62 protein-coding genes and 1 pseudogene (2 of these 63 only partly in view) are annotated in these 55334 nt (G+C 63.6%); 13 read left to right on the top strand and 50 right to left on the bottom strand.

Features of this window, described 5'->3' with window-relative positions; all coding sequences use genetic code 11:
* The 12 genes from RSE12_10465 to epmA all read right to left on the bottom strand — a co-directional run.
* Positions 1 to 181, bottom strand: the 5' portion of a protein-coding gene (locus tag RSE12_10465) for a diacylglycerol kinase family protein (GenBank protein WRH60836.1). 737 nt of this gene lie to the left of the window's left edge; only the first 181 of its 918 coding nucleotides appear in the window; it begins with the start codon at positions 179 to 181; its stop codon lies beyond the left edge, outside the window.
* A 38-nt stretch (positions 182 to 219) separates the two neighbouring features.
* A complete protein-coding gene (locus tag RSE12_10460) occupies positions 220 to 1842 on the bottom strand; it encodes a dihydroxyacetone kinase subunit DhaK (protein ID WRH60835.1) in 1623 nt (540 codons plus the stop codon).
* Between the two features lie 12 nt (positions 1843 to 1854).
* Complete coding sequence (locus tag RSE12_10455; protein WRH60834.1) at positions 1855 to 2847, bottom strand: ABC transporter ATP-binding protein; 993 nt, start codon at positions 2845 to 2847, stop codon at positions 1855 to 1857.
* Positions 2840 to 3934 carry an ABC transporter ATP-binding protein gene (locus RSE12_10450; protein WRH60833.1) on the bottom strand — a complete coding sequence of 365 codons (1095 nt, stop codon included), beginning with the start codon at positions 3932 to 3934 and terminating at the stop codon, positions 2840 to 2842. Before RSE12_10450 ends, RSE12_10455 begins: the two co-directional genes overlap by 8 nt.
* A 1-nt stretch (position 3935) precedes the next feature.
* Positions 3936 to 4295, bottom strand: a complete 360-nt coding sequence (locus tag RSE12_10445; protein ID WRH60832.1) for a VOC family protein — start codon at positions 4293 to 4295, stop codon at positions 3936 to 3938.
* Between the two features lie 5 nt (positions 4296 to 4300).
* Entirely contained in the window at positions 4301 to 4489 is a 189-nt protein-coding gene (locus RSE12_10440; protein WRH60831.1) for a hypothetical protein, read from the bottom strand.
* Positions 4486 to 5427 (bottom strand): carbohydrate ABC transporter permease, encoded by a 942-nt coding sequence (locus RSE12_10435; protein ID WRH60830.1) that lies wholly within the window; start codon positions 5425 to 5427, stop codon positions 4486 to 4488. Before RSE12_10435 ends, RSE12_10440 begins: the two co-directional genes overlap by 4 nt.
* The gene (locus tag RSE12_10430; GenBank protein WRH60829.1) at positions 5424 to 6368 is read right to left on the bottom strand and encodes a sugar ABC transporter permease; all 945 of its coding nucleotides are present in this window, start codon (positions 6366 to 6368) and stop codon (positions 5424 to 5426) included. Before RSE12_10430 ends, RSE12_10435 begins: the two co-directional genes overlap by 4 nt.
* A gap of 129 nt (positions 6369 to 6497) precedes the next feature.
* On the bottom strand, positions 6498 to 7814 hold the full coding sequence (locus tag RSE12_10425; GenBank protein ID WRH60828.1) for an extracellular solute-binding protein: 1317 nt from the start codon (positions 7812 to 7814) through the stop codon (positions 6498 to 6500).
* Positions 7815 to 7999: 185 nt separating this feature from the next.
* Entirely contained in the window at positions 8000 to 9064 is a 1065-nt protein-coding gene (locus RSE12_10420; GenBank protein ID WRH60827.1) for a LacI family DNA-binding transcriptional regulator, read from the bottom strand.
* 164 nt (positions 9065 to 9228) lie between these two features.
* Positions 9229 to 9648 (bottom strand): response regulator, encoded by a 420-nt coding sequence (locus RSE12_10415; GenBank protein WRH60826.1) that lies wholly within the window; start codon positions 9646 to 9648, stop codon positions 9229 to 9231.
* Positions 9649 to 9991: 343 nt separating this feature from the next.
* Positions 9992 to 11053, bottom strand: a complete 1062-nt coding sequence (epmA, locus tag RSE12_10410) for an EF-P lysine aminoacylase EpmA (GenBank protein WRH60825.1) — start codon at positions 11051 to 11053, stop codon at positions 9992 to 9994.
* Positions 11054 to 11158: 105 nt separating this feature from the next.
* Between epmA and efp the strand changes: the two genes are divergently transcribed.
* The 5 genes from efp to RSE12_10385 all read left to right on the top strand — a co-directional run bounded on the left by efp (position 11159) and on the right by RSE12_10385 (position 15033).
* Positions 11159 to 11725 (top strand): elongation factor P, encoded by a 567-nt coding sequence (gene efp, locus RSE12_10405; protein ID WRH64703.1) that lies wholly within the window; start codon positions 11159 to 11161, stop codon positions 11723 to 11725.
* Between the two features lie 262 nt (positions 11726 to 11987).
* Complete coding sequence (locus tag RSE12_10400; protein WRH64702.1) at positions 11988 to 12170, top strand: hypothetical protein; 183 nt, start codon at positions 11988 to 11990, stop codon at positions 12168 to 12170.
* Between the two features lie 126 nt (positions 12171 to 12296).
* Positions 12297 to 13082 (top strand): 5'/3'-nucleotidase SurE, encoded by a 786-nt coding sequence (gene surE / locus RSE12_10395; protein ID WRH64701.1) that lies wholly within the window; start codon positions 12297 to 12299, stop codon positions 13080 to 13082.
* Positions 13079 to 13747 (top strand): protein-L-isoaspartate(D-aspartate) O-methyltransferase, encoded by a 669-nt coding sequence (locus tag RSE12_10390; protein WRH64700.1) that lies wholly within the window; start codon positions 13079 to 13081, stop codon positions 13745 to 13747. Before surE ends, RSE12_10390 begins: the two co-directional genes overlap by 4 nt.
* Before the next feature lie 50 nt (positions 13748 to 13797).
* Positions 13798 to 15033, top strand: a complete 1236-nt coding sequence (locus RSE12_10385) for a peptidoglycan DD-metalloendopeptidase family protein (GenBank protein WRH64699.1) — start codon at positions 13798 to 13800, stop codon at positions 15031 to 15033.
* A 36-nt stretch (positions 15034 to 15069) separates the two neighbouring features.
* On the opposite strand, the gene RSE12_10380 is transcribed toward RSE12_10385, so the two are convergent.
* From RSE12_10380 to RSE12_10360, 5 genes are all read right to left on the bottom strand, one after another.
* Entirely contained in the window at positions 15070 to 16344 is a 1275-nt protein-coding gene (locus tag RSE12_10380) for a hemolysin family protein (protein WRH64698.1), read from the bottom strand.
* 76 nt (positions 16345 to 16420) lie between these two features.
* Positions 16421 to 17260 carry an ATP-binding protein gene (locus RSE12_10375; protein ID WRH64697.1) on the bottom strand — a complete coding sequence of 280 codons (840 nt, stop codon included), beginning with the start codon at positions 17258 to 17260 and terminating at the stop codon, positions 16421 to 16423.
* Positions 17257 to 18123: a twin-arginine translocase subunit TatC gene (tatC, locus tag RSE12_10370; protein ID WRH64696.1), complete on the bottom strand. Its 867-nt coding sequence runs from the start codon at positions 18121 to 18123 to the stop codon at positions 17257 to 17259. Before tatC ends, RSE12_10375 begins: the two co-directional genes overlap by 4 nt.
* Position 18124: 1 nt before the next feature.
* On the bottom strand, positions 18125 to 18763 hold the full coding sequence (tatB, locus tag RSE12_10365) for a Sec-independent protein translocase protein TatB (GenBank protein ID WRH64695.1): 639 nt from the start codon (positions 18761 to 18763) through the stop codon (positions 18125 to 18127).
* Positions 18764 to 18798: 35 nt separating this feature from the next.
* On the bottom strand, positions 18799 to 19056 hold the full coding sequence (locus RSE12_10360; GenBank protein ID WRH64694.1) for a twin-arginine translocase TatA/TatE family subunit: 258 nt from the start codon (positions 19054 to 19056) through the stop codon (positions 18799 to 18801).
* A gap of 153 nt (positions 19057 to 19209) precedes the next feature.
* Here RSE12_10360 and RSE12_10355 point away from each other — a divergent pair, with 153 nt between their 5' ends.
* From RSE12_10355 to RSE12_10345, 3 genes are all read left to right on the top strand, one after another.
* Positions 19210 to 19566 (top strand): HTH domain-containing protein, encoded by a 357-nt coding sequence (locus RSE12_10355; GenBank protein WRH64693.1) that lies wholly within the window; start codon positions 19210 to 19212, stop codon positions 19564 to 19566.
* A gap of 79 nt (positions 19567 to 19645) precedes the next feature.
* Complete coding sequence (locus RSE12_10350; protein ID WRH64692.1) at positions 19646 to 19981, top strand: hypothetical protein; 336 nt, start codon at positions 19646 to 19648, stop codon at positions 19979 to 19981.
* A 32-nt stretch (positions 19982 to 20013) separates the two neighbouring features.
* The gene (locus RSE12_10345; GenBank protein WRH64691.1) at positions 20014 to 20730 is read left to right on the top strand and encodes a YafY family protein; all 717 of its coding nucleotides are present in this window, start codon (positions 20014 to 20016) and stop codon (positions 20728 to 20730) included.
* On the opposite strand, the gene RSE12_10340 is transcribed toward RSE12_10345, so the two are convergent.
* Both RSE12_10340 and RSE12_10335 read right to left on the bottom strand, forming a co-directional pair.
* Positions 20684 to 21772: an ABC transporter ATP-binding protein gene (locus tag RSE12_10340; GenBank protein ID WRH64690.1), complete on the bottom strand. Its 1089-nt coding sequence runs from the start codon at positions 21770 to 21772 to the stop codon at positions 20684 to 20686. The genes RSE12_10345 and RSE12_10340 overlap by 47 nt on opposite strands.
* Before the next feature lie 89 nt (positions 21773 to 21861).
* Positions 21862 to 22641, bottom strand: a complete 780-nt coding sequence (locus RSE12_10335; protein WRH64689.1) for an SDR family oxidoreductase — start codon at positions 22639 to 22641, stop codon at positions 21862 to 21864.
* A 132-nt stretch (positions 22642 to 22773) separates the two neighbouring features.
* Here RSE12_10335 and RSE12_10330 point away from each other — a divergent pair, with 132 nt between their 5' ends.
* The gene (locus tag RSE12_10330; protein ID WRH64688.1) at positions 22774 to 24372 is read left to right on the top strand and encodes a peptide chain release factor 3; all 1599 of its coding nucleotides are present in this window, start codon (positions 22774 to 22776) and stop codon (positions 24370 to 24372) included.
* Between the two features lie 13 nt (positions 24373 to 24385).
* Here RSE12_10330 and RSE12_10325 read toward each other — a convergent pair whose 3' ends face one another.
* Positions 24386 to 25354 (bottom strand): hypothetical protein, encoded by a 969-nt coding sequence (locus RSE12_10325; protein WRH64687.1) that lies wholly within the window; start codon positions 25352 to 25354, stop codon positions 24386 to 24388.
* Positions 25351 to 26217: a hypothetical protein gene (locus RSE12_10320; protein WRH64686.1), complete on the bottom strand. Its 867-nt coding sequence runs from the start codon at positions 26215 to 26217 to the stop codon at positions 25351 to 25353. Before RSE12_10320 ends, RSE12_10325 begins: the two co-directional genes overlap by 4 nt.
* A gap of 246 nt (positions 26218 to 26463) precedes the next feature.
* On the opposite strand from RSE12_10320, the gene RSE12_10315 reads away from it, so the two are divergent.
* Positions 26464 to 28089, top strand: a complete 1626-nt coding sequence (locus RSE12_10315; protein ID WRH64685.1) for a DEAD/DEAH box helicase — start codon at positions 26464 to 26466, stop codon at positions 28087 to 28089.
* A 160-nt stretch (positions 28090 to 28249) separates the two neighbouring features.
* On the opposite strand, the gene RSE12_10310 is transcribed toward RSE12_10315, so the two are convergent.
* From RSE12_10310 to RSE12_10180, 27 genes and pseudogenes are all read right to left on the bottom strand, one after another.
* Positions 28250 to 29923, bottom strand: coding sequence for a ribonuclease J (locus tag RSE12_10310; GenBank protein ID WRH64684.1), 1674 nt, complete (start codon positions 29921 to 29923; stop codon positions 28250 to 28252).
* Entirely contained in the window at positions 29920 to 30699 is a 780-nt protein-coding gene (locus RSE12_10305; GenBank protein WRH64683.1) for a type III pantothenate kinase, read from the bottom strand. Before RSE12_10305 ends, RSE12_10310 begins: the two co-directional genes overlap by 4 nt.
* 14 nt (positions 30700 to 30713) lie before the next feature.
* Positions 30714 to 31472: a biotin--[acetyl-CoA-carboxylase] ligase gene (locus tag RSE12_10300; GenBank protein WRH64682.1), complete on the bottom strand. Its 759-nt coding sequence runs from the start codon at positions 31470 to 31472 to the stop codon at positions 30714 to 30716.
* The gene (gene nuoN, locus RSE12_10295; GenBank protein WRH64681.1) at positions 31462 to 32898 is read right to left on the bottom strand and encodes an NADH-quinone oxidoreductase subunit NuoN; all 1437 of its coding nucleotides are present in this window, start codon (positions 32896 to 32898) and stop codon (positions 31462 to 31464) included. Before nuoN ends, RSE12_10300 begins: the two co-directional genes overlap by 11 nt.
* Positions 32899 to 32911: 13 nt before the next feature.
* Positions 32912 to 34453 carry an NADH-quinone oxidoreductase subunit M gene (locus RSE12_10290; GenBank protein ID WRH64680.1) on the bottom strand — a complete coding sequence of 514 codons (1542 nt, stop codon included), beginning with the start codon at positions 34451 to 34453 and terminating at the stop codon, positions 32912 to 32914.
* A 1-nt stretch (position 34454) separates the two neighbouring features.
* Positions 34455 to 36623, bottom strand: a complete 2169-nt coding sequence (gene nuoL, locus RSE12_10285) for an NADH-quinone oxidoreductase subunit L (protein ID WRH64679.1) — start codon at positions 36621 to 36623, stop codon at positions 34455 to 34457.
* A gap of 5 nt (positions 36624 to 36628) precedes the next feature.
* Positions 36629 to 36934 (bottom strand): NADH-quinone oxidoreductase subunit NuoK, encoded by a 306-nt coding sequence (gene nuoK / locus RSE12_10280; protein ID WRH64678.1) that lies wholly within the window; start codon positions 36932 to 36934, stop codon positions 36629 to 36631.
* A 32-nt stretch (positions 36935 to 36966) separates the two neighbouring features.
* Entirely contained in the window at positions 36967 to 37473 is a 507-nt protein-coding gene (locus RSE12_10275) for a hypothetical protein (GenBank protein WRH64677.1), read from the bottom strand.
* Positions 37474 to 37532: 59 nt separating this feature from the next.
* Complete coding sequence (locus RSE12_10270) at positions 37533 to 38147, bottom strand: NADH-quinone oxidoreductase subunit J (protein WRH64676.1); 615 nt, start codon at positions 38145 to 38147, stop codon at positions 37533 to 37535.
* Positions 38144 to 38554 (bottom strand): carboxymuconolactone decarboxylase family protein, encoded by a 411-nt coding sequence (locus tag RSE12_10265; GenBank protein ID WRH64786.1) that lies wholly within the window; start codon positions 38552 to 38554, stop codon positions 38144 to 38146. The genes RSE12_10270 and RSE12_10265 overlap by 4 nt, the downstream gene beginning before the upstream one ends.
* 5 nt (positions 38555 to 38559) lie before the next feature.
* Positions 38560 to 39054, bottom strand: coding sequence for an NADH-quinone oxidoreductase subunit NuoI (nuoI, locus tag RSE12_10260; GenBank protein ID WRH64675.1), 495 nt, complete (start codon positions 39052 to 39054; stop codon positions 38560 to 38562).
* A 5-nt stretch (positions 39055 to 39059) separates the two neighbouring features.
* Positions 39060 to 40097 carry an NADH-quinone oxidoreductase subunit NuoH gene (nuoH, locus tag RSE12_10255; GenBank protein WRH64674.1) on the bottom strand — a complete coding sequence of 346 codons (1038 nt, stop codon included), beginning with the start codon at positions 40095 to 40097 and terminating at the stop codon, positions 39060 to 39062.
* Positions 40098 to 40109: 12 nt separating this feature from the next.
* Positions 40110 to 40517, bottom strand: coding sequence for a hypothetical protein (locus tag RSE12_10250; protein WRH64673.1), 408 nt, complete (start codon positions 40515 to 40517; stop codon positions 40110 to 40112).
* A gap of 8 nt (positions 40518 to 40525) precedes the next feature.
* Positions 40526 to 42547 carry an NADH-quinone oxidoreductase subunit NuoG gene (gene nuoG / locus RSE12_10245; GenBank protein WRH64672.1) on the bottom strand — a complete coding sequence of 674 codons (2022 nt, stop codon included), beginning with the start codon at positions 42545 to 42547 and terminating at the stop codon, positions 40526 to 40528.
* Positions 42540 to 42719, bottom strand: coding sequence for a hypothetical protein (locus RSE12_10240; protein WRH64671.1), 180 nt, complete (start codon positions 42717 to 42719; stop codon positions 42540 to 42542). The genes nuoG and RSE12_10240 overlap by 8 nt, the downstream gene beginning before the upstream one ends.
* A gap of 5 nt (positions 42720 to 42724) precedes the next feature.
* Complete coding sequence (locus RSE12_10235; protein ID WRH64670.1) at positions 42725 to 43228, bottom strand: DUF3291 domain-containing protein; 504 nt, start codon at positions 43226 to 43228, stop codon at positions 42725 to 42727.
* Positions 43225 to 43626: a DUF5333 domain-containing protein gene (locus RSE12_10230; GenBank protein ID WRH64669.1), complete on the bottom strand. Its 402-nt coding sequence runs from the start codon at positions 43624 to 43626 to the stop codon at positions 43225 to 43227. The genes RSE12_10235 and RSE12_10230 overlap by 4 nt, the downstream gene beginning before the upstream one ends.
* Before the next feature lie 98 nt (positions 43627 to 43724).
* A complete protein-coding gene (locus RSE12_10225; protein ID WRH64668.1) occupies positions 43725 to 43973 on the bottom strand; it encodes a hypothetical protein in 249 nt (82 codons plus the stop codon).
* Between the two features lie 5 nt (positions 43974 to 43978).
* Positions 43979 to 45274 (bottom strand): NADH-quinone oxidoreductase subunit NuoF, encoded by a 1296-nt coding sequence (gene nuoF / locus RSE12_10220; protein ID WRH64667.1) that lies wholly within the window; start codon positions 45272 to 45274, stop codon positions 43979 to 43981.
* A 10-nt stretch (positions 45275 to 45284) separates the two neighbouring features.
* Entirely contained in the window at positions 45285 to 45509 is a 225-nt protein-coding gene (locus RSE12_10215; GenBank protein WRH64666.1) for a DUF5337 domain-containing protein, read from the bottom strand.
* A 7-nt stretch (positions 45510 to 45516) separates the two neighbouring features.
* Complete coding sequence (locus tag RSE12_10210; GenBank protein ID WRH64665.1) at positions 45517 to 46293, bottom strand: NADH:quinone oxidoreductase; 777 nt, start codon at positions 46291 to 46293, stop codon at positions 45517 to 45519.
* Positions 46294 to 46472: 179 nt separating this feature from the next.
* Positions 46473 to 47180: pseudogene (gene nuoE / locus RSE12_10205) on the bottom strand (NADH-quinone oxidoreductase subunit NuoE).
* Complete coding sequence (locus RSE12_10200) at positions 47180 to 48388, bottom strand: NADH-quinone oxidoreductase subunit D (GenBank protein ID WRH64785.1); 1209 nt, start codon at positions 48386 to 48388, stop codon at positions 47180 to 47182. Before RSE12_10200 ends, nuoE begins: the two are co-directional and overlap by 1 nt.
* On the bottom strand, positions 48388 to 49269 hold the full coding sequence (locus RSE12_10195) for a sulfotransferase (protein ID WRH64664.1): 882 nt from the start codon (positions 49267 to 49269) through the stop codon (positions 48388 to 48390). The genes RSE12_10200 and RSE12_10195 overlap by 1 nt, the downstream gene beginning before the upstream one ends.
* A 3-nt stretch (positions 49270 to 49272) precedes the next feature.
* Positions 49273 to 49872 (bottom strand): NADH-quinone oxidoreductase subunit C, encoded by a 600-nt coding sequence (locus tag RSE12_10190; protein ID WRH64663.1) that lies wholly within the window; start codon positions 49870 to 49872, stop codon positions 49273 to 49275.
* Positions 49873 to 49884: 12 nt separating this feature from the next.
* Positions 49885 to 50418: an NADH-quinone oxidoreductase subunit B family protein gene (locus tag RSE12_10185; protein WRH64662.1), complete on the bottom strand. Its 534-nt coding sequence runs from the start codon at positions 50416 to 50418 to the stop codon at positions 49885 to 49887.
* Positions 50409 to 50774 carry an NADH-quinone oxidoreductase subunit A gene (locus RSE12_10180; GenBank protein WRH64661.1) on the bottom strand — a complete coding sequence of 122 codons (366 nt, stop codon included), beginning with the start codon at positions 50772 to 50774 and terminating at the stop codon, positions 50409 to 50411. Before RSE12_10180 ends, RSE12_10185 begins: the two co-directional genes overlap by 10 nt.
* A gap of 337 nt (positions 50775 to 51111) precedes the next feature.
* Here RSE12_10180 and RSE12_10175 point away from each other — a divergent pair, with 337 nt between their 5' ends.
* The gene (locus RSE12_10175; protein ID WRH64660.1) at positions 51112 to 51585 is read left to right on the top strand and encodes a CreA family protein; all 474 of its coding nucleotides are present in this window, start codon (positions 51112 to 51114) and stop codon (positions 51583 to 51585) included.
* Positions 51586 to 51694: 109 nt separating this feature from the next.
* Here the strand turns inward: RSE12_10175 and RSE12_10170 are convergent, their stop codons facing one another.
* Entirely contained in the window at positions 51695 to 52927 is a 1233-nt protein-coding gene (locus RSE12_10170; protein WRH64784.1) for a DegT/DnrJ/EryC1/StrS family aminotransferase, read from the bottom strand.
* Positions 52924 to 53583: an HAD hydrolase-like protein gene (locus RSE12_10165; GenBank protein WRH64659.1), complete on the bottom strand. Its 660-nt coding sequence runs from the start codon at positions 53581 to 53583 to the stop codon at positions 52924 to 52926. The genes RSE12_10170 and RSE12_10165 overlap by 4 nt, the downstream gene beginning before the upstream one ends.
* Before the next feature lie 96 nt (positions 53584 to 53679).
* Between RSE12_10165 and glmU the strand changes: the two genes are divergently transcribed.
* Both glmU and glmS read left to right on the top strand, forming a co-directional pair.
* Positions 53680 to 55035: a bifunctional UDP-N-acetylglucosamine diphosphorylase/glucosamine-1-phosphate N-acetyltransferase GlmU gene (gene glmU / locus RSE12_10160; GenBank protein ID WRH64658.1), complete on the top strand. Its 1356-nt coding sequence runs from the start codon at positions 53680 to 53682 to the stop codon at positions 55033 to 55035.
* Positions 55035 to 55334, top strand: the beginning of a protein-coding gene (gene glmS / locus RSE12_10155) for a glutamine--fructose-6-phosphate transaminase (isomerizing) (GenBank protein ID WRH64657.1). 1524 nt of this gene lie beyond the right edge of the window; the window shows 300 of its 1824 coding nt (coding positions 1-300); its start codon is at positions 55035 to 55037; the stop codon falls past the right edge of the window. Before glmU ends, glmS begins: the two co-directional genes overlap by 1 nt.

The raw sequence follows: 55334 nt of genomic DNA, 5'->3' as shown, positions 1-55334 counted from the left end.
TGAAGCCGTCGGCGAGAGCCTGTTTCACCGCATCGGCGAAGGTTTCGCCTTCGGTCAGGCGGCGCAGGGGGACATCGGGGCCAAAGACGGCCATCGCCTTCGGGATCGCGGTGCCGTCACGGCTGGCGCGGCCCGATCCGGGGTTGGCGAGGACGCAGATTGAGGCGGGATCGACGGGCATGCGCGCACCATAGCGGGAATGCCCGTCGATGTAAGGGGTCAGCCTGCGGCGAGGGTTTCAAGAAGTCGTGCAACGCCTTCGGCACCGGGGTCGTTATACCCTGCCAGCTTGTCTGCCGAGAGATAGGAGGCGCGGCCCGCCTTAGCGCGGGTCATCTGGGCGGTGCTGTCGGCCCCGGCGCGGGCGGCGGCGGCGGCGGCGGCGACGCCTTGTGGCAGGGCGGCAAGGGCCGGGGCGAGTGCGTCGATCAGGGTGCGGTGGCCGGGGGCGGCACCGCCCACTTGCATCACGCGGTCAAGGCCGGCGGACAGCGCGCCGATCCAATCCTTGCCAGAGGCCGAGGCATCGCCGGCGGCGGCGAAGAAGATGGCCAGCAGAACGCCGGAGGATCCACCCATGGTTTGCGACAGCTCCATCCCGATGGCGCGGTAAAGCTGGGTGGGATCGGCCAACGGCAACCTGTCCAGCGCGGATTGCAGCGCGCGGGCAGCCCCGGCGAGGGTGGAACCGGTATCGCCGTCACCCGACTTGGCATCCAGCGCGTTCAGGTCTGTCTCGCAGGCGATGAGCGCCTGGCAGCAGCGGTCCAGCAGGGCGCGGCGGGCGGGATGGGGGGAAGGCACGGGCAGGATGGGGGCCAGACCATCGGGCAGCGGGCGGGTGGCGACAGGGGCCAGCGTGGCCAGCGGCGGCCAGGCTGGGGGGGCGGCGGGGGCGGAGAGGTGCGCCACCTCGGTCTGCGTGACCGGTAGGAGCGAGACGGAGAAGCCGTGCATGTCGAGCGATGTCATCAGGGGGGCGGGGCCGATCATCCATTTGACACGGTCACCGATGGCAGATCGGGCGAGTTCTTCGGCCAGCACCGACATTTCAAGCGGCGTGGTGGAGCCGAGGTTGTTCAACAACGCCACGTGATCGCCGGTACCGAGGCGGGGAAGCAGCCTGTCGACGACCATGGCCATGGCGGCGCGGGCGCCGGAGAAATCGACCTGTTCCACCCCGGCCTCGCCATGGATGCCAAGGCCCAGTTCCGCCTTTCCCGCGCTGATGCGGTCTTCCTTGGGCGAGCCCGGAACGGTGCAGGTATCGAGCGACATGCCGATGGAAATGGCCCCGTCGATGATGCGGCGGGCGGCGGTTGAGATGGTGTCGAGATCGGTCCCGGCTTCGGCCATGGCCCCGGCGATCTTGTGGACGAACAGCGTGCCCGCCACCCCACGCGCCTGCGGCAGATCTGGCAGGGCCACATCGTCATCGACGATGACCATGGAAACCTTGAGCCCGAAAGCCCGCGCCCGTTCGGCGGCGAGGCCGAAGTTGAGGCGGTCGCCGGTGTAATTCTTGACGATCAGCAAGCAGCCAGCCTTGCCCGTCACCGCCAGAATCCCTGCCAGAACGGCATCGACAGAGGGTGAGGCGAAGACATCGCCGCAGACGGCGGCAGTCAACATCCCCTGCCCCACGAAACCGGCATGGCTGGGTTCATGGCCCGAGCCGCCGCCCGACACCAGCGCGACCTTGGACCGGTCCCAATCGGTGCGGACCACGACTTTGATATGCGGATAGCCATCCAGCCGCGCCAATCGCCCGTTGGAGGTGCGGATCAGGCCATCCAGCGCCTCGGTCACCAGGGTTTCCTTGCTGTTCATGAACTGCTTCATGGCGGGCTCCTGTCAGATGCGGTTGCCGCTGGCGTCAAACCAGAGCGGGTTGTCGGGGCGGATGGAAAGGCTGTCGCCGGGGGAAAGCGGTGTATGGGGATCGGCCAGAGTGATGATCTCATGCCCGCCCATGGTCAGGTGCAGGCGGGTCTGGTCGCCCAGATGTTCCACCCGGCGCACGGTCGCGGGCTGGCCGTCGCCCAGCGCCACATGTTCCGGGCGCAGGCCAATCTGTGCCGCCCCGGCAGGTGCGGCCCCGAAAGCATTGGCGGGCAACAGGTTGATGCGCGGCTGGCCCAGGCGGCTGGCTACATAGGCGGAGACGGGGTTTTCATAGATCTCGCGCGGGGTGCCGAATTGCACGAGGCGGCCCTGATCCAGCACGCCGACATGGGTGGCCATCGTCATTGCCTCGATCTGGTCATGGGTCACGTAAAGGAAGGTGGCCCCCAGTTCGGCATGGATGCGTTTAAGCTCGATGCGCAGATCGGCGCGGAGTTTGGCGTCCAGCGAGGAGAGCGGTTCATCCATCAGGTAAATGCGCGGGTTGCGGACCAGCGCACGCCCGATGGAGACGCGCTGCATCTCGCCCCCGGACAACTGGGTCGCCTTGTTGTCGAGTTTATGCGCGATGCGAAGAACGGAGGCCACTTCATTGATTTTACTAGAAATCTGCGCCTCGGGCCAGTTCATCACGGGAGAGCGCAGGGGAAAGGCCAGATTGTCGCGGACGGTGAGATGCGGGTAGAGCGAATATTGCTGAAAGACCATCGCCACATCGCGCTGCGCGGGCATGTCATCACGGACAGAGCGGCCCGCGATGGCGATGTCGCCTGCATCGGGGCGGTCAAGGCCCGCGATCAGGCGTAGTGTGGTGGTCTTGCCTGCCCCGGTGGGGCCCAGGAGCACGACGAAGGACCCGTCAGGAATGGTCATCGACACATCCGATAGGGCGCGGGTGGCGCCAAAGGATTTGGTCAGGCCGGACAGGACAACCTCAGCCATGATGCACCCCCGCATTGGCGGCCGTGCGCAAGGCGCGGCCTGATCCGGCATCAAACAGCGACAGGGTGCGCGCATTCAGCCGCAGGCCCACGGTTTCGCCCAGACGCGCCACCTCGCCCGAGGGGATGCGCGCCTTGACCGGGCCATGGGCGGTGGAGAGCGTGACGATCTGGGTGGTACCCAGATATTCCGATGCCTCTACCCGCCCGCGATAGGGGGCATCATCGGCCAGCGCCACATGTTCAGGGCGCACGCCCAGGACCAGCGCGCCGGAGGCGGCCTCTTGCAGTTCCGGCAGGGCGATGGGGGTGCCGCCGAGGGTGACGCTTTGATCGCCCGGCTTTGCGGTTCCGTCAAAACGCAGGAAGTTCATGGCCGGGCTGCCGATGAAATCGGCCACGAAGAGCGTGGCGGGGTGATCATAGATATCTTGCGGGGTGCCGAATTGTTCGACAACGCCGTGGTTCATCACGACGATCTTGTCGCCCATCTGCATCGCCTCCAGCTGGTCATGGGTGACATAGACGGTGGTGGCACCCATCCTGTCATGCAGGGCGCGCAGCTCTTCGGCCATGCGTTCGCGGAATTCGGCATCCAGCGCGCCGAGCGGTTCATCCATCATGAAGGCCTTTGGATTGCGGACGATGGCGCGGCCCAGCGCCACACGCTGACGATCACCACCGGCAAGGCCGCCCACTGGCTTGTCCAGAATAGATTCAATGCCAAGGATGCGGGCGACCTCGGCCACCTTGGCGGCGATCTGCGCCTTGGGGACGCCCTGACTGACGAGCGGGTAGCTGATGTTCTTGCGCACGTTCATATGCGGGTAGAGCGCGAACATCTGGAAGACCATGGCGATGTCGCGCTGTGAGGCGGGTTTCATGCTGACATCTTCGCCGTCGATCAGGATCTGGCCGGAGGTGGGAAGTTCCAGCCCGGCGATCATGCGCAGGGTGGTGGTCTTGCCGCAGCCCGAGGGGCCGAGCAGCATGAAGAATTCGCCATCCTTGATGGTGAAGCTGGAGCCTTTGACGGCGGTGAAGGCGCCGAATTCCTTGCGCAGATTGCGGATGACGATTTCGGCCAAGTCAGATCTCCTGCCCTGCGCGGATGAGGTTTCCGTTCAGGTCGATGAGGGCAAGTTCGGCCATGCCCCAGGGTTTTTCGGAAAGCGGGATGTAGCGGGGGATGCCCGTGGCGGGCAGGTCGAGCGCGGACCATTCGCGATGCAGCGCGGCTATGTCGGCGGGGCGCAGATAAGCGCCGTGGTCGTTGGTGGCGGGGTTCTGGTCGGGGTGATGGAAGAAATGCACCTCGGCCCCGTCGCGTTTCATCAGAAGGTATTCGGCATCGTCGCGATAGACGGTTTCAAAGCCGAGCCGCGCCCAGAAGGATTCTGTCAGGGCGATGTCGCGGGCGGGCAGGATGGGGCAAAGCTTTTCCAGCATCGCGGCTATTCCGGGAAATGCGAGACGATGATGAACATCACCGTGCCCGCCAGAGTGACGAGGAAGCTCCAGGTATAGAGCGCGAGGGCGAAGGGCTGCATCAGCATGAAGACACCCAGCCCGATGAGGATGGTGGCCAGCAGTTCCCACGGGCCGCGGCGCAGGCGGAAGAGGCCGTTGAGGAAGGACATCATTTGCGGACGGCTCCGAAGGTGATCCCGCGCAGCAGGTGTTTGCGCAGAAGGATGGTGAAGATCATCACGGGCAGCAGGAAGATGGTGGCCCCGGCGGCGACGGCGGGCCAGTCCTGACCGCCCACACCGATGATGGTCGGGATAAAGGGTGGCGCGGTCTGGGCGGTGCCGGAGGTGAGCAGGACCGCGAAGGCATATTCGTTCCAGGCGAAGATCAGGCAGAAGATCGCGGTGGAGGCGATGCCGGTGGCGGCCTGCGGCAGGACGACCTTACGGAAGGCCTGAAACCGGGTGTAGCCGTCGATCAGCGCGGCCTCTTCGTATTCGCGGGGAATTTCGTCGATGAAACCTTTGAGCAGCCAGACGGCAAGCGAGATGTTCACCGCCGTATAAAGCAGGATCATGCCCAGATGCGTATCGGACAGACCCAATTCGCGGTACATCAGGTAGATGGGGATGGCCACTGCGATGGGCGGCATCATCCGGGTGGAGAGGATGAAGAACAGGATGTCATCCTTGAGCGGCACCTTGAAGCGCGAGAAGGCATAAGCGGCCAGCGTGCCGAGGAAGATCGACAGGAAGGTCGAGCCGAAGCCGATGATGACAGAGTTCAGGAAGCGTTCGCCAAAGCGCGATGGCCCAGCGATGACCATGCCGCTTTCGCGGACGATTTCGTCATACCATGTCTCGGCCGGGGGAAGGTTCTGGAACTCTTCGGCCGCGACGCGGGTGCGGGTGGTGAAGAGGTTGACGTAGCCCTCAAGCGAGGGCTCGAACAGCACCTTGGGCGGGTAGCTGATGGAATCCGGCCCGGACTTGAAGCCGGTGGAGATGATCCAGACCAAAGGCAGCAGGGTGACGAAGGCGTAAAGGACGACGAGCACGCCAGCGACCAGTTTGGAGCGCGAGGTGGGTTCGGTGATGGAATAGGCGCTCATCTTTCTTTCACCTTGTTCAGGGCCTTAACGTAGATGGAGGCGAGGCCGAAGACCGTGACAAACAGGATGATGGCATAGGCGCTGGAATAGCCGGTGCGCCACTTTTCGAACGCCTCACGCTTCAGGTCGATGGAGGCGAGCAGGGTTTCGTTGCCCGGTCCGCCGCCGGTGAGCAGGACCACCATGTCGAACATCTTGAAATTCTCGATGCCACGAAACAGCACGGCGAGCATCAGGAAGGGCAACACCATGGGGATGGTGATGGTCCAGAACTGCCGCCATTTGGAGGCGCGGTCGATTTCGGCCGCCTCGTAGATGTAATCGGGGATGGAGCGCAGGCCTGCGAGGCAGATCAGCATGACGAAAGGCGACCACATCCAGGTGTCGACGATGATGATGGACCATTTGGCATAGCCCCCCGCGCCGAGCATGGAAAAGCTGGAGGCCGGGGTGCCGGTGACGAGTTCGACCATGTAATTCACAAGGCCGATCTGCGGCTGGTAGAGGAAGGTCCAGAAATTGCCCACCACTGCGGGCGAGAGCATCATGGGCAGCACGATCAAGGTGGTGAGCAGATCATTGCCCTTGAATTTCCGGTTGATGAGCCAAGCGAGGGTGAAGCCGATCAGCACCTGAAAGAACAGCGTCCAGAACAGGAAATGGGCCGTGGTCTGCATGTTGGCCCAGATGCCATCATCCGTAAGGATGCGGACGTAATTGCGCAGGCCGACCCATTCCACCTCTTCGTTCGGGCGGTTGGCCCGGTAGTTGGTGAAGCTGAGCCGGACCGTCCAGATCAATGGGAAGATGTTGATCGCCAACAGCAGGAAGATGGTTGGTGCCACGAACAGCCAGGCGATGGCGCGATCGGACAGGCCGCGCACCTTGCGGGCGATGGGTTCGGGTGTGGCGCGTGCGGCAGCGGTGATGGGATCGGGCATCGGCATGGTCCTTCGGGCGGCGGGGTTGCCCCTGCCCCTGCCCCGCCAGCGGCGGGACGAGCGATCGGGAGGAATGCCCCGCCCGTCTGATCCGTTGCAGGATCGGGCGGGCGGGGCGAGAGGGGAAGGTCAGAGCTTGCCTTCGTCCTCGAACACTTCGGTCCAGTCGGCGATCAGGCCGTCCAGCGCCTCTTGTGCGGTGCCCTGATCGGCCACCACATAGTTGTGCAGACGTTCCTGCATCGCCAGCAGCAGCGAGGCATAGGCCGGCTCCTGCCAGAAGTCCTGCACGCCACCCATTGCTTCGAGGAAGTCACCCGCGAAGGGGGCGGTGTTCACGAAATCCGGGTCTTCGAGAACGGCCTTGTGGCAGGAATAACCGCCCATCGACCACCACTTCTTTTGCACATCCGGCTGGGCGAACCATTTGATATAGGCCAGCGCGCCATCCATGTTGTCGGTATAGGACACGACCGAGATACCCTGCCCGCCGAGCGTGGAGGCGGCCACGTTCTGCGCCGGGTTCACGAAGAAGTCGATCTTGTCGCCCCCGGTGTTGGGATCGGCATAGAGGCCGGGGAAGAAGGCGAACCAGTTCATCGCCATAGCCACCTGCCCGGATTTGAAGGCATCCAGCGACTGTTCCATATAGGCGTTGTCATAGCCCGGAGGCGTGGCGGTTTTGTAGAGTTCCTTGTAGAACTCCAGTGCCTCGACCGCCTCGGGCGAGTTCACGGCGCCTTCCATATCGTATTTGCCGGGGGTGTTTTCGTATTTGAAACCCCAAGCATAAAGCGCGCCGGTGGCACCCATCGTGATGCCTTCGGATCCGCGTTCGGTGAAGATCGAGGCGCCATAGACAGTCTGGCCGTCGATTTCACGCCCCTGGAAGAATTGCGCGATTTCGAGCAGTTCCTTTTGCGTCTTGGGTTCGGCCAGATCGCGGCCGTACTTTTCCTTGAACTCGGCCTGAATTTCCGGACGGGCGAACCAGTCCTTGCGGTAGAACCAGCCGTTGGCATCGCCCATCGCGGGAAGTGCGTAGTAGTTGGGTTCGCCCTTGGGCCAGGTGGAATAGGCGCGGACGGTCGCCGGGGCGAAATCGTCCATGCTGATGCCTTCCTTATCGAAGAAGTCGTTCAGCTTGACGTAGTGGCCGTTTTCGGCGCTGCCGCCGATCCACTGGCTGTCACCGATCAGCAGGTCGCAAAGCTGACCGCCGGAGTTGAGTTCGTTCAGCATACGGTCTGCGAAATTCGGCCATGGCACGAATTCGAAGTTCATCTTGATGCCGGACTGGGTTTCGAAATCCTTGGACAATTCAACGAGCGCGTTGGCGGGATCCCAAGCGGCCCAGCACAGGGTAAGTTCATTGTCTTGCGCGGATGCCATGCCCGCGATGCAAAGGGCTGCCGCCGAAGAGGCGGCAAGAAGTCTGGCCTTCATCGTAGTTCCTCCCGTTTCAGAATGATTTGTTATCGTGCCCGTTTGGACAGCTGCGCTGCCCCCGGGCCTTCTTTGATGTTTACGATAGGCTTGGCGGGGCGAGTCTGTCCATAGATTTCTGAGGTACGTTCCTCATTTTTTGGCGCGACATCTGGCGCGCGGTCTTTATCATTTAATTTCAAAGCTTAAGCGGCGTCTTCCTGACGATCTTCGCGCGGCTCGGCAGGAAGGTTTTCGCGGATGACGACCTCGATCCGCAATTGTTCCTGCCCTTCGTCGATCGGGATGCGGTCGGCTTTGGCGCGCAAAACACGCAGGGCGGAGCGGGCGAGATGGCCGGGATTCTGTGCGATGACAGCATCGAGATGGCCGGCCAGAAGTGCCTGCCGCGTGTGCGGGGTCAACTCATGCCCGATCACCACGAAACGACCGAGAAGGCCACGGTCGCGCAGCAGCGCGGCAAGCGCACGGTGGCCGGAGCCGAGCAGATAGAGACCGACAACATCCGGCGTGGCGGCAAGGCAATCGCCCACGGCGCGGCGCAGCTGTTCGGCAGAGCCGTGGGTTTCCAGCGTGGGCATCACATCCAGCGCGGGGAAATCGGCAAGAAGCACCTCATCGAACCCGCGGCGGCGTTCGATGCTGTCACGCAGAAGCATGCTATCGGCGACGACCAGCACGCGGCCCGACAGGCCACGGCAGAAGCGGCCCATCAGGACGCCCGCCGTGCGGCCTGCGGCGTGGCTGTCGATGCCCACGAAATGATCACGCCCCGTGTTGGGCAGATCAGAGCCAAGTGCCACAAGGGGAATGCCGCGCAGACGCAGGGCGCGCACGGCATCGCGGATGACGGGGGTTTCGGGGGCCATCAGCGCGACACCGGCCACATCTTCGGCCTGAAAGCCCGCGAGAAGGTTGGACAGCACATGCATGTCTTCGGGCGGGTAGCGCAGCAGATCCAGGCGCAGGCGCGTGGCGGCGGCGAGGGCGGCGGCCTCGGTCAGTGCTTCGGCGAGGGTTTGCACGAACTGGCTGTCGCCGTCGGGCAGCAGGGCCACCATGCGATAGGAACGGCTGCGGGCAAGGTTGGCGGCGGCGAGGTCGCGGACATAGCCAAGGCGGGTGATGGCGTCATTCACCGCCGTTATCGTCTTGGCGCGCACGCCGGGGCGCGCGTTCAGAACGCGGTCCACCGTGGCAAGCGAGACCCCGGCTTCGCGGGCTATGTCATTTACCGTCGGTCTGGTCATCCCTGCGCCCTGCCCCGCATATCGGGGGTGGTTCTTTATCCGGGCAAGATTGAGGTACGTCAATCAATCCGTATCGCGGCGGCCATCAGCCAAAGCGGCAGGGATGAAAAAAGGCCCGATCCACCATGCTGCCGGGGATCGGGCCTGAGTATGTCGGCACGCGATCAGGCGTGAGCGCGGGGTGCGCCGTGACCGACCAAACACACGATGCTTTCGATTCCGGTGGCGGAGATGGGTTTCGGCAGGAACCCGTTCATCCCCGCATCAAAGCAATTGCGACGCGAGTCGTCGTCGATGCGGCGGGTCAGGGCGACGATCGGAACAGTCGCCCCGCGCCGCGATTGCGCGCGCAGGCAGCGGGTGGTGTCCAGCCCGTCGCGGCCGGGCATGGCGAGATCCATCAGGATCAGGCCGATGTCATCGCTGGCGGCATAGGTCGCCAGAGCGGCATCGCCATCCTCGGCCTCGATCACCTCATATCCGCGCGCCTCGATCAGGACGCGGGCCACGAGACGGTTGATGGCGTCGTCGTCGACCACCAGAATGCGGGGCCGGTCTGCGGGTGCGGGTCGATGCGCTGTCACGTCGTGGGTCCTGCCTTGGATATCATGTACGGTCGGCATTGCACTGGCCTGAATAAGGGGTGTTGTCCGGGTCTGTCTGTCCTGTCCGCCGGGATGCCCCCACCAAAGGCACGCCCCGACGACCATGGGATAAAGCTGGGCCTAATCGCTGAGTCGGGCAAGCGGGGGGGGAGGCCGGAACAGGCGGCTTTGACCGCCCCGTTTATGGCCATAAACTTTGGTTTATGCGGCCTTTCGGTCACGGCAGGCGGCAGGTTGCGGGCTTTGTTTCACGGCCGGAACCAATGCGGGGAAAGACCGCCGGATTGTAGCAAACCCATGAAAAACGGCAGTTTTCCGCCCGTCACTCGGCCACAGGCGCCCAGAGGACCATATCGATTCTTTGTGCGCCTGTGGCCAGCATCACCAGCCGGTCAAAGCCCAATGCGATGCCTGATGCGGGGGGCATGAGGGCGAGGGCGGCGAGGAAATCCTCATCAATCGGGTAGCGTTCGCCGTAGATACGATCTTTTTCGTCCATCTCGATCTGGAAGCGGCGGCGCTGTTCTACGGGGTTGGTCAGCTCGCCAAAGCCATTGGCAAGCTCGACACCGCAGGCATAGACCTCGAACCGTTCGGCTTCGCGCGGATCGTCGGCGCAGGCGCGCGCCAATGCGGCCTCGGCCGCCGGGTAGCGGTCAAGGACGGTGATGTGACCCAGCCCAAGACGCGGTTCGACATGGGAGACCAGCACCTTGGACAGCAGGTCGGACCATGTGTCATCGGGCGAGACGGCCATCCCCTGCCCCACCATTTGCGCGGCAAGAGCGTCGCGGTTCGGGGTGCCATCGGTTTGGATCGTGGCGAGAAGGTCGATACCGGCGTGGCGTGTGAAGGCCTGGGCGACCGAAAGCCGTTCCCACGGCGCGAAGGGATCGCAGCTGCGATCACGATAGCGCAGGAGGGCCGTATTGGCGGTGGTCGCGGCAAGGCGGAGGAAGGCGACCGTGTCCTCCATCAGGACGGTGTAATCCTCGCCCGCGCGATACCATTCCAGCATGGTGAATTCGGGCGAGTGAAGCGCCCCCCTTTCGCGGTTGCGCCAGACATGGGCAAAAGCCGCGATGCGGGTTTCGCCTGCCGCGAGGAGCTTTTTCATCGCGAATTCAGGGCTGGTGTGCAGGTGCATCGCGCGGCGGGTGCCGTCATGCGACAGGGCATCGGTGGTGAAGGCGTGCAGATGCGCCTCATTCCCGGGCGAGACTTGCAGCGCGACGGGGTCCACCTCGGTGAAGCCGTTGTCATCGAACCAGCGGCGCAGCGCCTGCTGGATGCGGTTGCGCGCCAACAGGACAGGGCGGCGGTCGGCATGGCGCGAGGGGTGCCACCACGGGGTTTGGGCTGGGCTGTCGGGCGGGTTGGTCACGGCGTGGCGCTTTCGGTTTGAGATTTGGCGAAAGATGCGATAGGTGCAGCGCCAATCGCCTGCTGGATTATGCGGGCCTTTCTGAAACCGCAAGGAAACGACCCCGTGAAAGTCATCGCTTCTTCCCTTCGCAAGGGCAATGTCGTCGAGATGGACGGCAAGCTTTATGCCGTGCTCAAGGCCGAAAACTTCCATCCCGGCAAGGGCACGCCGACCACCAGCGTGGACATGCGCCGCATTTCCGACGGGGTGAAGGTGTCCGAACGCTGGCGCACCACCGAGATGGTGGAAAAGGCCACAGTGGACGAACGGGAATATGACTTCCTTTATGAAGATGGCGAAGGCTATCATTTCATGGAACCCAACACCTATGAGCAGCTTGTCGCGACACCGGATGTGGTGGGCGAGGACAAGGTGTTCCTGACCGAAGGCATCAAGGTGTACTTGCGCACTTTCGAGGGTGTGGCGATTGCGCTGGAACTGCCGCAGCGCGTGGTGGTCGAGATCACGGAAACCGAACCGGTGGTGAAAGGGCAGACGGCATCGTCTTCCTACAAACCCGCCATCTGCTCCAACGGGCTGCGCGTGATGGTGCCGCCGCATATCGGGGCCGGGGTGCGTATCGTGATCAACACCGACGATTATTCCTATGTGGAACGCGCGAAGGACTGATCTTCGCCATGCTGCATGCCGGAAAGGGCGCCTTCGGGCGCCTTTTTTCTTGCGCGTTCATTCGGGGACGGGGCTGCTGCGACGCAGCAACGGGGCGGAAAGATGTTTCGCTGCGCGGGCAAGGATGCAGGTGCAGCGGAAAATCGTTTGGCGGATTGCCGCCAAGGGGAACGCTATTCCGCTTATGGCATAAATTTCAGAACCCGAAACATTGCGTGATGCGGTAGACTCCGAGGGGAATCGACAAGGAGGAGCACTGCTCATGCCCAAGACCCTGACGATGACCCGTGACAGCCGCATCCGCATGGCACAGGCACCCGGCAAGCGGGCGCAGACTGCTGCGATTGCGCTTTTCCTGCTGGCCTATCTGGCGATCCTTGGCGTGCTGTTTGCGCCAGAAGGGTTCTTTCTGGCGCAACCCGACCCGGTGACGCTGGCCGAGTGACAGATCCGGCCGGGCCGGACAGGTGCATACGCAACACGGATGAAGATGGCGTCCCTAGGGATGGGCCTTTTGCTTGCCGCCCCCTGCGCCCTGATCTAATCAGGAAGCAGGCAAAGAAGGCAGAGCATGCGCATCCTGATCACGAATGACGACGGTATCAATGCCCCCGGGCTTCAGGTTCTGGCCGGGATCGCGGCGGATATCGCCGGGCATGGCGGCGAGGTCTGGACGGTTGCGCCGGCATTCGAGCAATCGGGCGTGGGGCATTGCATCAGCTATACCCACCCGATGATGATCGCCAAGCTGGAGGATCGCCGCTATGCCGCCGAGGGCAGCCCGGCGGATTGCGTGCTGGCGGGCATCTATGACGTGCTGCAGGGGGCAAAGCCCGATCTGGTGCTGTCGGGGGTGAACCGGGGCAACAACTCGGCCGAGAATGTGCTGTATTCGGGCACGATCGGCGGGGCGATGGAGGCGGCATTGCAGGGCATTCCGGCCATCGCGCTGTCGCAGTTCTTTGGCCCTGAGATGGATGGTCTGGCAGACCCGTTCGAGACGGCGCGCAACCATGGCACCCATGTGGTGCGGGCGCTGCTGGACCGGGGCATCTGGACCGGCGATGATTACCGGGTGTTTTATAACGTGAACTTCCCGCCCCTGCCCGCCGCGCGGGTAAAAGGGGTGAAGGTTGCGGCGCAGGGGTTCCGGCGCGACACGTCTTTTTCGGCCGAGGCCCAGCTGTCGCCCACGGGGCGGCGCTATCTGTGGATCAAGGGCGGCCCGCAACAGACCCCCACCCTGCCCGGCACGGATGCGGCGGTGAACCTTGAGGGCTATATCTCGGTCACGCCGATGCGGGCGGACCTGACGGCACATGACCTGCTGTCCGATCTTGAGGCGCGGCTGGCATGACGGAAGGGGCGGGCTTTGACGAGGATGGGTCCGCCGCCGAACGGAAGATGCGTTTTCTGTATGCCTTGCGATCCCGGGGGGTGACCGACAGCCGGGTGCTTTCGGCGATGGAGGTGATCGACCGGGGGCATTTCGTGCGCGGGCTGTTCGCCGAGCGCGCCTATGAGGACATGCCGCTGCCCATCGCCTGCGGCCAGACGATCAGCCAGCCCAGCATCGTGGGGATCATGACGCAGGCCCTGGCCGTGCAGCCGCGCGACAAGGTGCTGGAGGTGGGAACCGGGTCGGGCTATCAGGCCGCGATCCTGAGCCAGCTGGCGCGGCGGGTCTATACGGTGGACCGTCACCGGCGGCTGGTGCGGGCGGCGGATGAGGTGTTCCGCGCGCTGGATCTGACCAATATCACCGCGATCACGGGGGATGGCAGCTTTGGACTGCCCGATCAGGCGCCGTTTGATCGCATCATCGTGACAGCAGCCGCCGAAGACCCCCCAGGCCCCCTATTGGCGCAATTGAAAACCGGCGGTATCATGGTATTGCCTGTTGGGCAGTCGGATACTGTGCAGAGCCTGATCAAGGTGACGCGCACTGACAGCGGATTTGATTATGACGAGCTGCGACCGGTGCGTTTCGTGCCGCTGGTCGAGGGGCTTGGGACCGAATGACTGGAAATGGCTTCGGGGTTTCAACCCGAACGACGGCAGAGAGACAGAGCATGACCTTCGCACCCCTGACGATGCGCGCCCTTGGATTGACCTCGGTCCTTGCCCTTGCGGCCTGCACGGGCGGGCAGCCGGGGATGATGTCGGAACTAGACTGGGATTTCCGGGGCGGTGGCAGCACGCTGGACACCACAGAGGCGGCACGGCAGGCCACGGCGGCGCGGCCGATGCCGGATGCGAACGGGGTGATCAGCTATCCGGGCTATCAGGTGGCAGTGGCGCGGCGCGGGGATACCGTGAGCAGTGTCGCGGCACGGATCGGGATCAACCCGGCGGAACTGGCAAACTACAACGCCATTCAGGCCGAAGCGCCCCTGCGGGATGGTGAAGTGCTGGCCCTGCCGCGCCGGGTGGCGGCGGCGGGTGGCGGCACAAGCGCGGGCGCGGTGATCGGGGGCGGCACGGTGGCCGCGGCTCCGTTGCCATCGGCCGGGGGAGGCGCGGTCAGTGTGACCAGCATCGCGACCACGGCGCTGGACCGGGTGGACAACACCGCCACGAGCCAGCCGGTGGCGGCAGCCTCGAACGACAGCGCCCTTGGCGCCATGGCTCCGACGCGGCATCAGGTGAAGCGTGGCGAAACGGCGTTTTCCATTGCGCGGACCTATAACGTATCAGCCCGCGCTTTGGCCGATTGGAACGGGCTTGGCCCGCAGTTGGAAGTGCGTGAGGGCCAGTATCTGATGATCCCCACACCGACCGGGCAACCGCCCGAGCGGCCTGTGGAAGTGGTGACCCCGCCCGGTGCCGGATCGCCCACGCCCGAACCGCCATCGGCCGCCAAGCCGCTGCCGGATGAGGAGACGAAGCCCGCAGCAGAGGCCGCCAAGGATGTGCCCGCATCGCCCGATCTGGGCGAAACCCGGACCAGCGCTTCGGCGGCGCAATTCGCGATGCCGGCGAATGGCAATATCATCCGCGGCTATGCCCCGCCCAAGAACGAAGGCATCGACATTGCTGCCCCGGCCGGGGCCCCGGTGATGGCGGCAGCGGCGGGAACCGTGGCCGCCATCACGCAGGACACGGCGCAGACGCCGATCATCGTGATCCGTCACGAGGGCGGATTGCTGACGGTTTATGCGGGCGTGGCCGGGATTACGGTCAAGAAGGGCGACAAGGTCACCAAGGGCCAGACCATCGCAAATGTACGGTCGGGCAACCCGTCCTTCCTGCATTTCGAGGTGCGGCGCGGTGCGGCGAGCACCGATCCGATGCCGTTCTTGAAGTAAGTCGGGCCTGTAGTAAGCCGGGCCTTAAGCGGGCGGTCAGCCGATCCGGCTGACCAGCAGCTTGTCGATCCGGCGATCATCCAGATCGATGATTTCAAAGCGGAAACCTTCGGCTGCCGTCGCCTCGCCCAATGTGGGAATGCGGCCGAACAGGTTCAGGATCAACCCTGCCACGGTTTCATACCCCCCTGCCAGTTCGCGGGGGATACCCAGCCTGTCGCAGAATTCATCGGCGGGCATCCAGCCGGAGACCAGCAGACTGCCGTCTTCGCGTTCCAGCAAGGCGGGTTCTTCGTCGGACTGGATGGCCACGGTGCCGGTGATCGCCTCAAGGATATCGCCCGAGGTGATGATCCCTTCGAAATGGCCGTATTCATCATAGACCAGTGCCAGATGGTGCGCAGAGCCGCGCAGAATTTCCATCACGTCCAGAGCATCGGCCTTGTCCGACACGACCGGCACTTCGCGCAGCAGGCGCTGGGGATCGAGGCTTTGGCGGCGGGACAGCGCATCAAAAGCATCGGCAAGGGTTATGATGCCCACCACCTCATCGGTTTCCGCGTTGCGGACGGGCATGCGGGGGCGGCCTATGCGGCGCATCGCGGCGACGGTTTCGGCGGGCGTGGCGTGGAGGTCCAGCATATGGACCTCATGCCGGGGGGTCATCAGGGCGCGGGCGGTGCGGTCGGCCAGACGCATGACGCCGGCGAGCATCTCGCGTTCTTCATGTTCGATCAGACCTTCGGCGCGGGCCTCGGTCAGAAGGGTGTGCACCTCTTCTTCGGTCACCTTTCCGCCGCCATCGCCCGAGGCGCCCAGCAGGCGCAGGATCAGCTTGCCCGACCGATCCAAAAGCCAGACGACAGGGGCTGCGACACGCGACAGCAAGAGCATCGCCGGGGCCATGCGGATGGCGACCGCTTCGGGATTGCGGAGGGCAAGCTGTTTGGGGACGAGTTCGCCGATGATCAGCGACAGATAGGTCAGCACCATGACCACACCACCGACGCCAAGGGTAGAGGCAAGGTCGGCTGACATGCCCTGCCCCACCAGCCAACCCGACAAACGCGCGCCGAGTGTGGCACCGGAAAAGGCGCCTGACAGAACGCCGACTGCGGTGATGCCGATCTGGACCGTCGATAGGAAGCGACCGGGGTCTTCGGCCAGCCGCAGGGCGGCACCGGCACCGATGGATTTGCCTTCGAGCGATTTGAGGCGGGCGGGGCGGGCCGAAACGATGGCAAGTTCGGACATGGCCAAGACCCCGTTCAGCAGGATCAGGGCAACGACGATGAGGATCTCGGTCAGCATGGGGGCCGTTTGGCGAAGAGAAGCGCTTAAATAGGGCAGAGCCCGGCCTTGCGCAAGGGCCGGGCCGCGCCAGCCGTCAGATCCGGATACCTTCGCGGGCGGCAAGATCACAGAAGAATTGCCATGCCACCCTTCCCGACCGCCCGCCGCGCGTGGCCTGCCATTCAATGGCTTCGGCCCAGAGACGGTCTTCTGGGATGGTTACGCCATGGGCGGCACAATAGCCGCGGATCATGTCGAGGTAGTCATCCTGCGAACAGGGATGAAAGCCCAGCCAAAGACCGAACCTGTCGGAGAGCGAAACCTTTTCTTCCACCGCCTCGGACGGGTTGATCGCAGAAGAACGTTCGTTTTCGATCATGTCGCGCGGCATCAGGTGACGGCGGTTCGAGGTGGCGTAGAAAAGCACATTGTCGGGGCGGCCTTCGATGCCGCCGTCCAGCACGGCCTTCAGGCTTTTGTAATGTTGGTCATCATGGCTGAAGGACAGGTCATCGCAGAACAGGATGAAGCGCAGGGGCGCGGCGGCGCGCAGATGGGCCAGCAGGCGGCTGACAGAGGGCAGGTCTTCGCGGGAGAGTTCCACGATCTTCAGATCATGCCCTTCGGCCCGGATCGCGGCGTGAACCGCCTTGACCAACGAGGATTTCCCCATGCCCCGCGCGCCCCAAAGGAGCGCATTGTTGGCCGGCAGCCCCGCCGCGAAGTGGCGGGTGTTTTCCAAGAGCGTATCGCGCGATCGGTTGACGCCGATCAGCAGACCGATGTCCACGCGTGACACGCGGCGGACGGGCTCCAACCTGTCAGGATCGGTGTGCCAGGCAAAGGCCTCGGCCCCGAAATCCGGCGCGGGCATTGGCGCCGGTGCCATCCGTTCCAGTGCGGCGGCAATGCGGGCGAGAAGTTCGTCGGTCATGCCTTGGTCGCGGGTTCTGTTTCGTCTTCATCCTCGTCGATCCAGGTGCCATCGGCACGCATCCGCGCCTCACGCTGTTTTTCGATGCGGCGGATCAGGAAGATGGAGACTTCGTAAAGCGGGTAGATCGCAGAGAACATCAGGATTTGCGACATCACATCGGGGGGCGTGACGATGGCCGCCACAACGAGGATAAGGACGATGGCATATCTGCGCATCGCGGCAAGGCCGCGCGATGTGACGAGCCCCGCCTTGCCCATCAGTGTGAGCAGCACCGGAAGCTGGAAGCACAGGCCAAAGGCCAGAACGAAACTTGTGGTGAGCGAGAGGTATTGTTCCATCGACCCTTGGAAGACGATACCAGCCGGGGCATCGGTGGCCAATTCGCCCGTGACCACGTCGCCACCGAAGTTCTGCTGGAAGTTCAGGAAGAAATCGAAGGCCATCGGCAGAACGATGTAATAGGCGAAAGCCGCGCCGATGAAGAACATGATCGGTGAGGCGAGAAGGAAAGGCAGGAAAGCCTGCTTTTCCGTGCGGTAGAGGCCCGGTGCCACAAAGCGCCACATCTGGAAGGCGATGATCGGGAAGGACAGCGCAAAGCCGCCGAGTACCGAGATGCGGACCGCGACGAAGAACCCTTCTTGCAACTTGATCAGCACAAGGCCGCAATCCTGTTGGCGTTCGGCCAGGGCGTCGCAAATCGGGTGGGTCAGGAAGTTGAAGATGGGATTCCAGACGGTGAAACAAATCACCATCGCCACAATGAAGGCTGCCAGCGAATAGAGGATGCGGTTCCTGAGTTCGGCCAGATGTTCGATCAGCGGGGCCGAGCTGTCGTCGATGTCTTCCTTGGCGGTCATGTCATTCCTCGCCCGGTTTTGCGACAGCTTTGGCCGGGGCTTTCTTGCGGGCAGGCTTGGCAGCGGGCTCTGGGGCCGGGGCGGCGGCCGTTTTTGCGGGTTTCGCGGGCGCTGCTGCGGCAGGCTTTGTGGCCGCGGCGGGTTTGCCCACGGCGCGGAGCTTTTCGGCAGCTTCGGCAGCAATGGCCTTGCGTTGCGCCTGCTGTTCGGCAAGTGCGGCAGTGGCAGGTCCCATGATCGTAGGTTCGGGCGCGGCCACTGCGGCTGCAACCGGGGCGGGCGTGGCCGCAGGCGGCGTCGGCGGCATGGGTGGCGGGGTCAGGGGGCGCGCGGGGGGCGGGCTGGTGGGTTTCGCCGCGTTCTTCAGCGGGTCCCATTTTTCAAAGCGATCTGCGGCGCCTTTCATGGCGTCCAGACCCATCGCCTTGGGCGACGTGACCTTTTTCAGGTCACTCGCCACTTCGTCGACGCCCGTCTCCTTGGCGGCCTGTTCCATGGCGCGGCTAAAGTCGCGCGCCATGCCACGTGCCTTGGCGGTGAAGCGGCCAAGGGTGCGGAACATCTCCGGCAAGTCCTTGGGGCCGATCACGATCAGCGCCACAACCCCGATGACCAGAAGCTCCGCCCAGCCGAATTCCATGCCTGTCTCTCCGTCCTATTCGCGGGGGTCCGGGATCAGACCTTGTCCTTGTCCGCCAGAGGGGCAGAGGCGGCAACCGGCGCTGCGGCAGGCGCAGCGGCGGGGGTGACGTCGCGCGCGCCTTCGGCGGCCTCGCCGTCCAGCTCGGCTTTGCCGTCATTCACGCCCTTCTTGAAGGCCGTGATGCCCTTGCCGACTTCGCCCATCAGCGACGACACCTTGCCGCGCCCAAAGAGCACCAGCACGACGATTGCGATCAGGATCAGGCCCATCGGGCCGATATTGTTGAACATGGTCAGCTCCATCCGTAAGGGCCAAGGGTTGGCCCGATCCCCGTTCTGAAGGTGATGTTTAGGCCTGCTTTTCGCCCGCTTCAAAGGGGAATGGGGTTTCGTTTGCGATCAACTGACAGTATTTTGTCAGTAGCACCGGAAGGAATGGCCGCGATGAAACGGGATGACCGGCTTTACGACCTGATCCAGATCATGCGCGACGGGCGTCTGCATACGGCGGCGGAACTGGCGGCGGCGGTGGGGGTGTCCACACGCACGGTGTGGCGTGACATGGCGGTGATGGCGCGCACGGGCCTGCCGGTCGAGGGGGAGCGGGGATTGGGATATATCCTGCGGTCCCCCCTGATGCTGCCGCCCACGCTGATGACGGCGGATGAGCTGGAGGCGCTGGTCGAGGGGCTGCGCCATGTGGCCGAGGACGAGGCCAACCCCCGCGCAAGGGCTGCGCGCGCGCTGCTGAGCAAGGTGGCAACCCTGATGCCGCAGGCGGGGATTGAAGAAGCAGGGTGACAGGTTGCTGACAGGGTGTTGTCAGTTGGGCCCTGCCAGACAGGTGGCATCGAAACTGCTGTTCAAGAAGGAGAGATGCATGCACCCGAAAACAACCAAGGTTGACCCCGGCGCACCAGTCGTGGCGGAAGTGGTCAGCTTTCGACTGATGCCCGGGACTGACCCAGCCGCCTTTGCGCATGCGGCGCAGGGAACGGAGGCTTTGCTGCGCGCGACGCCGGGCTTTATCCGGCGACGGTTGGTTCAGGCGGACGATGGGCACTGGACCGATTGGGTGGAATGGCAGAACCTGACGACGGCCCATCAGGCAGCCGAAGCCGTCATGGCTGCACCGGAATTTGCCCCCTTCATGGCGATGATCGATCCCGCGACCGTGGCGATGCGGCATGACGCCGTGATCGTTGCGATGGATTGACGCGATCCCCCCGCCCCGCCACGCTTTGACCCATGCGCCGCACCGACCGATTGTTCGACCTGATCCAGATTTTGCGCGATGGCCGCCTGCATACCGCACGCGACATGGCCGAACGGCTGGAGGTTTCGACCCGGACACTTTGGCGCGACATGGCCACGCTGATTGCCAGCGGCCTTCCGGTCGAAGGAGAGCGGGGCGTGGGTTATATCTTGCGCGAGCCGATCACCTTGCCGCCGCTAACCCTTACCGACGAAGAAACCGAGGCGTTGGCAGTGGCGATGCGCTTGCTGGCGGTGGGAGCAGACCCGAGCCTCGCCGGGGCCGCGGCCAGCCTTGCAGCCAAGATTTCGGCGGTATTGCCGGAATCGCGGCGGGCCCATGCCGACCCTCCGGTATGGATTTTTCCAGGTGAGGAAGCCTTGGCCGCAGCGGCGCATTTGCCGACCCTGCGGCGGGCGATCCGGCTGCATGAGGTGGTGGACATCGCCTATGTGGATGAAAGCGGGCGGGAAAGTCGGCGGGCTGTCCGGCCTTTGGTTCTGGAATTCTGGGGGCGGGTTTGGACGCTGGCCGCATGGTGCGAAGGGCGCAGCGATTTCCGGTCTTTTCGCGTGGACCGGATGTCGGATGTTGTTCTGACAGGGCGGATCGCGCTGCCCGAGGTCGGGCGCGACCTTGCGGCATGGCGGGCGAAGATTGGCGTCAGCGGCTGGCCGGATACACGAAGCAGCGGTCACGGCGGATCATGAGCCAGAGCGCGGTGCCGGGTTTGGGGAGAAAGACGCCGGGGACGGATGCGGTGAGGATTGATCCATCATGGTCCATCCGGAAATCGACAAGGCTTTCGCGGCCCAGATAGCGGGCGCGTTGCAGCGTGCCGCGCGCGGGGGTACCGTCCTGCGCGGTGGGGTTGGGGCCGCGACCACCCCGGTCGAAATCAATCTTCAGGTGCTGGGGGCGGATGATGATTTCGACCTCGGCCCCGTCGGGGTAGCCGGGGGTGAGGAAGGCGCCAAAGGGCGTATCGGTCAGCGCGCCGCGGCAGGTGCCGCGGATCACGTTGATATCGCTGAAGAACGCGGCGGCGGCCTTGTCCACCGGGGCGTTGTAGATGTTGTAGGGCGCGCCGCGCTGCACGATCCGGCCGCCGCGCATCAGGGCGATTTCATCGGCCATGCGCATTGCCTCATCCGGTTCATGGGTGACCAGAAGAACGGCGGTGCCTTCTTCTTTCAGCACCTCAAGCGTGGTGTCGCGGATGCCGTCGCGCAGGCGGTTGTCGAGGCCGGAAAAGGGTTCGTCCATCAGCATGACCTTGGGGCGCGGGGCCAAAGCGCGGGCGAGGGCCACGCGCTGCTGTTCGCCACCCGAAAGCTGATGCGGGTGTTTGGGGCCGTAGCCGGAGAGGTTGACGCGGTCGAGGAGTTCATCCACCCGCCGCGCCTTGGCCGCGCGGTCCCCGGACAGACCGAAGGCCACGTTCTGAGCCACGGTCAGGTGCGGGAACAGGGCGAAATCCTGAAACATCAGCCCGACCGAGCGCGACTCTGGCGGGACAAGGACGCCATCGCCGCAGACGGTGCGCCCGTCGATGCGGATGGTGCCGGTATCGGGGCGTTCGACACCCGCGATCATCCGCAGCGTGGTGGACTTGCCGCAGCCCGATGGGCCGAGGAGACAGGTCACCTGCCCTGCCGCCACTTCCAGCGACACGTCATTCACCACCGGCGCACCGCCGAAGGACCGGCTCAGTCCGGTGGCGACAAGGCGGGGGGGCGGCGTGTCGGGCATGGGTTCCCTAGCGAATTGATCGGGAATGTGCGTAGCAGGCGGGTCGGGCGGGGGCAAGCGCCCCCTCGGCCTGCGTCACAGGCTTGCGATCACAGCGTGGCGACTGTCTGGCCGCCATCGAGCAGGATGTTCTGCCCTACGATGAAGGCCGCCTGTTGCGAGCAGAGAAAGGCGCAGGCCGCGCCGAAATCGCCGGGGTCGCCATAGCGGCGGGCGGGGATTGATGCCTCACGCCGGGCGCGGGCGGCGTCCATGCTGATGCCCTCTGTCTTCATCACGACCTGATCAAGCGAGGTGGCGCGATCGGTGGCATGAATGCCGGGCAGCAGGTTGTTGATCGTCACGCCATGGGGCGCGACCTGACGCGAGGTGCCAGCGACATAGCCGGTCAATCCGGCGCGCGCGGTGTTGGAGAGGCCAAGCTGGGGGATCGGGGCCTTGACGGATTGCGAGGTGATGTTGACCACCCTGCCCCATTTGCGTTCGATCATCCCGGGAAGAAGCGCCTTCATCAGTGCGATCGGGGTGAGCATGTTGGCATCCAACGCGCGGATGAAATCGTCGCGGGTCCAGTCCGACCAGATGCCCGGGGGTGGGCCGCCTGCGTTGGTGACAAGGATATCGACGCCTGCTGCTGCCGCAAGCACGCGGTCGCGGCCCTCATCTGTGGTGATGTCGGCGGCGATGGCGGTGACGTTCACGTTGTGACGGGCGCGGATGGCGGCGGCAGTGGCCTCCAGCGCCTCGGCTCCGCGGGCGTTCAGGATCAGGTCGACCCCGGCTTCGGCCAGCGCCTCGGCGCAGCCTTTGCCAAGACCCTTGGACGAGGCGCAGACGAGTGCGCGTTTTCCCCTGATGCCCAGATCCATGTCCGTCTCCCCTTTTCCGGTTCTACGCGAATGGGTAGCGGGCGCGACGCGGCGCGGCAAGGTCAAGCGGGCGATGGGCCCCACGGGACGGCCCAACTGGACGGAGGCCGCGCTTTGGGCTAATGCCCGGTCATGCTAGACAATCGCCCCACCCTTCCGCCCGAAATCGCCCGCCGCCGGACGTTCGCCATCATCGCGCACCCCGATGCGGGCAAGACGACGTTGACCGAAAAGTTCCTGCTGTTCGGCGGGGCGATTCAGATGGCGGGCCAGGTGCGCGCCAAGGGCGAGGCACGGCGGACGCGGTCGGACTTCATCAAGATGGAGCAGGAGCGCGGGATTTCGGTTTCTGCCAGCGCCATGTCGTTCGATTTCGGCACGTACCGGTTCAATCTGGTTGACACCCCCGGCCACAGCGATTTTTCGGAAGACACCTATCGCACGCTTACCGCCGTGGATTGCGCCGTGATGGTGATCGACGGGGCAAAGGGCGTGGAAAGCCAGACACGCAAGCTGTTTGAAGTCTGCCGCCTGCGCGATCTGCCGATCCTGACCTTTTGTAACAAGATGGACCGCGAGGCGCGGGACACGTTCGAGATCATCGACGAAATTCAGGAAAATCTGGCCATCGACGTGTCGCCCGCAAGTTGGCCCATCGGGCAGGGGCGCGAGTTTTTGGGATGTTATGACATTCTGAATGACCGGCTGGAACTGATGGACCGGGCGGATCGCAACCGGGTGGCGGAAACGATCCAGATCAACGGGTTGGATGATCCGAAGCTGGCGCAGCATGTGCCCGCTGACCTGCTGGCCAAGCTGCGTGACGAGCTGGAAATGGCGCGGGAGTTGCTGCCCGCCTTTGACCGCAACGCCCTGCTGAACGGGTCAATGACACCGATCTGGTTCGGGTCGGCGATCAATTCCTTTGGGGTGAAGGAGTTGATGGACGGGATCGGGAAATACGGCCCCGAACCACAGCCCCAGCCCACGGCGACGCGCAAGGTGGCCCCGGAGGAACAGGCCGTGACCGGCGTGGTGTTCAAGGTGCAGGCCAATATGGACCCCAAGCACCGCGACCGCGTGGCCTTTGTCAGACTTGCATCCGGCCATTTCGAGCGGGGCATGAAGCTGCTGCATGTGCGGTCGAAAAAGCCGATGGCGGTGTCGAACCCGGTGCTGTTTCTGGCCGCGGATCGGGAATTGGCCGAAGAGGCCTGGGCGGGCGACATCATCGGCATTCCGAACCATGGCCAGTTGCGCATCGGCGATGCGCTGACCGAAGGTGAAGCGCTGCGGTTCACGGGCATCCCGTCCTTTGCGCCGGAATTACTGCAAGGTGTGCGGGCGGGCGATCCGATGAAGGCCAAGCATCTGGAAAAGGCGCTGATGCAGTTTGCCGAAGAGGGTGCTGCCAAGGTGTTCAAGCCGATGATCGGATCGGGCTTTATCGTGGGCGTCGTGGGTGCCTTGCAATTCGAGGTGCTGGCCAGCCGGATCGAGCAGGAATACAGCCTGCCCGTGCGGTTCGAGCCTTCGCAATTCACATCGGCCCGCTGGGTTTCGGGGCCGAAGGATGAGGTGGACCGCTTCGTCAACGTCAACAAGGGCCATATCGGCACCGACAATGATGGCGACATGGTCTATCTGACGCGTCTGAAATGGGACATTGACCGGGTTGAGCGCGACTATCCGCTGCTGCGGCTGACGGCGACCAAGGAAATGATGGTCTGACACGCGGCCTGCGTCATATCCGCAGGCGCGTGCAGGCAAAGACGACATCCAGTTGCCGCCCCTCCAGATACCCCGCCAGCGTGCCGGGGGTGGGGAAGAGGGCATCGACCCATCCCGCCTCATCCGGTGCGGGCAGACGGCGGGCGAAGAAATCCAGATGTTCGCGCGCAGCGGCGCAGGCGGCGGGGGCCTCGATCCCGCTGCGGCGGGCCTGACGCAGCAGGTCTTCGGCCAGCGGCACATCCAGCCAGAGGATCGTGCGCGCATCGGCATAGGCGGCCCTATGCGTCTGCTGCCCTTTTGGCATCGAGGACCAGTAGAGATCCAGCGTCTGCGCCAGTTCAGGCGCGGGCAGGATCAGCACCGGGCCGCGGCGCGCATCGGCGGTGGCGATGGCGAAATCCACCACTGCGCGGGCAATCAGCCGGTGCAGGGCAAAGGCCTGCGGCGCGGCGGCCACGGCTTCGGGGCTGGCGCGATAAAGCGCCATCCATTGCTGGGCCAGAAAGAACCGGTCGGGCAGTTCCTCAACCAGATCGGGCATGGCCATATAGGGTTTCATCGCCTGCCGCCGCGAGGTGGTGACAACGGGCACGCGGATCACCACGGGGCCAGCCAACAAATCGCGGCGCAGGATCAGTTCAAAGGCGAAGCGGATTTCCTCATCGCTTTTGCTGTCGCCGGGCGGAAGTTGCAGCCCCGACACCACCACCCGCAGCCGCGCATAGGGGCCGTCGAAATGGCTGTTGGCCAGTGTGGCGCCAAGCACGGCCGTGCCTTCGGCCGCGTCTTGCGGCAAGACGGGCAATGCGGCACCAGAGAAGACATCCGTGATCGTCAGGCTGGGCTGGGGGGCGGGAAGGCCTGCATCCAGATGGACAAATTCGAAGCGCAGTTCCGTTTCCGCCCGTGCTGTGCCCGCCGTCCAGAACAGGCAAAGGGTCAGAAACAGGACAAGGGGGCGCAGGGCGGATGGCATCATGCGGGCTTTCTTTGGGTTGAAGGCAGGGCGAGGCAGGCGCCCAGGATCAGGGCATCGGCAAGGCGGAGGAATTGCAGAAGCTGCATCAACCCATCGCGCACCGAGCCATAGCTGGCGAAATCGGGCGGCAGGGTTTGCGAGATGTAATCAAGCACGGTGTCATCGCCCAAAAGCGGGTGGACCGTGTCGCTGGTGAGGTGAAGTTCGGCCCAGAACAGCAGCAAAAACAGCGTGAAGCACAGCGCCACCAGATAGACGGCCTTTTCCCGCCCTTGCGTGACCAAGCCGTTGGACGCCACGATCCGCGTGAGCACGAAAGACCCGAGCCCGGTGGAAAGCTGCATGGCCTGGCTGTATTCGGCCCAGTCTGCCGACAGCACGGCCTGCACGCGCAGCATCAGAAAGACGATGCGCGCAAAGAGATAGGGATCACCGACCGTTTCGGCGAAGGGGTCAACGTCTTCGGCGAGAAGTGCGTCGGTGAGGGGGGGGTGCCAGCAGGCATCGATAAACGTGCCCCAGCAGCCGTGGACGGCGATCAGATAAGCGATCCATGGCAGGTGAACCGCCATGACGCCGCCAATAATGGCCAGAACAAGCAGCCGCTGGTTATGCGCGGTAGCGGGGGCTGGGGCTGGCGTGGCTGCAGGCGGGGGCGGTGGGGCCGCGTAGGGATGGGCCCCTGCGCCCTGTGCCGGCAGATAGATCGGGGGGCCGCCCGGCCCGCCATCGGGGGTGGGCAACCAGACGGCGTAATACAGCAGCGGCGCTGCGGCGGCAGGCGGGGGTGGCGGGGTGTCGGCCAAAGGGATGTCAGGCTGCGGCGCAGCCGTTGGAGCGGGCAGCGCGGGATGCGCTGTCATTGCCCCGGACACTGGATCGGTCGCGTCGCGCGCCGTCTCCATCACTCACCCACCCACTCGTCACACAAACCACTGGAAACTTGGTATCTTGGGCTTTTGCAGCCTGTCAACCTTGGCGATCCTTGACCCTGCACGGGAATTCCGCTACATGCGCGAGAGGTGGCCAGACCACCCTTGACGCCGGGACGCCCGGACAGCAGCGTCCCTTCATCTTTGCGGGCCGATCCCGCATCTACAAGGACGCTTATGACCAAATTCTCCGATCTCGCGCTGGACCCGCGCGTACTTCAGGCCGTTGCGGAAGCGGGCTATGAAACCCCGACGCCCATTCAGGCGCAGGCCATCCCCCATGCGCTGCAAGGCCGCGATGTTCTGGGCATTGCCCAGACAGGCACAGGCAAGACCGCAAGCTTCGTGCTGCCGATGATCACGCTGCTGGGCCAGGGCCGCGCACGCGCCCGGATGCCGCGCAGCCTTGTGCTGGCGCCGACGCGCGAACTGGCCGCACAGGTGGCCGAAAACTTCGACACCTATGCCAAGCATACCAAGCTGACCAAGGCGCTGCTGATTGGCGGCGTATCCTTTGGCGAACAGGACAAGCTGATCGACCGCGGAGTCGACGTGCTGATTGCAACGCCCGGCCGTCTGCTGGACCATTTCGAACGCGGCAAGCTGCTGTTGACCGGCGTGCAGATCATGGTGGTGGATGAGGCCGACCGGATGCTGGATATGGGGTTCATCCCCGATATCGAACGCATCTTCCAGCTGACGCCCTTCACCCGCCAGACCCTGTTCTTCAGCGCCACCATGGCGCCGGAGATCGAGCGGATCACCAATACCTTCCTGTCGAACCCGGCCAAGATCGAAGTGGCGCGGCAATCCACCGCCTCGACCACGATCGAACAGAAGCTGATCCAGTTCACCCCATCGCGCAAGGATCGCAGCTTTACCGAAAAGCGCGCCGTGCTGCGGGCGCTGATCAAGGCCGAGGGCGAAAGCTGCACCAACGCCATCGTCTTCTGCAACCGCAAGATGGATGTGGATGTGGTGGCCAAGTCGCTCAAGTCGCATGGGTTCAACGCATCACCTATCCATGGGGATCTGGACCAGTCGGTGCGGACGCGGACGCTGGACGGCTTCCGTGACGGATCGGTGCATCTGCTGATCGCGTCGGACGTAGCGGCGCGCGGTCTGGACATTCCGGCCGTGAGCCATGTGTTCAATTTCGACGTGCCGAGCCATCCGGAGGATTACGTCCACCGCATCGGCCGGACGGGCCGCGCCGGGCGTCTGGGCAAGGCCTATACGATTGCCGTGCCGTCGGATGAGAAATACCTGTCGGCCATTGAGAGCCTGGTGAAAATGCCGATCCCGCGTGGCGAACTGCCCGAGGGGCTGGATCTTGCGAGCGAAGGGTCGGACCGGCCGCGCGAAGAGCGCAGCTCGCGTGGCGGGCGTGACCGGAATGAAGGGCGTGATCGTGGCCGCAGCGGTGGCGGGCGTGAAGACCGCGCACCGCGTGAGCCGCGGGCCGAAGTGCCGGTCGCCGTCGCCCAGCCGGAACCGGTGCAGGCCGAGGCCCCTGCCCCGCAGCCGCGCCGCGAAGAGCGCCCACGTCGCGAAGATGAGCGGCGGTCCGAAGGGCGCAGCGATGAACGTCGGGCTGATGGAAATCGGGGCGAGGATCGGCGCGAGCGTCGGGATGATCGGCGCGACGACCGTCGCGGTGGCTATCGCGATGACCGTGGCGGCCCGCCCGTAGTGGGCATGGGCGACCATGTACCGGATTTCATCCTGCGCAGCTTCAAGATCGCCAGCGCCCCGGTGGATGAGAGCGAAGAAGACATGGCCGTCAGCGGCACCGAAGGCTGAGAGGCCCGAGAATGGCAAAAAGGCCCCGCACTGCGGGGCCTTTTTTGTTGTGCGCCGGAAAATTCTTCTGCGAAGAATTTTTGGCCCCAAATTTTCTGCGAAAATTTGGCATCCTTTGCAGAAGGATCACACAAAGATTTTTCGCTGAAAAATCTTTGTCTTACTCGGCCATCAGGCGGCTGACGACGACGGTCACTTCGGGTTTCTTGCCGATCTCTTCCATCGACACCTGCCGCACGATGCGGCGCAGCGCCTCGTCCAGCTTGTCATCGTCGCGCAGGATCTTGCGCCCGGCTCCGTTCAGGAATTCGGCCAGATCGGCCTCCATCGTTTCAGCCAGCGGGCCGGACCGGCCTTTGGAGGAAAGCCCCATGATCTCGACCCAGGCGTCGCCCAGCACTTCGGCATCGTCATCAAGGATCACGGTCACCATGACATGGCCGTTCAGCGCCATGCGGATGCGGTAGCGGATCACGCCTTCCAGCGCGCCGACCTGCACATTGCCATCCAGATAGACGCGCCCCGTTTCGATATGGCCCACGACAGTGGGGGCTTCACCGCTGAGGTCCACCATCATGCCGTTTGTCACAACTGCGGTGGACAGGCCCGCCTCGGCCCCGATGCGGGCGTGTTCGCGCAGATGGCGGTGTTCGCCATGCATCGGGATCAGCATATCGGGCAGCAGGAGGCGATGGACATGTTCCAGATCGGGGCGGTTGGCATGGCCCGACACGTGATAGCGGCCACCGCCGTCATCCATCACATCAACCCCCATTTCCGAGAAGTTGTTGACGATGCGCAGCACCTCGCGCTCATTCCCGGGAATGGTCTTGGACGAGAAGAGGAACAGATCGCCCTTCTTCATCTCCATCCCCAGATACTTGCCGCGCGACAGTTGCGCGCTCGCGGCGCGGCGTTCGCCTTGCGAACCGGTCACGATCAGCATCAGGTTGCCGCGCGGCACGCTCGCGGCATCTTCGGGGCTGACGGTGCGGGGGAAATCGGTCAGCACGCCGGATTGTTCGGCGGCGGCGACCATGCGCTTCATCGCGCGGCCCATCAGGCAGACCGACCGGTCTGCCGCGCGGGCGGCTTCGGCCAAGGTGCGCAAACGGGCGACGTTGGAGGCGAAGGTTGTGGCCACAACCAGACCGCCGCGCCCGGCCACCAATTCGCGGATCGGTTCGCGGATGGAGCTTTCGGACCGGCCGGGATGCAGAGAAAAGACGTTGGTGGAATCGCACATCAGCGCCTTGACGGGGCGTTCGGCGGCAATCTCGGCAAAGCGGGCGTCATCCCACGCCTCGCCCACGATCGGGTTGTGATCGAGCTTGAAATCGCCCGAATGCACGATGCGGCCTGCGGGCGTGTCGATCACCAGCGCGGCGCTTTCGGGGATGGAATGGCTGACCGGCACGAACTGCACCTTGAACGGACCTGCCGTCACCGTTTCCGGGCGCGGCAGGACGGTGCGGATCATTTCGACCGGCAGACCCTGTTCTTCGAATTTCAGCCGTCCGATGGTGGCGGTGAAGCGGCGGGCATAGACGGGCTTTTGCAATTTGGGCCAGAGATGGCCCAATGCGCCGATATGGTCTTCATGCGCGTGGGTGATGAAGATGGCTTCCAGACGGTCGAGATTGTCTTCCAGCCAGCCCAGATCGGGAAGGATAAGGTCCACACCCGGCGTTGAATCCATGTCCGGAAAGGTTACGCCCATGTCGACAAGGATCAGGCGTTCCTTGCCGGCGGGGCCGTAGCCATAGACATAGGCGTTCATGCCGATCTCCCCGGCACCGCCGAGGGGAAGATAGATCAGCCGGTTTGCAGTCATGCGGTTTCCATTTCCTTGTTGTAACGGTCGATGAGCATCAGGCCATGCATGGTCAGGTCATCTTCGACGCTGTCAAATAGTTCAGTATCCTGCGCGAACAGGGAGGCGAGGCCCCCGGTCGCGATAACCTTCATCGGGCGGTCGCGTTCCTTGCGCACTTCGCGCACGATGCCTTCGACCAGGCCGATATAGCCCCAGTATACGCCAGATTGCATGCAGGCCACCGTATTCGTTCCTATGGCGCGGATGGGGCGGCTGATGTCGACATGCGGCAGGGCGGCGGCGGCCATGTGCAACGCCTCGAGCGAGAGGTTCACGCCGGGGGCGATAACGCCGCCGATATAGGCGCCGTCCAGATCCACGACGTCAAAGGTGGTGGCGGTGCCGAAATCGACGACGATCAGATCGCCGCCATGGCGGTCATGCGCACCCACAGTGTTGACCAGCCGGTCAGGGCCTACGGTGGTGCCCAGATCAACGCGGGGGCTGACGGGAAGGCGGCATTCGGGTTTGCCCACAACCAGCGGGCGGCAGTCGAAATAGCGGTTGCATAGGACGCGCAGGTTGAACACCACGCGCGGCACGGTGGAAGAGATGATGGCGCTGTCGATGGTGGCTTCGGTTTTGGTCAGCATCATCAGCGAGGACAGCCAGACGAAGTATTCATCGGCCGTGCGTTTGTGATCGGTGGCGATGCGCCATGTGGCGATGAAGCGCGCGCCGTCCCAGATGGAGACGACGGTGTTGGTATTGCCGCAATCGATGGCGAGGAGCATGGTTTCCCCCGTTGTCAGAAGAACACTTCCGCCGCCGGAATGGCGACGGAGCCGTGGGATTGGCGCAGGATCAGTGCGCCGGTCTCATCTATGCTGTCGAAGATGCCGTCACGGGTTTCCGTCCCTGTCCGGGCGCGGATTGGCTCACCCAGACGTGCGGCATGATCCAGCCATGCGCGACGCAGGGGGGCGAAGCCGTGTTGTGTGAAGGTTTGTTCCCATGCAGCATAGGCGGGGGCGAGGGCATTCAGGAACGCTTCTGGCGTGACGCGCAGGCCAGTTTCGGCCAGCAGTGAAACGGGTGGAAGCGCGCCGGGTTCCACCTGTGCGGCGTCGGGGGAGGCAATGAGGTTGACGCCGATCCCGATGGCAAGCTGTGCCACCCCCTGCCCCGCGCCCGCGCTTTCCAGCAGGATGCCCGCCACCTTGCCGCCGTTCAGCAGCACGTCATTGGGCCATTTCAGCTGGAACGCTTGCGGCAGGCCTGTCAGCGAAACAAACGCATCGCGCAGCGCCAAGGCGGCAGCGAAGGAGCGCAGGGCGACGGTGGCGGCGGGTTCGGCCGGGTGCAGCAGCAGCGTGCCATGGAAGTTCCCGCGCGGACTTGCCCAAGCGCGGGCGCGGCGGCCACGGCCTGCGGTCTGTTCACCCGCCAGAAACCAGCACGGCCCCGGCTGGTGCGGGGCCATGCGGAAGGCATGGGCATTGGTGCTGTCGACCGTGTCGAGGAGCTGGCGACCCACCCCCTCGGGCCAGGGGGCGTTACCGGACAAGGGCTTCCGCCGCGATGGCGGCTGCGGGTTCGATGCCGAACAGGTTCACGATCCCGGCCACCATGATCACCGCCACGGCCACCAGCATTGCCCATTGTGCGGGGGCCATGCGGGATTCCATGCCGTCATTTTCTTTGCCGAAATACATGAAGAACACGATGCGCAGGTAGTAGAAGGCCCCGATGACCGACGCCACCGCACCCGCCAGCGCCAGCCAGGCCATATCTGCATCGACCGCGGCCTTCAGCACGTAGAACTTGCCGAAGAAGCCCACCATCGGCGGCACGCCTGCAAGGCTGAACATCAGAACCAGCATGGCCAACGCCTTGAGCGGTTCTTTCTTGGCAAAGCTGTTCAGGCTGTCGATGCTGGTGACGGGGCGGCCGTCTTTCTCCATCGACAGGATGAAGGCGAAGGTGCCGACGTTCATGGTGACGTAGATCGCCATATAGATGAGCATGGCCTGCACGCCTTCGGCCGTGCCTGCAGCTAGGCCCACCAGCGCATAGCCCATATGGGCGATGGAGGAATAGGCCATCAGACGTTTGATATCGCGCTGGCCGATGGCGGCCACGGCCCCAAGGAACATGGAGATCACGGCGAAGGCCGCGAGAACCTGCGCCCAATCGCCGGGGATGGTGCCGAAGGCATCCCATGTGAGCCGCGCCAGCAGTGCCATGGCGGCAACTTTGGGAGCGGTCGCGAAGAAGGCGGTCACCGGGGTAGGCGCACCCTCGTACACGTCCGGCGTCCACATGTGGAAAGGCGCGGCCGAGACCTTGAAGGCCAGACCCGCCAGCATGAACACCAGACCGAACAGCAGCCCCAGCGGTGCGCCTTCTTCCAGCGTGGACAGGATACCCGAGAACAGCGTGGTGCCTGCAAAACCATAGGTCAGTGACGCGCCATAGAGCAGGATGCCCGAGGACAGCGCACCGAGGACGAAGTATTTCAGACCTGCTTCGGTGGATTTCACGCTGTCGCGGCGGATGGCGGCGACGACATAAAGCGCCAGCGATTGCAGTTCGAGGCCCAGATAAAGCGCCATCAGATCGCCTGCCGAGACCATCATCATCATGCCGACCACGGCAAGGGCCAGCAGGATGGGATATTCGAAACGCAGCAGATCGCGGCGGATCATATAATCCTGCGACATGATCAAAACGGCGGCGGCGGAGACGAGGATCATCACCTTGGCAAAGCGCGCAAACGGATCGTCGATGAACATGCCGCCAAAGGCCGCGCGTTCGCCTTCACCGCCCACTCCGATCCAGAGCGCCAGTGCAAGGAACAGGCCTGCCGTGGCCCAGCTGATAAGGGGGGCGACCTTGTCCTTGCTGGTATAGACGCCGAACATCAGCGCGCCCATGGCAAAGAGGGCAAGCACGACCTCGGGCAGGACGGTGGAGAAATCTTGCGGGGTCATCTGACGCGTCCCTTCAGTTATTCGCAAGCTGCGTGTCGCCCGCTTCGGCGGGGATCGCAGCCTGATAGTCGGTGACCAGCGCCTCGACCGAGGGGCCGATGATATCGGTGACCAGCGCCGGGTAGATGCCCAAGAGCAGCGTCATCACCACGAGCGGCGCGAAGATCGCCTTTTCGCGGCGGGTCATGTCGGTGATCGACTTGAGCGCCTCTTTGATCAGATCGCCCATCACCACCCGGCGATAGAGCCAGAGCGCGTAGGCGGCCGACAGGATCACCCCTGTGGTGGCCACGGCGGCAACCCAGGTGTTGACCTGGAACACGCCCATCAGGGTGAGGAATTCCCCGATGAAGCCCGAAGTGCCGGGCAGACCCACATTGGCCATAGTGAAGAACATGAAGATCAGCGCATAGGCCGGCATCCGGTTCACAAGGCCGCCATAGGCATCAATCTCGCGGGTGTGCATCCGGTCATAGATCACGCCCACACAGAGGAACAGCGCGCCGGAGATGAAGCCGTGGCTGATCATCTGGAAGATCGCGCCGTCGATGCCCTGCTGGTTGGCGGCGAAGATGCCCATGGTGACGTAACCCATGTGCGCGACTGACGAATAGGCAATCAGCTTCTTCATATCCTGCTGCGCGAGGGCCACCAGCGACGTGTAGACGATGGCGATGGCCGACATCCACAACACAAGGGGCGCGAGCAGATCGGATGCCACCGGGAACATCGGCAGGCTGAAGCGCAGGAAGCCGTAGCCGCCCATCTTCAGCAGGATCGCGGCCAGCACGACCGACCCCGCAGTGGGGGCCTGCACGTGGGCATCGGGCAGCCAGGTATGCACCGGCCACATCGGCATCTTCACCGCGAAGGACGCGAAGAACGCAAGCCAAAGCAGCGTCTGCAGGCCACCCACGACGTGGATGCCCAGCACCTGCATGTCTTCCGACCCGAAGTTGTGCAGCAGCAGCGACGGGATGTCGGTGGTGCCCGCATCCATGTACATCGCGATCATCGCGACCAGCATCAACACCGAGCCGAGGAAGGTGTAGAGGAAGAACTTGAAGGCTGCATAGATGCGTTCCTTGCCGCCCCAGATACCGATGATCAGGAACATCGGGATCAGCCCTGCCTCGAAGAACAGGTAGAACAGCACCAGATCCAACGCGCAGAACACGCCCAGCATCAGCGTTTCCAGCATCAGGAAGGCGATCATGTATTCCTTGACGCGGGTCTGCACATCCCAGCAGGAGGCGATGGTCAGCGGCATCAGGAAGGTGGTCAGCATCACGAACAGGACGGAAATCCCGTCGACGCCCATCTTGTACTTCAGGCCAAGGATCCAGTCGTATTCTTCGACGAACTGAAAGCCGGTGTCCTGCGGATCGAAGCCGAACAGCACGAAAAGCGACACAAGGAAGGTGGCCGTGGTCGCCAGCAGCGCCAGCCATTTGGCATTGCGCTGTGCCGCCGGATCATCGCCGCGCAGGAACAGTGCAAGGATGCCAGCCGCAACCGCCGGGATGAAGGTGATGATGGAGAGCAGGTTATCCATATCAGTTCGCGCCCCCCAAGAGCGTCATCCAGGTGATCAGAGCGGCGATGCCCAGAACCATGGCAAAGGCGTAGTGGAACAGGTAGCCGGACTGTGCGCGGGACGCGAGCCGGGTGAAGAAGGGGATGATCCCCATGGCGATGCCGTTGATCGTGCCGTCGATGACCGTGCCATCCCCCTTTTTCCAGAGGAAGCCACCCAGCCATTTCGCGGGGCGCACGAAGACCCAGTCATACAGCTCATCGAAATACCACTTGTTCAGGAGGAACAGGTAAAGCGGGCGCTGCTGTTCGGCGAGTTTGCCGGGCAGGTCGGGGCGGCGGATGTAGAACTGGAACGCCAAGAGGAAGCCCAACACCATGGCGACGAAGGGCGATACCTTTACCCATTTCGGCACCAGATGCGCCTCATGGAGCACATCGTTATCGGGGCCGATGAAGATGGCCCCCTGCCCCGGCAGCGGCTGCGGGAAGGCATGCGCCTCGCCGTGTTCGCCTTCAGTCTCGGCATGATCTTCGGCTGCGCCTTCGGTCGTCGCCGTGTCCGCGCTGTGGGATTCGTCTGCTGCGGCTTCGCTATGTGCTTCGTCCGTGGTGGCGGAATGTTCCGCAACTGGCAGGCCGAACCAGGCGCGGACCTTGGCCTCTTCGCCGAAGAAGACGTTGTACCAGATCATCCCCGAGAACACCGCGCCGAGCGCCAGCACACCCAGCGGGATGAGCATGACGGTGGGGCTTTCATGCGGTTCGTGGTGGTGATCGTCGTCATGGCCGTGGGCGCCATGGCCGTGGCCGTGGCTATGCGCGCGGCTTTCGCCATAGAACGTCATGAACATCAGGCGCCAGGAATAGAAGCTGGTCATCCCCGCCGCCGCCACCAGAAGCCAGAAGGCATAGTCGCTGCCGACGTAGGCGGATTCGATCACCGCGTCCTTGGACAGGAAACCCGCAAAGCCATAATGCGTCAGCGGGATGCCCACGCCGGTGATGGCCAACGTGCCGATCATCATCGCCCAGAAAGTGAAGGGTATCTTCTTCCGCAGCCCACCATAGTTGCGCAGGTCCTGTTCGTGATGTGTGGCGTGGATCACCGACCCTGCGCCAAGGAACAGCATCGCCTTGAAGAAGGCATGGGTGAACAGGTGGAACATGGCGACCGAATAGACGCCAACACCTGCGGCCACGAACATGTAACCAAGCTGCGAGCAGGTAGAATAGGCGATCACGCGCTTGATGTCGTTCTGCACCAGACCGACAGTCGCGGCGAAGAAGGCGGTGGTTGCGCCCAACACGGTGATAAAGGTCGACGCGTCCGGCGCATATTCATACAGCGGCGACATGCGGCAGACGAGGAAGACACCCGCCGTCACCATCGTTGCCGCGTGGATCAGGGCGGAAACGGGCGTCGGCCCCTCCATCGCGTCCGGCAGCCAGGTGTGCAGGATCAGCTGCGCCGATTTGCCCATCGCGCCGATGAACAGCAGGACGCCGATCAGGTTGGCCGCGTTCCATTCCCCCCAAAGGAAGGTGAGATTGGTTTCCGCCAGTTCCGGCACCTTGGCGAAGATCACGTCAAAACTGACGGAGTCGGTCAGGAAGTAGAGTGCAAAGATACCCAGCGCAAAGCCGAAATCGCCCACGCGGTTGACGACAAAGGCCTTGATCGCGGCGGCATTGGCCGAAGGTTTCTTGTAGTAGAAGCCGATCAGCAGATAAGAGGCGACCCCCACCCCTTCCCAGCCGAAGAACATCTGGATCAGGTTATCCGATGTCACCAGCATGAGCATGGCGAAGGTGAAGAAGGACAGATAGGCAAAGAACCGGGCGCGATAGGGTTCATCATCGCGCCAGTTGTCATCATGCGCCATGTAGCCAAAACTGTAGAGATGAACGAGCGCCGAGACAGAGTTGATCACAACCAGCATGATGGCGGTCAGCCGGTCGAGCCGGATGGACCAGTCGCTGGTCAGCGTGCCGCTTTCGATCCAGCGCATCAGGACGATCTGTTCGGTCACGCCGTCATGCGTCAGGAAGATGACCCAGGACAGGATGGCAGCAAGGAACACAAGCGCCGTGGTGATGATCTGCCCGGCCTTTTCACCAAGGAAACGCCAGCCGAAGCCGCAGATCAGCGCGCCGATCAGCGGCGCAAAGAGGATGATCGTTGCCATTCGGGTCAGCCCTTCATCACGTTGACGTCTTCCACGTCGATCGTTCCGCGGTTGCGGAAGAACACGACGAGGATGGCAAGGCCGATGGCGGCCTCGGCGGCGGCGACGGTCAGGACGAACATGGTGAAGACCTGCCCGACCAGATCGCCCAGATAGGACGAGAACGCCACGAGGTTGATGTTCACGGCCAGCAGCATCAGCTCGATCGACATCAGGATGACGATGACATTCTTCCGGTTCAGGAAGATGCCGAAAATCCCGATGACAAACAGCGTCGCGGCCACTGCCAGGTAATGTTCAAGTCCAACCATCGTCTTTGTCCCTCAAGGCGCGCGTTGCGCCATCAGTTCGTTTGGGCCGCCGAGGCGGCCAGAGTTGTGCAATGTTCCGCGCCCTGACCGGGCAGCAGGGTGACCGGCACGCCCGCCGCGCGCAGGGCGGCCTCGGTGCCAGCAAGATCGGTCAGCCCCACACGCAGGCGCAGGCGGGCCTGTTCCACGGCGGTGGTGTTGTTGTAGTCCGCCCCCCGGCGCGCCTGATCGGCGCTGGAGCGGGTGACACCCGCGCGCAGCGTCGTGGTGCTGCGGCAGTCGATCATGTCCAGCGTCGTCTCGGTATAGCTGTCGCGGCGGGGGCCTTTGCAGACCTCGCTGTTGGCGCGGGTGACGAAGCGGCCGGCTGGATCGCCCAGCTTGGCCACCACTCCATCGGCATCGCATTTGGTGGCGAGGCCCATATCGACGGCCTGATCATCCGAAATACAGCCCGACAGCGCAAGGAGCGCGGCACAGCCGAAGGCCGCCGCCCAGAGGCGCGCCTTTTCCGTTCCATTCATCCACTGTCCAACCATTTTCGGTTCCCTTGGGCCTTTGGCCACTTCTTTCCTTTGGCGGGGCCTTCGCCCCCGGTTCAGAGCCCCTGCCCCGGCTTTACGTCCTTCAGTTCCATGGCCTTGGCCGGATCGCGCCACATCTGTTGCAGCACGTTCTGGCGTTTCACATCCTTGCGGTGGCGCAAGGTCAGCAGGATCGCGCCGATCATGGCGACCAGCAGCACAAGACCCGAGGCCTGGAACAAGTAGATGTATTTGTCATAGATCAGCAGACCCAGCGCCTTGGTGTTTTCCACCTGCGCCGCATCCGGAGCCACGGCCTGCCGCAAGCCCAGCGCGCCGTCAGCCTGCACCCATGCCCCGACGCCAAGGGTCAGTTGCATCAGCAGGATCACCCCGATCAACAGGCCAAGCGGCATGTATTTCGCCATCTCGCCCTTCAGTTCGGCGAAGTCGATATCCAGCATCATCACCACGAACAGGAACAGCACCGCGACCGCGCCGACATAGACGATGATCAGAAGCATCGCCACGAATTCCGCGCCAAGCAGCACGAAGAGCCCGGCCGAGGACAGGAAGGCAAGGATGAGCCACAGCACCGAATGCACGGGGTTGCGGCTGATGGTGACCAGAAGCCCGGCCGTTACTGCCACGATGGCAAAGGCGTAAAAGGCATAGTCGGCGACGGTCATGCGTCTTTCTCCTCAACTTCCGCAAAGACAGACTGGGCAAGCTCCAGCGCCTTTTGCATGGCGGGCAGGCCGCCGAACATGCTCATCTGCCAGATCACCTCGGCGATCTCGCGTTGGGTTGCGCCGGCTTCCAGCGCGTGGCGCACGGCCAGTTTCAATTGCGGCTCCGCCTGCGCGCCCAGCACGGTAAGCGCGGCGATAGTGACAAGAAGGCGGGTCTTTGCATCCAGACCTTCGCGGTTGAAGGTCTTGCCAAACCACATTTCCATCATGTCCTTGGACATGGTGGGAAACAGGGTTTCAAACCCCTTCACCTGCATGGTTTCCAAAGCCGGATTGAAGGCGCGGACCATTTCCTGGCCCTGCTCCATCATCTGCTGCATCATCTTGGTGAAGGCGTCATTCATCATGGTCACCGATACGGCGCGTCGATTTCGAGATTGCGCGCAATCTCGGCTTCCCAGCGGGCGCCGTTTTCCAAAAGCTTGTCCTTGTCGTAGAACAGCTCTTCCCGCGTCTCGGTGCTGAACTCGAAGTTCGGGCCTTCGACGATGGCATCCACCGGGCAGGCCTCTTGGCAGAAGCCGCAATAGATGCATTTCGTCATGTCGATGTCATAGCGGGTGGTGCGGCGGCTGCCATCCTCGCGCGGTTCGGCGTCGATGGTGATGGCCTGCGCGGGGCAGATCGCCTCGCACAGTTTGCAGGCGATGCAGCGCTCTTCGCCGTTGGGATAACGGCGCAGCGCGTGTTCACCCCGGAAGCGGGGGGAAAGCGGGCCCTTTTCATGCGGATAGTTCAAGGTGGCCTTGGGCGCGAAGAAGTACTTCATGCCGAGGGCGAACCCCTTGAAGAAATCCTGCAGCAGGAAAAAGCGGGTTGCGCGGTTCCAGTCGATGTTTGCCATCGGCTTCAGCCTCCAATCGTCCAGCGGGCCCAGAAGCCGCCGAAAACTTCGAATTTCGCCAGAAAGGCCACGATCACCACCCAGGCCAGCGACAGGGGCAGGAAGACCTTCCAGCCGATCCGCATGAGTTGGTCGTAGCGATAGCGGGGTGTGATGGCTTTCACCATCGCAAAGAGGAAGAAGAAGAAGGCCATCTTGGCGATCATCCACCACCAGCCGTCGGGCAGGCCCGGGATGGGCGACAGCCAGCCGCCGAAGAACAGCAGGCTCATCAGCGCGCACATCAGGTAGATGGCGATGTATTCGCCCGCCATGAACAGCAGGAAGGGGGTGGAGGAGTATTCCACCATGAAGCCTGCGACGAGTTCGGATTCCGCTTCGGGCAGGTCAAAGGGCGGGCGGTTGGTTTCCGCCAGCGCCGAGATGAAGAACAGCGCCACCATCGGCAGATGCGGCAGCCAGTACCAGTTGAAAAGACCCAGATCGCCGTCCTGCGCCGCCACGATGGCGGACAGGTTCATCGAACCCGTCGACAGGATGATGCCGATGATGATCAGGCCCAGCGACACCTCATAGGAAATCATCTGTGCGGCAGAGCGGAGCGAGCCGAGGAACGGGTATTTGGAGTTGGACGCCCAGCCGCCCATGATGACGCCATAGACCTCAAGCGAGGACATGGCGAAGACAAACAGGATCGCCACGTTGATGTTGGCCAGCACCCAGCCATCATCGAAGGGGATCACGGCCCAGGCCATCAGCGCCAGAACGAAGGACAGCATCGGGGCCAGGAAGAACACCGGACGGTCGGCCCCGGCGGGAATGACGATTTCCTTGAAGACGTATTTCGCGGCATCGGCCACGGTTTGCAGCAGGCCCCACGGCCCCACCACGTTGGGCCCCCGGCGCATCTGCACCGCGGCCCAGATCTTGCGGTCGCCATAGACGAGGAACAGCATCGACAGCATCACGAAGCCGACGAGCAGCAGCGTCTGCGCCGCCACCAGAACCGCCGTCCCCATCCCTGTTGCAAAGAATTCGTTCATGATGCCTTTCCCTCAGACCGTCGGTATCCCGAGCGAGCCGCAATCGCGCACCGTCACCTCGGCGTCGATGGTTCTGAAGCCCTTCGGAAGGGCGGCAGAGATGGTATAGACCGCATCCCCCCGCCAGATTTCACCTGTGCGCGCCACTGTGGTGCGCACGTGCCGCGCAAAACCCGCGCCGCGGATCAGCGCATATTGGGCCGCCGCGCAGCGCGCATAGGCCTCGACATCCGCATTGTCCCGCGCGCCCTTCATGGCGACGCGGAAATTCACCAGATCGCCATCCAGAAGGATCGTCTCGATCCCCTGATAGCCGGGGTTGAAACTGCCCATGCTGGACACGTCAGCACCGGGCGCGCAGGCGGCCAGCGCCGCTGCCGCGACCCCTGCCCTGCCTGTCATGCCCAATGCGCGTGCCATGCTGTGTTTCATTCCGCCGCAAGTGCCACGCGGGCACGGTCCGCCGCAAGGGCCGACAGTTCACCCATCAACGCTGATGCCCGGGCAATCGGGTTCGTCAGATAAAAATCCCGGATCGCAAGACGGAAATCGGCCTTGGCGGGGGCTTTCACCTCCAACGCGGACCACGCATTCGTGGCGACCTCGTCGATGCGGCCCAAATGCGGATGCGCCTTGACCAGCGCCTGCCGCAGCGCGGCCATACTGTCCCAAGGCAGGGTTGCGCCCAGTTCGGCGGAAAGGGCGCGCAGGATGGCCCAGTTTTCCTTGGCTTCACCCGGTGCGAAACCGGCACGCAGGGCCAGTTGCGGGCGGCCTTCGGTGTTGACGAACAGGCCGTTTTCTTCTGTCCAGGCGGCGGCGGGAAGGATGATGTCAGCGCGCATCGCGCCCCGGTCACCGTGGCTGCCTTGATAGATGACAAAGGGGCCGGGGGCGATTTCCACCTCATCGGCGCCAAGGTTGTAGATCACCTCGGCCCCGTCGGTGGCGGCTGCAAGGCCACCTTCGGTGACCGCGCCCACATCCATCGCGCCCACGCGCGAGGCGGCGCTGTGCAGGATCAGCAGTTTCGCGCCAGATGCTTCGCACAGGGCCATGGCCTGCGACAGCACGGCCTCGCCATCGGCCTCGTTCAGCGCGCCCTGCCCGACGATCACCACGGCGGATTTGCCATCCGGGCCGGCCTTCTTTGCTTCGGCCACGAGGGCCACCAGTGCAGCACGGTCGGTGCCGGCGTGGTAATAGTCATAAGTCAGGTCGACCGCAGGCCCAACGACGGCAACAGCCGCACCGTGCAGCCAAGCCTTGCGGATGCGGGCGTTCAGAACGGCTGACTCGACCCGCGGGTTGGTGCCAATCAGAAGGATGGATTTGGCGCTGTCGATATCTTCGATCGCCGCCGTACCGACATAGGCCGAGCGGTTGCCAATCGGCAGGCGCGCGCCATCGGTGCGGGATTCCACTTTGCCGCCAAGCCCTTCGATCAGGGTCTTCAGGCCGTAGATCGCCTCGACCGGGGCCAGATCGCCCACGAGTCCTGCGACTTTCTTCCCCTTGATCGCGGCGGCGGCGGCGACCAGCGCCTCGCCCCAGCCTGCCTTACGCAGCTTGCCGTTTTCGCGGATATAGGGCGTGTCCAGACGCTGGCGGCGCAGGCCGTCCCAGACGAAGCGGGTTTTGTCGGAAATCCATTCCTCGTTCACGCCGTCATGGTTGCGCGGCAGGATGCGCATGACTTCGCGGCCTTTGGTATCGACCCGGATGTTGGAGCCAAGCGCATCCATCACGTCGATGGTTTCCGTCTTGGTCAGTTCCCACGGACGGGCGGTGAAGGCATAGGGTTTCGATGTCAGCGCGCCGACGGGGCAAAGGTCGATGATGTTGCCCTGAAGGTTCGAGGCCAGCGTTTCATTCAGATAGCTGGTGATTTCGCTATCCTCGCCCCGGCCGGTTTGGCCCATCTGGGTGATGCCCGCGACTTCGGTGGTGAAGCGGACGCAGCGGGTGCAGGAGATGCAGCGCGTCATCTTGGTGGCGACCAGCGGGCCGAGGTTCAGGTCATCGGAGGCGCGCTTGGGTTCGCGGTAGCGGCTAAAGTCCACGCCATAAGCCATGGCCTGATCCTGCAGATCGCATTCGCCGCCCTGATCGCAGATCGGGCAATCGAGCGGGTGGTTGATCAGCAGAAACTCCATCACCCCTTCGCGAGCCTTCTTGACCATGGGCGACTTGGTCTTGACGACCGGCGCCTCGCCGTTCGGGCCTGGGCGCAGGTCGCGCACCTGCATCGCGCAAGAGGCGGCGGGTTTGGGCGGGCCGCCGACCACTTCGACCAGACACATGCGGCAGTTTCCGGCGATGGTCAGGCGTTCGTGATAGCAAAAGCGCGGGATCTCTACGCCTGCCACTTCGGCGGCCTGAATGATGGTCATCGCGCCATCAACCTCGACCTCGATGCCGTCGATGCTGATTTTCTTGAGGTTAGACATGAGCCCGGTCCTTCCGCAGCAGCCCGTTCATCGCGTCGCGCAGACGGGCGAGCAGCCCGGATTGCGGCGCGGGGGCGGCCTGTTTCGTCTTGTCCTGTTCGAATGACAGGTGTTTCACGCGCGCCTCGATATCGCGCATCGCGTATTTCGGGTCGAGATTGCCATGGCACATGCCCGCTACTCCGCCGCCACTTGGGTGCAGCGGTGGGTTTTCCACAGCTGCGCCTCTTTCAGATATGTCCAGCCAAAGGCGTGGTCGCTGTCACCTTGCGTCTGCAGATGGGCCAGCCGTTCCAGCGCCTCGTCCAGCGTGGGGCGGTGCCCGGCGGGCACCCACCACATGACGAAATGCATCTTGCCCAGCACTTCGAACCATTCCGCCCGCCGTTCGTAGAATTGACGGTGGACGGTGTTCCAGACGAAGTTCTCCAGCGTTTCGACGCTTTCCCAGACTGTGAGGTTTGACACGAACTGCGGATCGCCGCCGATCTTGGCCTCGGTATTGCCGGTGCCCGGTTCGCCCGAGCCTTCCATCATCCAGACAAAGCCCGGCATCCGCTTGCCCATGCCGTTCACCCGGTCAAGGGCGGCCATGAATTCGGCCACGCGCGGATCATCGGTCGGGGCCAGCAGGCGGCCTACGTTCAGTTCGGCAAGGTGCATCGCGGGGGTCTGGGTCATTTCGTTGACCTCAGCAATGTGCCGATCAGGCTTTCCTTGGCGATTTCCGCCTCGCCGATCTGGCAATAGATCGCGTCCTTGCCGGGTTCGGCCCCGCGTTCGGCCAACCATGCCGCCGCCTCGGCCTTGCCGCGCGCTTTTTCGGTGTCGTCGGTCACGAAAGCGCGGACCTGGGCGGTGGTGTAGCCTTTGTCCAGCGCATAGACGCGCAGCTTGTTCAATTCGCCCAGCGCGCGGATCTTGCGCGGTTCGATCGTGGGGCAGTTGTCGGCGATGGCGTCACCAATGAAGCCCTGCAACAGGATGTTGTTGATATGGGCTTCCTTGTTGATCGGCTCCAGCGCATGGGCGGGAACGGCTGCCATCAGCGCGATCAGGGACAGGGGTGCAAGTTTCATCAGGGCCTCCTTGGCATTCCATGCCAAGAAGATGGGGGCAAGGCGCGGTGATATGACATCACAAGACCGGGTATAGGCGGAGGTTATCGCATAGCAGGTCATGCGCAGCCCTCCACATAGACCCAAGCGCCGGCCTCATACCGGTCATAGATGCTGGGGCGCAGGCTGCGGCCAAGGGCGGCACATTCCGCCTCGGCCACCCGGCGGGCGGCGGCGCCTTCGTAATTGGCAAAGGCAGCGCCATTGTTGGTGACGCGCAAAGGCGCAGCAGCGACCGCGACCCCGCCCGAAGGCGCGGTCTGCACGCAGCCCGAGGCTGCTATGCACAGGGTCAGGGCTGCGGCCATCCGCTTCACTCCGCCGCGACCGCCGAGAGGCGGCCCGTCTTTTTCGCCTTGATGCGATCTTCGATTTCGTCCCGGAACGCCCGCACGAGGCCCTGGATCGGCCATGCCGCCGCGTCGCCAAGGGCGCAGATCGTGTGACCTTCGACCTGTTTGGTGACCGACAGGAGCATGTCGATCTCTTCGACTTCGGCCTCACCGCGGACCAGACGGTCCATGACGCGCATCATCCAGCCCGTGCCTTCGCGGCAGGGTGTGCACTGGCCACAGGATTCGTGCTTGTAGAATTTCGACAGCCGCCAGATCGCCTTGATGACGTCAGTCGACTGATCCATCACGATCACCGCTGCCGTGCCGAGGCCCGAGCGTTGTTCGCGCAGCCAATCAAAATCCATGATCGCATCGTCGCATTGCGCCTGCGTGAGCAGCGGCACGGACGACCCGCCAGGGATCACGGCCTTCAGGTTTTTCCACCCGCCGCGCACGCCGCCGCAGTGGCGATCCAGCAGTTCCTTGAGCGGGATCGACATCGCTTCTTCGACCACGCAGGGGTTGTTGATGTGGCCCGAGATGCCGAAGAGTTTGGTCCCGGCATTGTTGGGCCGGCCAAAGCCAGCAAACCATTCCGGGCCACGGCGCAGGATGGTGGGGACAACGGCGATGGATTCCACGTTGTTCACCGTGGTGGGGCAACCATAGAGGCCCGAGCCTGCCGGGAACGGCGGCTTCATCCGGGGCATGCCCTTTTTGCCCTCAAGGCTTTCCAAAAGCGCGGTTTCTTCGCCGCAGATATAGGCCCCTGCCCCGTGGTGGAGGTAGAGGTCGAAATCCCAGCCGGATTTTGCGGCGTTCTTGCCCAGAAGGCCCGCGTCATAGCATTCGTCGATGGCGGCCTGTAGCGCCTCACGCTCGCGGATGTATTCGCCGCGAATGTAGATGTAGCAGGCATTGGCGTTCATCGCGAAAGACGCGATCAGCGCGCCTTCGATCAGGGTATGCGGATCGTGCCGCATGATTTCCCGGTCTTTGCAGGTGCCCGGTTCGGATTCATCGGCGTTGATGACCAGATAGGATGGGCGGCCATCGCTTTGCTTGGGCATGAAGGACCATTTCAGGCCCGTGGGAAAACCTGCGCCGCCACGGCCGCGCAGGCCCGATGCCTTGACCTGTTCGATGATCGTGTCGCGGCCACGCTTGATGATGTCGGCGGTGCCGTCCCAATGGCCGCGCTTCTTGGCCCCCGCAAGGGTGCGTTCATGCATCCCGTAGAGGTTGGTGAAGATGCGGTCCTGATCCTTGAGCATGTCTTGCCCCTCAATTGCCCTGGCGTTTGCGCCAGATCCGGTAAGTCACGACCAGCGCCCAGATGAACGCGGCCATTGCAGCGAGGTCGAAGAGAAAGGCAAAGCGGGTTTCCCAGCCCAGCCTTCCCCCAAGGAAGCTTGCCCCCATCCACAGGATCATGGTTCCTGCCAGAACAAAGGCCACTTGCCTTGTCTGTCTGGCGATTTCCTTTTCCTGCGGGGTGGGTTCGCGCATCCCCGCCTCAGTAATCGTTCGTCTTGGCACGGCGGAGGAATTCCTCCAGCCCCACCTCGCCGATCAGTTTGGCCTGAGCCACCCATTTGTCGCGGGTGACGCGGCCCTTGAAGCCTTTCAGGTTGCCATCCATCCATTCCACTTCGGCCGCACCCCATGAGGCGATCTGGTCAAGGTGGAAGATGCCGTTGTCGTTGAGCACCTTTTCCAGCGCGGGGCCGATGCCTTCGATCACCTTCAGGTCATCCGCCACGCCCTTGCGCGCAGCCTTGAGCGCCTTGGGTTTGCTGCCGCCTTCGGGGGCGGCGACGGGGGCGGCTTCAGCGGCGGCTTTGGCGGCAGGCTTGGCAGCGGCTTTGGGCTTTGGCTCGGCCTTCGGCTTTGCCTCGGCCTTGGGGGCAGCGGGTGCCGGAGCGGCAACGGGGGCGGCAATCGGGGCGGCGACTTCGGCTACGGGGGCTGAAGACACCATCGACGCAGCCATCAGCGGCGCTGCTTCTGCCATCGGTGCCACAGGAGCAGCAGCGGGAACCGCAGCGGCAACGGGAGCGGCAGGATGCGCGGCATCCGTATCTGCTTCGGGTTTGGGGATGCGGTCAGCCGCGCCCCAGGGCATGCCGATGACCAAGCCGACCAGACCCGTGATGACGGCGGCAAAGAAGCCGGAGGTCGTGTAATCAAAGCCGCCCACCACCTTTGCGATGAGAAAGGCCAAAACCCCGGCTACGACGGCGAAGATCCAGCCGTTCAGCGAAGGGGCATTCAGATTGTCGACTCGTTTCATGCGCGTATCCCTGTTTGCGGGGCGTCAGGTTCGCCCCTTCCCTCGTTTTTTCGTCATTCGTCCTGTGTTTTCTTTGCGCGGCTGCGCGGGGCTTTTGCGGGTGCGTCCGGGGTGGCATCCACCTTCGGCGCGGCAGGCTTTTTGGCGGCAGGCTTCTTGGGTGCGGCGGCTGTGGCCGCCTTGCCCAGCCAAGGCGTCAGGATCGGCACTTCGGTGCCGTCGATCCGCTTCACCGTGTCTCCGATATCCACCGCCAGTTGGGCGGATGCGTTGTATTGCTGCCGCCCAGATTCGAAATCTTTCAGCGTGGTCAGGCCCGACAGCGGTTCGGCAGCATAGCGGCCGTTCTGCGGGCCAGGGACCGGCACCTCGCCTTTGGAGAAGCGGGCGATCAGGTCGCGCAGTTTCGCGGGCGTCAGGTCTTCGTAATAGTCTTTGCCGATCTGGGCCATCGGGGCATTGGCGCAAGCGCCCATGCACTCCACTTCTTCCCAGCTGAACTTGCCATTTGCGGAAAGGGTATGCGGCGCGGGGGCGATCATTTCCTTGCAGACCTTGATCAGGTCTTCTGCGCCGCAGATCATGCAGGTGGTGGTGCCGCAAATCTGCACATGGGCGATGGAGCCCACGGGTTGCAGTTGGAACATGAAGTAGAAGGTCGCCACTTCCAGAGCGCGGATGTAGGCCATACCCAGCATGTCAGCGACGGTTTCAATCGCCTTGCGGGTCAGCCAGCCTTCCTGCTCCTGCGCGCGCCACAGCAGCGGGATGATGGCCGAGGCCTGACGACCCTCGGGGTATTTGGAAATCTGGCCCTTCGCCCATTCCAGATTGGCGGGCGTGAAGGTGAAGGAGTCCGGTTGGACAGGGTGCAGGCGGCGGAGCATTAGCGGTCGATCTCCCCGAACACGACATCCATCGTGCCGATGATGGCGGATACGTCGGCAAGCTGGTGGCCCTTGCAGATGTAATCCATGGATTGCAGGTGCAGATATCCCGGCGCGCGGATCTTGGCGCGATAGGGTTTGTTGGTGCCGTCGGCGACCAGATAGACGCCGAACTCACCCTTGGGCGCCTCGACACAGGCGTAAACCTCGCCCGCCGGGACGTGGAAGCCTTCGGTGTAGAGTTTGAAGTGGTGGATGAGCGCCTCCATCGAGGTCTTCATCTCGGCCCGCTTCGGCGGCGTGATCTTTCCACGTGCGAGCACGTCGCCCTTTTCCACGCGCAGCTTGGCAATCGCCTGCCGGATGATGCTGGTCGACTCGCGCATTTCGGCCATGCGGCAGAGATAGCGGTCATAGCAATCGCCGTTCTTGCCGACGGGGATCTTGAAGTCAAACTCGTCATAGCATTCGTAGGGCTGACTACGGCGCAGGTCCCAAGCCAGGCCCGACCCGCGCACCATGACGCCGGAATAGCCCCATTTCTGGATGTCATCTTCGGTCACAATGCCGATATCGGCGTTGCGCTGTTTGAAGATGCGGTTTTCCGTCAGCAGCGTGTCGATATCGTCCAGCACCTTGGGGAAATGATCGGCCCAGGCGTCGATATCGTCCAGCAGCGAGGGCGTCAGGTCGACATGCACGCCACCGGGGCGGAAATAGGCCGCGTGCAGACGCGCGCCGCAGGCGCGTTCGTAGAAGACCATCAGTTGTTCGCGTTCCTCAAACCCCCAGAGCGGAGGGGTAAGCGCGCCCACGTCCATCGCCTGCGTGGTGACGTTCAGAAGGTGGTTCAGCACGCGGCCGATTTCCGAAAACAGCACGCGGATCAGGCTGGCGCGGCGCGGCACTTTGGTGCCGGTCAGCTTTTCAATGGCCAGACACCAGGCATGTTCCTGGTTCATCGGGGCCACGTAATCCAGCCGGTCGAAATAGGGCAGGTTTTGCAGATAGGTCCGGCTTTCCATCAGCTTTTCTGTGCCGCGATGCAGCAGGCCGATATGCGGATCGCAGCGTTCGACAATCTCGCCGTCCAGTTCCAGCACAAGGCGCAGCACACCATGCGCCGCCGGGTGCTGAGGCCCGAAGTTGATATTGAAGTTGCGGATTTTCTGTTCGCCTGTCAGCGCGTCGTCGAAGGCACCGTCCATCATCCGTGAACCTCTGTCATGTTCCTGCGCCAGCTTGCCGGAAGTTCCGGCATCAGACGGGCGACATATTCATATTGCGGGCGCAAGGCCGCCTGTGCGCGGGCGCGCAGCGTGGCTGGCAGATCAAGCGGCAGGCCTTCGTGTTCACGATGGGCCAGATCTGCCGGGTGGTCGGCGATGCCCAGAAAACGGCACAGGCGGGCGATGCCGGGGATCGTCATCAATTCATCCTGAAGCAGGATCAGAAGCTTTTCGGGCGCGACGGCCGCACGCAGGCGTGCGATGGCGCCGGCATAATCCTCACGATCGGCTTTGCCGCCTTCGATCCCGTCCAGCATGTCAGTCATCGCCACGACCGACTGCGCGGGGAAATCGGATGGATCGGCCGCGCGCCGCTGACCCAGCATCCGCGCCTGCGACCAGAGCCGCGACACCGGATCGCGCAAGAGGTAGAGGAAGCGTACATCCGTCGCCATCGTGGCCATGCCGCGCAGCCGGGCTTCGGGCAGCATCGCATAGGCGGGGGTGATGTCGGCCACCACATGCCGGTCGCCGCGCCCCTGTGTCAGGTAGTCCAGGTAGGCCGCCACAGCACGCGGCCCGCGCGCCAGAACCGCCACCCAATCGGTCAAATCACGGATCAGCCGCGCCGTTTCCGGGCTGGCGTCGCCTTCGGCCTGACGGGCGCGGGCACGCAGCAGGCGCATCTCTTCGCGCTTGCGCCAGTTGCGCATCGTGCCGGCTTCGGCGCTGTTGAAGAAATGCAGTTCCTTGATCGCGCGCAGGTGACAGTCCGGATGCGCCAGCAGATAGCGGTACAGCCAGCACGTGCCTGCCTTTGTCGCCCCTGTGCAGATCAGGAATGTCGGCTCTTGCGCCACGGATCAGCCCTTCTTCTCGTCGCCGGGAAGGATGTATTCGGCGCCTTCCCAAGGCGACATGAAATCGAACTGGCGGTATTCCTGCACCAGCTTGACCGGTTCATAGACCACGCGCTTTTGCGCCTCGTCGTAGCGAACCTCGGTATAGCCGGTCGTCGGGAAATCCTTGCGCAGCGGAAAGCCACGAAAGCCGTAATCCGTCAGGATGCGGCGCAGGTCTGGGTGGTTGGAAAACAGGATGCCGAACATGTCGAACACTTCGCGTTCGAACCAGTTGGCCGACGGATGAACCCCGGTCAGCGACGGGACCATCTCTTCTTCGCCGATGGCCATTTTCAGCCGGATACGCTGGTTCTGGTACATCGACAGGAAGTGATAAACGAGGTCGAACCGTTCCGCCCGTTCGGGGTGATCCACGGCGGTTATGTCGACCAGGCTGGTAAAGCGGCAGGCGCTGTCGGTGCGCAGGAATTCGACCAAAGATTCCAGCCGTTCCGGCACAACATCCAGCGTCAGTTCGCCAAAGGCGACGGCACTGGAAAGCACCGCATCGGATTGCTTGAAGGCGATATGGGCCGCCAGTTCGTGCAAGGCTTCGGACATGCCGTGTCTTCCTTAGCGGGTGATGGTGCCGGTGCGGCGGATTTTCCGCTGCAACTGCAGAATGCCGTAAAGCAGCGCCTCGGCCGTGGGCGGGCAGCCGGGAACGTAGATATCGACCGGAACGATCCGGTCGCAGCCGCGCACGACGGAATAGGAATAGTGGTAGTAGCCGCCGCCATTGGCGCAGGACCCCATGCTGATCACATAGCGCGGCTCGGGCATCTGGTCATAGACCTTGCGCAGGGCCGGGGCCATCTTGTTGGTCAGCGTGCCCGCCACGATCATCAGGTCCGATTGCCGTGGGCTGGCGCGGGGCGCAGTGCCGAAGCGTTCCAGATCATAGCGCGGCATGGAGGTGTGCATCATCTCGACAGCGCAGCAGGCCAGACCGAAGGTCATCCAGTGCAGGGACCCGATCCGCGCCCAGTTGATGATGTCCTCGGTCGAGGTCAGCAGGAAGCCCTTGTCCTGCAATTCGCGGTTCAGGGCCTTTACGGCAACCTCATGGTCGCCGCCCGCTTGGTTGGGCGATGTGCTCACTCCCATTCCAGGGCTCCCTTCTTCCATTCATAGGCAAAGCCGACGGTCAGCACGGCAAGGAACACCATCATCGACCAGAACCCTGTCATGCTCATGTCGCCAAAGGCGACGGCCCAGGGAAAGAGGAAGGCCACTTCCAGATCGAAGATGATGAACAGGATCGAGACGAGGTAGAAGCGCACGTCGAATTTCATCCGCGCGTCATCAAAGGCATTGAAGCCGCATTCGTAGGCCGACACCTTTTCCGGATCGGGATTTCGCACCGCGATGAGCGCCGCGGCCAGCAGCAGGACAAGGCCCAGACCGACGGCGACGGCCAGCAGGATGAGAATTGGAAGATACTCTCGGAGAAGTGGGTCCACGAGGTGCTCCTTCGGCTGGCGACTGGCGAGCTGCGGCCTCGGATGGGCTGCTTGATCTCTTGGCGCTTCGTTTACCCCGCCCCCCGGCCTTGGTCAACCAATGGCGGGGGCAAAAGACGGGGCTGCGACAACGCAATCCGTGCAATCTTCCTCAGTCTTTGCGACTTGTATACCACAGCACACCGACATTCTGCCGCAGCGCGGCACGCGAGGCGCGATGGCAGGTCCTTGAGTCGCCGATGGAATCTGCCGAACGCGTCCCCGATTGCGGTTCCGGGCTGGTATCCGCGTGCCGCTTGCGCTTCACTGCGACCTGTCCCAGACCGGAGAAGTCGCCATGTCCCGCCTGCCCTTGCGTGCCGCCGCCCTGATCGCGCTTACGCTTTTCCCCTGCGCTGCCTTGGCGGAAGAGGTGGGAACTGTCGGGGTGGACTGGATCGGCAATGACATCCTAATCGAAGCGCTGGCTGATCCCGATGTGGCAGGGGTGACCTGCCATCTGGCCTATTTCGACCGCTCGACGCTGGATCGTCTGGTGCAGGGCAACTGGTTCGAAGACCCGTCGAATTCGTCCATCGCCTGCCGCCAGACAGGGCCGATCACGCTGGGCGATATTGCGCGCGGACCCGAGGGCGAGGAGATCTTTTCCGAACGCCAATCGCTGCTGCTGAAGACCCTTTCGGTCACCCGCATCTATGATGAGGGGAACAACACGCTGATCTATGTGGCCCATGCCCGCGAGATAACCGAAGGGTCGGCCAAGATGTCGATTTCCACCGTGCCACTGTGGCAAGCGGCCCCGGCGCAGTAAGCCGCAGAATTTTCCGCGAAAATTCTGTCTGGGCGATTTTTCTGCGAAAAATCGCGATCCTTCGCTGAAGGATCGGATCGAAGAATTTTTGCAGAAAATTCTTCGTCCCTCAGTCGGCCAGGGGGACCGCCGCCTCGGCCTCGTCGCCGCTTTGCTGCACGGCCAGCACCTCGGCCCGGATGATGCGGGCGATGAGCGCGCAATCCTCGGGCGAAAAGGTCAGCGGCACCCGCATGTCGATCAGCCCGGCCAGCAAGCGATCTGTCTGCGGCAGCGGTTCCGGGCTGGCATAGCGCCAGTGGTCATAGCGGCTGGTAAAAGCGACCGGGTCCGGCGCGCCGAACCATTTCAGTTCCACCCCCCGCGCGGCACACCGCGCAATCAGCGCGCGGATGCGCCCGGCGGGCCAGTCCGGCAGCAGGAACTGAAAGGATGATCCCACATAAACCTCGTGTTCCGGGCGTGGGATCAGCCGCAGCGCGGGCGTATCCGTAAGGCCCGTCTCCAACATGTGGTAGAGCACGCCCCAACGGGCGACGCGGTCTGCCAACAGGCGGAGTTGCGGGCGCAGGATGGCGGCGCGCAGATTATCCATCCGGCCCGAGATATTGGGTGTGTCCAGCTTGATGCCATCAAACGCCTCGGGCGGGGGGGCGGCGCGGTGACGGGCGTAAAGCATATAGGAGCCGGACAGCAGCACAGCGCGCGCGGCGATCTGCGGATCATCGGTGATGATGAAGCCGCCTTCGCCCGAATTGATGTGCTTGTAGGTCTGCATCGAATAGCAGCCCACCTGCCCGTGCCGCCCCGATGGAACGCCACGCCAGGTGGCGCCCATGGTATGGGCGCAATCCTCGATCACCGTGATGTCCTGCCTGTCACAGAGCGCCATCAACGCCTCCATATCGCAGACATGCCCGCGCATATGCGACAGCAGCAGGACGCGCGCGCCGGTCTCAATGGCCTTCGCCTCCAGATGTGCGAGGTCGATGGTCAGATCGGGCGTTACTTCCACAAAGACGGGCTGCGCGCCGACCGAGGCGATGGCCCCCGGCACCGGGGCGAGGGTGAAGGCATTCGACAGCACCGGATCGCCCGCCCCCACGCCCACCGCGCGCAGGGCACAGGCCATGGCATACCCGCCCGAGGCCACGGCAAGGCAATAGCGCGCGCCGGTCAGGGCGGCGAATTCCTCTTCCAGCAGCGCGGTTTCCGCCACTTCGCCGGGGGCGGTGTTGTAGCGGTGCAGGCGGCCATGGCGCAGGACGGCAAGCGCGGCCTCGATCCCCTCTTCGGGGATCGGCTCTTGCTGGGTGAAACTGCCCATGAAACGTTCCATCAGATCACCAGCCTTTCCGCCAGTTCCGGCAGATCGTCGAAATGGTCCAGCAGGGCATCGGGATCAAGGCGCGCTATGTCGCGCCCCTCGGGGCCGAAGGTCACCAGAGCACAGGGAACGCCCGCCGCGCGGGCGGTTTTGCGATCCGTATCGGTGTCGCCGATCAGCATGGAACGGGCCACGCTGCCCCCTGCCCGTTCGACCGAGGCCGCATAGGGGGCCACATCCGGTTTGCGCGTGGGCAGCGTATCGGCCCCGATCAGCGCATCAAACAGGGGTCGGATGCCAAGGCGGCCCACCAGCGTTTCGGCCAGACCTTCGGGTTTGTTGGTGCAGATCGCGGTGGCAAAGCCCCTGCCCCGCAGCGCCTCGACCGCCGCAATGGCGCCGGGATAAAGCCGGGTATGGGTGTCAATTCCGTCGGCATAGGCCACGAGAAGCCGGGGATACTGCGCGTCGATCATCGCCTCTGACACCGCGCCCAACCGCGAGAATCCCAGCCGCAGCATGGCCCTGCCGCCATGAAAGGCCGTCAGTGTATCGGCCGGGGTCAGCATGTCGCCATGGCCCAGATCACGGAAACAGGCATTGGCCGCCGCCAGCAGATCGGCCGAGGTATCCGCCAAAGTTCCGTCCAAATCGAAGACCACTGTCCGCATCGCTTGAAACACCCCGTAAACAGCCGTGAAGCGGGCAAGGCTTGCGGCCCGCCTTAATGGGGGTAAAACGGGCGCAACAAGAAGGAAAGGGGCAGTATGCCGGTCTCGCTTATCATTCTGGCCGCGGGCCAGGGCACGCGGATGAATTCCGACCTGCCCAAGGTGCTGCACAAGGTGGGGGCAGCGCCCCTGCTGCATCATGCCATGCAGGCCGGGCGCGCGCTGGAACCCGAGGTGACGGTTGTGGTCACGGGCCATGGGGCCGAAGCGGTGGCGAAATCGGCGCGGGCCTTTGACGAGGATGCGCAGACCGTGGTGCAGGCCGAACAGAAGGGCACAGCCCATGCGGTGTTGCAGGCGGCACCGCTGTTGCAGGGCGTGGCGGGGGATGCGCTGGTTCTCTATGGCGATACGCCCTTCATCCGGGAAGAAACGCTTCAGGCGATGCTGGCTGCGCGCAAACGCCATGCGGTGGTGGTGCTGGGCTTTCACGCCGCTGATCCGGGCCGCTATGGCCGCCTGATCGCGGAAGGCGAGGCGCTGGCGCGGATCGTCGAATGGAAAGACGCGAGCGAGGATGAACGCGCCGTCACGCTGTGCAATTCCGGCGTGGTCTGTGCCAATACCGCCACCTTGTTGCGGCTGTGCGCGGCTGTGGGCAATGACAATGCGGCGGGCGAGTATTACCTGCCCGATATCGTAGCCTTGGCTCGGGCCGAGGGGCTGTCGGCGGGGGTTATCCTGTGCGACGAGGCGGAAACGCTGGGCGTGAACACCCGCGCGCAACTGGCCGATGCGGAGGCCGCCTTTCAGGCGCGTGCGCGGGCCGAGGCGTTGGAAAACGGTGTGACGCTGACAGCGCCGGAAACGGTGTTCTTCGCCCTCGATACAGTGGTGGGGCGCGATGCGGTGATTGGGCCGAACGTGATCTTCGGCCCCGGCGTGACCATCGAGAGCGAAGCCGAGGTCAAGGGGTTCTGCCATCTGGAAGGCTGTCACATCAGCCGCGGCGCGCAGGTCGGGCCCTTCGCCCGGCTGCGCCCCGGCGCGGAACTGGCTGAAGATGTGCATGTCGGCAATTTCGTCGAGATCAAGAATGCGATCCTCGATGAAGGGGTGAAGGTCGGGCATCTGACCTATCTGGGCGACGCCCATGTGGGGGAGTTCACCAACATCGGTGCAGGCACGATCACCTGCAACTATGACGGGGTGATGAAGCACCGCACGGTGATCGGCAAACGCGCCTTTATCGGATCAGACACGATGCTGGTGGCCCCTGTCACGGTGGGCGATGGCGCGCTGACGGGATCGGGGTCGGTGATCACGGAAGACGTGCCTGCCGAGGCTGTGGCCATCGGCCGGGCCAAGCAGGTGAACAAACCGGGCCTTGCGACCAAATTTTTCGAAAAGTTAAAATCCATCAAGGCCAACGCGGCAAAAGGGCATCCATAATGTGCGGAATTGTAGGGGTCTTGGGTAATCACGAGGCGGCGCCGCTGCTAGTTGAGGCGCTGAAACGGCTGGAATATCGCGGCTATGACAGCGCCGGGATTGCCACCGTGAACAGTGGCAAACTGGATCGTCGCCGCGCGGTGGGCAAGCTGGTGAACCTTTCTGATCTGTTGGTGCATGAACCGCTCGCCGGGAAGGCGGGCATCGGTCACACCCGCTGGGCCACACATGGCGCGGCAACGGTTACCAATGCCCATCCCCACCGTGCGGGGCCGGTGGCGGTGGTGCATAACGGGATC

The organism is Fuscovulum sp. (genome assembly GCA_035192965.1).
Lineage (GTDB): Bacteria > Pseudomonadota > Alphaproteobacteria > Rhodobacterales > Rhodobacteraceae > Paragemmobacter.
This window is presented reverse-complemented; position numbering and strand designations above follow the sequence as displayed.

Excerpts from the sequence above, each read along its gene's own strand:
- RSE12_10460 (WRH60835.1), bottom strand. The coding sequence starts at position 1,842 with ATGAAGCAGTTCATGAACAGCAAGGAAACCCTGGTGACCGAGGCGCTG.
- RSE12_10455 (WRH60834.1), bottom strand. The coding sequence starts at position 2,847 with ATGGCTGAGGTTGTCCTGTCCGGCCTGACCAAATCCTTTGGCGCCACC.
- RSE12_10445 (WRH60832.1), bottom strand. The coding sequence starts at position 4,295 with ATGCTGGAAAAGCTTTGCCCCATCCTGCCCGCCCGCGACATCGCCCTG.
- RSE12_10440 (WRH60831.1), bottom strand. The coding sequence starts at position 4,489 with ATGATGTCCTTCCTCAACGGCCTCTTCCGCCTGCGCCGCGGCCCGTGG.
- RSE12_10435 (WRH60830.1), bottom strand. The coding sequence starts at position 5,427 with ATGAGCGCCTATTCCATCACCGAACCCACCTCGCGCTCCAAACTGGTC.
- RSE12_10430 (WRH60829.1), bottom strand. The coding sequence starts at position 6,368 with ATGCCCGATCCCATCACCGCTGCCGCACGCGCCACACCCGAACCCATC.
- RSE12_10425 (WRH60828.1), bottom strand. The coding sequence starts at position 7,814 with ATGAAGGCCAGACTTCTTGCCGCCTCTTCGGCGGCAGCCCTTTGCATC.
- RSE12_10420 (WRH60827.1), bottom strand. The coding sequence starts at position 9,064 with ATGACCAGACCGACGGTAAATGACATAGCCCGCGAAGCCGGGGTCTCG.
- RSE12_10400 (WRH64702.1), top strand. The coding sequence starts at position 11,988 with ATGCCCAAGACCCTGACGATGACCCGTGACAGCCGCATCCGCATGGCA.
- surE (WRH64701.1), top strand. The coding sequence starts at position 12,297 with ATGCGCATCCTGATCACGAATGACGACGGTATCAATGCCCCCGGGCTT.
- RSE12_10390 (WRH64700.1), top strand. The coding sequence starts at position 13,079 with ATGACGGAAGGGGCGGGCTTTGACGAGGATGGGTCCGCCGCCGAACGG.
- RSE12_10385 (WRH64699.1), top strand. The coding sequence starts at position 13,798 with ATGACCTTCGCACCCCTGACGATGCGCGCCCTTGGATTGACCTCGGTC.
- RSE12_10380 (WRH64698.1), bottom strand. The coding sequence starts at position 16,344 with ATGCTGACCGAGATCCTCATCGTCGTTGCCCTGATCCTGCTGAACGGG.
- RSE12_10375 (WRH64697.1), bottom strand. The coding sequence starts at position 17,260 with ATGACCGACGAACTTCTCGCCCGCATTGCCGCCGCACTGGAACGGATG.
- tatC (WRH64696.1), bottom strand. The coding sequence starts at position 18,123 with ATGACCGCCAAGGAAGACATCGACGACAGCTCGGCCCCGCTGATCGAA.
- tatB (WRH64695.1), bottom strand. The coding sequence starts at position 18,763 with ATGGAATTCGGCTGGGCGGAGCTTCTGGTCATCGGGGTTGTGGCGCTG.
- RSE12_10360 (WRH64694.1), bottom strand. The coding sequence starts at position 19,056 with ATGTTCAACAATATCGGCCCGATGGGCCTGATCCTGATCGCAATCGTC.
- RSE12_10355 (WRH64693.1), top strand. The coding sequence starts at position 19,210 with ATGAAACGGGATGACCGGCTTTACGACCTGATCCAGATCATGCGCGAC.
- RSE12_10350 (WRH64692.1), top strand. The coding sequence starts at position 19,646 with ATGCACCCGAAAACAACCAAGGTTGACCCCGGCGCACCAGTCGTGGCG.
- RSE12_10345 (WRH64691.1), top strand. The coding sequence starts at position 20,014 with ATGCGCCGCACCGACCGATTGTTCGACCTGATCCAGATTTTGCGCGAT.
- RSE12_10340 (WRH64690.1), bottom strand. The coding sequence starts at position 21,772 with ATGCCCGACACGCCGCCCCCCCGCCTTGTCGCCACCGGACTGAGCCGG.
- RSE12_10335 (WRH64689.1), bottom strand. The coding sequence starts at position 22,641 with ATGGATCTGGGCATCAGGGGAAAACGCGCACTCGTCTGCGCCTCGTCC.
- RSE12_10330 (WRH64688.1), top strand. The coding sequence starts at position 22,774 with ATGCTAGACAATCGCCCCACCCTTCCGCCCGAAATCGCCCGCCGCCGG.
- RSE12_10325 (WRH64687.1), bottom strand. The coding sequence starts at position 25,354 with ATGATGCCATCCGCCCTGCGCCCCCTTGTCCTGTTTCTGACCCTTTGC.
- RSE12_10320 (WRH64686.1), bottom strand. The coding sequence starts at position 26,217 with ATGACAGCGCATCCCGCGCTGCCCGCTCCAACGGCTGCGCCGCAGCCT.
- RSE12_10315 (WRH64685.1), top strand. The coding sequence starts at position 26,464 with ATGACCAAATTCTCCGATCTCGCGCTGGACCCGCGCGTACTTCAGGCC.
- RSE12_10310 (WRH64684.1), bottom strand. The coding sequence starts at position 29,923 with ATGACTGCAAACCGGCTGATCTATCTTCCCCTCGGCGGTGCCGGGGAG.
- RSE12_10305 (WRH64683.1), bottom strand. The coding sequence starts at position 30,699 with ATGCTCCTCGCCATCGATTGCGGCAATACCAACACCGTCGTCTCCATC.
- nuoN (WRH64681.1), bottom strand. The coding sequence starts at position 32,898 with ATGACCCCGCAAGATTTCTCCACCGTCCTGCCCGAGGTCGTGCTTGCC.
- RSE12_10290 (WRH64680.1), bottom strand. The coding sequence starts at position 34,453 with ATGGATAACCTGCTCTCCATCATCACCTTCATCCCGGCGGTTGCGGCT.
- nuoL (WRH64679.1), bottom strand. The coding sequence starts at position 36,623 with ATGGCAACGATCATCCTCTTTGCGCCGCTGATCGGCGCGCTGATCTGC.
- nuoK (WRH64678.1), bottom strand. The coding sequence starts at position 36,934 with ATGGTTGGACTTGAACATTACCTGGCAGTGGCCGCGACGCTGTTTGTC.
- RSE12_10275 (WRH64677.1), bottom strand. The coding sequence starts at position 37,473 with ATGGTTGGACAGTGGATGAATGGAACGGAAAAGGCGCGCCTCTGGGCG.
- RSE12_10270 (WRH64676.1), bottom strand. The coding sequence starts at position 38,147 with ATGACCGTCGCCGACTATGCCTTTTACGCCTTTGCCATCGTGGCAGTA.
- RSE12_10265 (WRH64786.1), bottom strand. The coding sequence starts at position 38,554 with ATGAATGACGCCTTCACCAAGATGATGCAGCAGATGATGGAGCAGGGC.
- nuoI (WRH64675.1), bottom strand. The coding sequence starts at position 39,054 with ATGGCAAACATCGACTGGAACCGCGCAACCCGCTTTTTCCTGCTGCAG.
- nuoH (WRH64674.1), bottom strand. The coding sequence starts at position 40,097 with ATGAACGAATTCTTTGCAACAGGGATGGGGACGGCGGTTCTGGTGGCG.
- RSE12_10250 (WRH64673.1), bottom strand. The coding sequence starts at position 40,517 with ATGGCACGCGCATTGGGCATGACAGGCAGGGCAGGGGTCGCGGCAGCG.
- nuoG (WRH64672.1), bottom strand. The coding sequence starts at position 42,547 with ATGTCTAACCTCAAGAAAATCAGCATCGACGGCATCGAGGTCGAGGTT.
- RSE12_10240 (WRH64671.1), bottom strand. The coding sequence starts at position 42,719 with ATGTGCCATGGCAATCTCGACCCGAAATACGCGATGCGCGATATCGAG.
- RSE12_10235 (WRH64670.1), bottom strand. The coding sequence starts at position 43,228 with ATGACCCAGACCCCCGCGATGCACCTTGCCGAACTGAACGTAGGCCGC.
- RSE12_10230 (WRH64669.1), bottom strand. The coding sequence starts at position 43,626 with ATGAAACTTGCACCCCTGTCCCTGATCGCGCTGATGGCAGCCGTTCCC.
- RSE12_10225 (WRH64668.1), bottom strand. The coding sequence starts at position 43,973 with ATGGCCGCAGCCCTGACCCTGTGCATAGCAGCCTCGGGCTGCGTGCAG.
- nuoF (WRH64667.1), bottom strand. The coding sequence starts at position 45,274 with ATGCTCAAGGATCAGGACCGCATCTTCACCAACCTCTACGGGATGCAT.
- RSE12_10215 (WRH64666.1), bottom strand. The coding sequence starts at position 45,509 with ATGCGCGAACCCACCCCGCAGGAAAAGGAAATCGCCAGACAGACAAGG.
- RSE12_10210 (WRH64665.1), bottom strand. The coding sequence starts at position 46,293 with ATGAAACGAGTCGACAATCTGAATGCCCCTTCGCTGAACGGCTGGATC.
- RSE12_10200 (WRH64785.1), bottom strand. The coding sequence starts at position 48,388 with ATGGACGGTGCCTTCGACGACGCGCTGACAGGCGAACAGAAAATCCGC.
- RSE12_10190 (WRH64663.1), bottom strand. The coding sequence starts at position 49,872 with ATGTCCGAAGCCTTGCACGAACTGGCGGCCCATATCGCCTTCAAGCAA.
- RSE12_10185 (WRH64662.1), bottom strand. The coding sequence starts at position 50,418 with ATGGGAGTGAGCACATCGCCCAACCAAGCGGGCGGCGACCATGAGGTT.
- RSE12_10175 (WRH64660.1), top strand. The coding sequence starts at position 51,112 with ATGTCCCGCCTGCCCTTGCGTGCCGCCGCCCTGATCGCGCTTACGCTT.
- RSE12_10165 (WRH64659.1), bottom strand. The coding sequence starts at position 53,583 with ATGCGGACAGTGGTCTTCGATTTGGACGGAACTTTGGCGGATACCTCG.
- glmU (WRH64658.1), top strand. The coding sequence starts at position 53,680 with ATGCCGGTCTCGCTTATCATTCTGGCCGCGGGCCAGGGCACGCGGATG.